Below are 48,294 nucleotides of genomic sequence, written 5' to 3'. Positions count from 1 at the left end.
AACACAGCAGTTAAGCTCTTCCGCGTAGACGATACTTGGACGGTCGCGTCCTGGAAAATTATTTCAATGCCGGCTTATGTAGCTGTTCAGTAAAGATTTTTTTGCTGAACAGTTTTTTTATTATATAATTAATTAAAAATAAATAAATTTCATAAATTAAGGGGAATTTTAAATTGATAAATAAAATTACACATAAAATTCTTGAAGGAAATAAATTGTCAAGGGAAGATGATATTTCTTTTCTTATAAACGGAAGTTTATCGGAACTTTCTAATGGTGCAGATGAAATCAGAAAAAAATTCTGCGGTAATCATATTGATCTCTGCACAATAATCAATGGAAGAAGCGGACGCTGTTCTGAAAACTGCAAATATTGTGCACAGTCGGAACATTACTGTACTAATATTGAAGAATATGAATTTTTAAATGAGGATAAAATTGTTTCTGTATGTAAAAGTGTAGAATCAGATGGAGTTCATCGCTTTTCAGTAGTAACCTCAGGAAGAAGTCTTTCGGACAAGGACTTTACCAGTGCTTTGAAAGCATATAAAAATATGCAAAAGGAATGTAGTAATATAGAACTTTGCGCTTCTCATGGTTTGCTAACAGAAGAACAGTTTAGAGAACTTAAAGCGAGCGGAGTTTTCAGATATCATGCCAATATTGAAACATCTAGAAGATTTTTTCCGCAAATATGTACAACTCATACATATGATGATAAAATTGCATGCATAAAAGCTGCTCAGCGTGCTGGACTAAGTGTTTGTTCTGGAGGTATTATTGGCTTGGGAGAAAATTGGGAAGACAGAATTGATATGGCTTTTTCTTTACAGGAGCTTGGAATTGAATCTATACCAATTAATGTTCTTATACCAATTAAAGGAACTCCTTTGCAAAATCAAAAGCCATTGTCAGAAGACGATATAATCAGAACTATAGTCATTTTCCGTTATATAAATCCTACTGCATATATACGGCTTGCCGGAGGCAGAGCGCTAATGCAGGATAGCGGCAGACATGCATTTCATTCAGGTGCAAATGCAGCTATTACCGGAAATATGCTTACTACTTCGGGAAACAATATAAAACAAGATCTGGAAATGCTCAGTGATGAAGGCTTTGACATTTTAAGGGAAATTAAAATATAAAAAATACAAAGGCAGAGTTTATTCTCTGCCTTACTTGATATAAATGAAGGTGTCTTATGCAAATAAACAGATTATTTGAAATAGTATATATACTTCTTGAAAATAAAATTGTAAAAGCCGGTGAACTTGCAGAGCATTTTGAAGTATCCGTCAGGACTATTTATCGTGATGTGGAAACGCTGTCGCAAGCGGGAATTCCAATTTATATGAGTAAAGGAAAAGGCGGAGGTATATCCTTAATGCCTGATTTTATACTTGACAAAGCAGTACTGACTGAACAAGAAAAAGGTGAAATTTTGTCTTCATTGAAAGCGGTTAGTGCTTTGAGTCTTTCTGAAAGCGGTTCGGCATTGAACAAACTAAACAGTATGCTGGGAAAACAGAATGATGATTGGATAGAAGTTGACTTTTCTTCATGGGGATATTTTGAGAATGATGAAAATTATTTTAGTAAAATAAAGAAAGCAATTGTTGAAAAGCATGTAATAACTTTTATGTATTCAAGCTCAAAAGGTGAAAAAATTTTGCGAACTGTTTTGCCGCTTAAACTTGTTTTTAAAGGTGCGGCATGGTATTTGTACGGCTATTGCAGATTGCGTGAAGATTACAGATTTTTTAAAATCAGAAGAATAAGTGAGCTTTCATTATCGGAAGAAATTTTTGATATGTGTATTACTGAAAGTATACTTGGCAAAAAACATTTTGATGTTAGCAAAAATATAAAAACAAAATTGAAAATATCTTCTGAAATGGCGTTTCGGGTATACGATGAGATAAGTAAATTTAAAATTGATGAAAACGGAGATTTTATATGCGAATTGTTTCTTCCTGATATAAATACAATTTGTACTTATGCAGCGTCTTTCGGAGAATACTGCAAAATTTTGCTGCCTGAGCAGGCAGTAAAGGAAATGAAAAAACGTTTGAAAAAAGCTTTGCAAAATTATATATAATATGACACACAGATGTCATATTAATTGATGTATAATGTGATTATAAATTTAGAAAAGAGGTAATCACTATGAATTATGAAATTGTAAATCTTAATGAGAAAATTATTGCTGGAATTACGGCAAGAACCGGCAACAGCGATCCGGAGTGTCAGAAAATAATAGGCGGTCTATGGCAGGATTTTATGGGTAAAGGCATATGGGATTCCATGAAAAACAAAGCGAATGAATATTGTATCGGTCTTTATTCTGATTATGATTTCAGTAATATGACCTATGAGGTTACAATCGGTGCTGAAGTAACCAAAGCAGATTCAGAGCTTAAGGTCAAGAAGATTCCCGGAGGAAGATTTGCATTGTTTAAGATTAAAGGTGATGTTGTTAAGGATGTTGCAGAAGCTTGGGAGAAAATATGGACAATGCCGTTGGAAAGAAGCTTTACCGGTGATTTTGAAGAGTACATAAGCAATGAAAATGGGATTGCCGAAATAAATATTTATGTTGCGTTAAGATAATCCGGAGCAATAAAATTGAGAATTTTGTAAATATAGTATAAAAGGACGGAGGTTTACCGTCCTTTTTTATTCATATTTTTCTGGATGCTTTGACTTTCTTTTATAATTTTTTCTGTCCGTATCTGCAATACGTGTAACTGGATTTATTCCTAACCAGCTTCGTCTTTTGATTTCGTCAACACGGCGTTTTTCCTTTTTACTTAATTTTTCGTATGGTATAAATTTTTTCATGTTTATTCTTCACCCGCCTTGAAATTATAAATCGGTTTTAAAATGTCGTTGATTTCTGCTGTTTCTTCTATATTGCTTACAATATCTTCAATAGGTTTATATGCCATGGGGCATTCATCAAGTGTTTGTGAGTTGACCGATGTAGTAAAAATACCATTCATCTGTTTTTTGTATTCTGAAACAGTAAATCTTTCTTTTGCCTGCGATCGTGACATAAGGCGTCCTGCACCATGAGGAGCAGAAAAATTCCAGTCACTGTTGCCCTTTCCAGTGCAAAGCAGACTTCCGTCCCTCATATTGATGGGTATCAGCAGACGTTCGCCTTTCTGTGCAGATACTGCTCCTTTACGGAGAATCATATTATCAGTATCAATATAGTTGTGAATGGTAGTAAATTGTTCTTTGATATGAAGTCCCATGCCTTTTATAATTTCATCTGTCATTGCCTTGCGATTCAGTGCAGCAAATTCCTGAACAATTTTCATATCGTGGATATACTGTTCAAAAAGTTCATGTTCAGTATAAGCCAGATGTTTTGGAATATCAGTGCGTTTGGTGTTCACAAGCTTTTTAAGTTCAGATTGAATCTGTTTTTCTTTGCCTTCGGATTTAAGTTTTTTAATAAGAGCGTCTATTTCTTTTTGTGAGCATTTGTTCAGTTTTTTGTATGCCTGTTCCTGATAATATTTTGCCGTTTCAACTCCCAGATGGCGTGAACCGGAATGAATCACAATATATATACTGCCGTCACTGCCTTTGTCAGCTTCAATAAAATGATTCCCTCCGCCGAGAGTGCCTATGCTTAATTCAGCACGAATGGGATTAATATGTTCATAGCAATAAAGCTGAGTAAGGTCTATTTTTTGGCTGTATCTGTGAGCCTTGTCACGAATATTGAATCCTGACGGAATTTTTTCATAGATAAGTTTGTCAAGCTTTTGCAATTCAATGTGTTTTTCTTTAAGAAGTATGGTTTCCATACCGCAGCCTATATCAACGCCTACAAGATTAGGGATCGCCTTACCTGATATAGTCATAGTTGTACCTATAGTACAGCCGGTGCCGGCATGAACGTCCGGCATAATTCGTATATCAGAATTTTTGCTGAAAGGCTGATTGCATAGGGTTATAATCTGGGAAATTGCATCTTCGTCAATATTATCTGTGAAAATCTTTGCAGTATTGTATTTTCCGTTTAAAATAATCATAAATTTCCTTTCCGAATTTGCCGCAAAAAAATGCGCTCTGTTTATACAGAAGCGCATTAAATATTAGTATACAGCTATTTTACTGTACAAAAATATATTGCAGGCAAATTTCATGCTTCTGCTGTAATGTATTAATTTGTTTGAATTTATAAAATATACTTATATACATAAAATTCACCGTCCTTTCTTTAATATGTTTTGTATTATAACATTTGTTTTTTTATTTGTCAAGAAAAAAATGTAAAAATTATGGATAATTTAATTTTTCTATGTTATAATTGGAAATAAGATAAAAATTTGAAAAGACCTGAGTTAAGACTAAAGCAGAAAAAGATGTTAATAATAAAGATAAATATATGAAAGTGAAAAAATATAGGAGGAAGTATGTACGATATTATTATAATCGGAAGCGGACCGGCAGGACTTTCAGCGGCAGTCTATGCCGGCAGGGCACAGCTTAAAGCTGTTGTGGCTGAAAGATTTTATGGTTCGGCAGGACAGATTACCGACAGTGAACAGGTTGATAATTATCTTGGACTTTACGGTGAAAGCGGTTTTGAACTTGGAGAAAAATTTCGCCATCATGCATTGGCTTTTAATACTGAATTTTATGAAGGCGAGGTTGCTTGCATAAGTAAAACGGGAAATGTTTTTAAGGTTGAATTTGCTGATAAAAGTCAATTTGAATCAAAAGCTGTAATTTATGCGGCAGGGACTTCTCGCCGTAAGCTTGAAATAAAAGGAGAATCTGAATTTACCGGTAAGGGTGTATCATATTGTGCGGTATGTGACGGAGCTTTTTATAAAAATAAAACAGCGGCAGTTGTAGGCGGGGGAGATACTGCTTTAGGAGACGCACTTCTGCTTTCCAGGATGGCTGAAAAGGTGTATCTGATTCATCGCAGAAATGAATTTAGAGGAAATGCGATGCTTCAGGAAAAAGTACGGAATACTGAAAATATAGAAATTATTTTAAACGCAGTACCGTCTGAAATTATCGGAGATAATAGAGTAAACGCTATGAAAATTATACGTGAGGGTAAAGAAGAAAAAATATTTACAGACGGTATATTTGTGGCTGTGGGAACAGTACCTAATTCGGGTTTATTGAAAGGTTTTGTAAAGCTTGATAAAAACGGGTATGTAATTGCAGATGAGGACGGTGTTACTTCCGTTTCCGGATTTTTTGCAGCAGGAGACGTCAGAACCAAAAGTGTAAGACAGGTGATTACTGCCGCAGCAGACGGAGCAAGTTGTGTATATTCAGCTGAAAATTATATATTGAAAAATAATATTTGAAAGTCATAAAAAAACAGACATATCATAAAAGCTGATATGTCTGTTATATTTAAAATTGGTCAATATATTTTTGCAGATAAGCTGCAAATTTACTGATATGAATGCCGTTTCCAAATTAAGAAAGATAACTATTTTTCAGTGAAACCAAATCAAAGCAATTAATTTTATTGTCCTCGTATACATTTGCAATTTTTCCTTGTTCGATACTCAGGATTTCCTTTTTTATCAGATATTTTTGCAGCAATACTATATCGGCCACAGTAAAAGAACCGTCCATGTTTATATCGCCGAAAGGATAGGTCTCAGTTGTTTCAGGAACGAGCCATCCGCCGTCGTCTGCAATAAGACAAAGCATTTTTATTGTATCTCCGTAGTATACGTCATCTCCGTAATTTATTACAGTATCACGAACTTCTTCATGCCACTTAGAATTATCCCCGCATGCTGACGCTACAAGGAACGGTGCAGTAAAGCAGAGATCGTTATAATCCTCAATTTGTGTACCGTCAGGCTTATACCCTGCTTTAATTTCCCACGGATCATTGCCGGTATCTTTTATCATAAAAGAATTTATTGCGTTAATAAAAGCAAGAGAGTCTTGGTTTTTATTTACTAAATAATCCATACCGATTCGCCATGGAGTACGGCAGCTGTTGTAATAGTAATATCCATCGTAATCACTTTCAAGGAAATTAGCCGGTGAAGGAATATAATTTCCGGAAGAATCTCTTATAATGAAATCAGGAAGAAGTCCTGTTTTATACTCATCAACAAAAGTATTAATAATTTCGTAGGTTGTATCATATACCTTCATCCAATTTTCATCACCTGTAACCTCGGCAAATACAGGAAAATACTGTACTATAAAATCAGAACTGCGGGTTGCTGAATAATAAGGATCTGATTTATCACATTCGGACACCCAGTCGCCCAAAGCGACAGTCCAGTATTCATGATTTACATCATATTTCATAATATCATTTATAACGGCGACTGCCTCGGAATGATAGTCGATTTCTCCGTCGCTTCCCCAGACAGAATCTGCCAGCAGTAAAGCATAAGCGATATCCATATCGCCGTCAGTAGCAGAATCGCAGAATCCTTCGGTCATGCTGCCTTCATTTGCGCCGTCGATTAATTCAGTACCGTTGTCGCATTGCTGCCACGACATAAGATGAGAACCGATATCACTGGGGTGTGCTTTAAAAAAGCGATACATTCCGTCGAAATAATGTTTTGCCTGTGTGTCATATTCAGCCATACTGACCGTTATCAGCATTCCGTAGCCGTGGGCTTCGGATACAGTAACAGGGACAGAAATGTTGTTTCCGCTGTATTTTTCCTCGCTGTACCAAACATAATACTGTGTTTCGTCAGATACATAAGTATCCTGAACAAGATATTTTTCTTTCCAATTTTCATAAAAAGCTGTCGTTTCTTCTGATAGTACTAATGCTTCTGTAGAGTCAATTTTAGCTGCGGTACATGACATTGTCAATGAAGCTTGTAAAAATACGGGTAATGCTGTAAGGGCGGCTATTTTATGTTTTAATTTCATGTTTATCCTCCAAAATATTTTTTGTATGCGCATGAACAATTAACAAGTTATTACAGTAATTATATCATTTATGATAGTTTATTGCAATACTTATTGTAATATTTTTATAAAACCGTATATTCTCCGGTAGTCAGCAGATACTATATACAATCGCAAAAAGAAAAAAGGAGATTATTATTATGATTGAACAGGATACAATAAAATTATTAAGAGAATGCGATGCGGGCATAAAAATGGGAGTATCTGCAATTGAAGAATCGCTGGATTATGTAAAAAGTGATAAATTAAAAAAATATCTGGAGGACAGTTATAAGGAAAATGATGAAGTAAAACACGAACTTCAAAAGCTGCTTGATGATTATCATGATGACGGTAAAGAACCAAATGCAATGGCCAAAGGAATGTCATGGATCAAAACAAATGTTAAACTATCCGTTAACGAGTCTGATAACGCTGTTGCAGACCTTATAACTGACGGTTGTAATATGGGTATAAAAACATTAAATAAATATTTAAATCAATATGAGGCGGCTGACGAAAAATCTAAAAATCTTGCAAAAAAACTTATAAAGCTTGAAGAAAAGCTCAGAGATAATATCAAGGAATTTTTATAAAAAGAGATTGCTTTAGCAGTCTCTTTTTATAATATTCAAACTTGACTTTTTTGCTGACTGTTATATAATAGTATATGATAAACATATTATTATATTATGGGGGATTTAATTGAGAAAATCTGTTGCGGCAGCTATTGCATTGTGCATGATTATGGCTGTATCATGTCAATCAAAGGATTCAGGAAATAAGGCAGACAGTATTTCACAAACGTCTGTGTCAACGGAAATGAGTGCGGAAAATTTACTTAGCGATTCACAAGCTTCAGATATTTTGTGGCAAATTCTTAATAACAATGAGTTAAAGCTTATGTTTCTGGAAGATGAAGAATATCTGGGAGAAAGTGCATGCAGTATAAAGGCTTATTACGATATGGGCGATTACATTACGACAGAGGGACATTATCTTATTTTAAGAGAAACAGGAAGAGTGTTTAAGCTGGATACTGTCGGAGTTGATTATTATGAAATTACACAAACAGGACAAAATAATCCGTTTCCGGAATATGAATCATATATGCAAAACGGCAGATTTGAAAAAGCACTCAATAATAATCCTATTGACAGGGACTATATAGATACTTATAATGATACGATATATGCGACTGCTGATATTGTAAAACGCGAACAACGATATATTGATTTATGGCAGACTGAAATGGACAATGCACTTGAAATTTTAAAGAATAATTTATCATCAAAAGAATCACTTGATCATTTGCATGAGAATTTGCCAGATGAAGATGCAATTCAAGTACTGAACGAGTCGCAGGAAAGCTGGGAACAATATATGAAAAACAGTATATGTCTGGGAGAGGACATTCATATGGCGTCTGTAGGCTGGGGATCTGAAATTCAGATTTTTTCTGCTTCAAAAATTTTGTATATGACAAGATACAGAGCGTTGGAGCTTGCAGAATACTGTATGCAGCTTACCGGTGAATATAATTTTATGTTTCAAAAATAAAAATTTATGCATATAATGGTTACAGGAGGTGGTATCTTGTCACCATGCGAATTAACGGCTTCAATAACTGCATTTGCAAATATGTTTGCATCAAAGTTTAATAATGATGAGCTTGCGGTTTGGGGTGCAGTTTTTACACAGCTTGGAGATACTCTTGAAACAATTGCGGCACAAAGAGAATTTATTGAAAAATCCTGTAACCGCAAAAATGAAAATAACTGTTAATAGTAATTAAATGAGAGTATTTAAGAGCATATAATTTATTTCGAGGGACTAAGCATCGTTTATTGCCGGTAAGCGACGGGGATTAGATTTAATAAAACAAGTGAAAACAGTCAAAAAAGCTAAAAATTATCGCTTTTTGACTGTTGTATTTTTATGATTTATGTGTTAAAATATAAATAAGCTTGAAGCTTAAATTTTTTACAAATTTTGATGAAGGGAGAAAAATATGTACGACTACGACCTTATATTTTGGGGAGCTGTATTTGCTGTAATGGTTATTGCAGAGCTGGCATCTTTTCAATTGATCTCGATCTGGTTTGCCATCGGCGCTCTTGTTACATTCATAATGGCGTTGTGCGGAGCAGAATTAGGAATTCAGATGCTTGTTTTTACTGTAGTATCAATAGTTCTTCTATTGTTTACCAGGCCTTTATTAAAAAAATTTGCAGTAAAAAAAATTCAGCCTACGAATATAGAGCTTGATGTTGGTAAAACTGCTGTTGTTATTGAAGAAATAAACAATAAAATTGATACCGGACGTGCTAAGCTCAATGGGGTTGACTGGAAAGCAGTTTCGGCAGACGATTCAATAATACCAGAGGGAAGCATAGTAAGAATTGATAATATAAGGGGAACTAAACTTTATGTAACCCTTTATAAGGAAAAAATAAATTTATAATAAACGGAGGAGATTATGGAGTATATTATTTTAGGAGTAGTATTATTTATTATTATTGTTCTTGTAACGAGAATTAAAATTGTACCTCAGGCTCAGGTGTACATAGTTGAAAGACTGGGTACATTTTATGCTGAGTGGTCGACCGGTCCGCATTTTCTTATTCCTTTTCTTGACAGAATTGCAAAAAAGGTTTCTATCAAAGATCAGATAGTTGATTTCAAACCGCAGTCCGTTATTACAAAGGATAATGTTTCAATGCAGATTGATACGGTTGTATTCTTTCAGGTTACTGATGCAAAACAGTATGCTTACGGTGTGGAGCGTCCGTTGTCAGCTATTGAAAATCTTTGCGCAACAACGCTTCGTAACATTATAGGCGATATGGTTCTTGATGAAACACTGACATCACGTGACAGAATCAACAAGCAAATCACCGCTATTCTGGATGAGGCTACAGACCGTTGGGGTATCAAGGTAAGCCGTGTGGAACTGAAAAATATCCTTCCTCCTAGAGAAATTCAGGATTCAATGGAAAAGCAGATGAAGGCTGAACGTGAAAGCCGTGAAAAGATTCTGCTTGCAGAAGGTGAAAAGAAATCTAAGATCCTTGTGGCACAGGGTGAAAAGGAATCTCAGATTCTTCGTGCGGAAGCCGCTAAGGAATCAGAAATTCTAAAAGCACAGGCTGAAAAGGAAGCTATGATTTTACGTGCGGAGGCTGTAAAGGAAAAGAAGAGACTTGAATCTGAAGGCGATGCTGTGGCAATTTCCAAAGTTCAGACCGCTAAGGCGGAAGCTCTTGAAAGACTCAATGAAGCGAAACCTTCTGAAAATGTTTTAAAATATAAAGCACTTGAATATTTTCCGGAAATTGCTAACGGAAGGGCAACCAAAATTATTATTCCGAGCGAAATCCAAGGTATTGCAGGTCTTGCGGCAGGCGTTATGGAAACGGTTACAGATAAAAATATAACGGAAAAATGATTTGTTTAATCTGTACTAAAAAATAAATGTGGTTTTGTATGGAGTGGCATTTGTCACTCCATTTTTGTTTTATTTTATATATTTTTTGTATAAAATGCGAAAATTATTTTGCCCTATTGCAAGACTGTTTTTTATGTTGTATAATATAAATAAAGATAAAATTTATGTTTAAATTGTCAGAAAAAGTCGTAAAATTGTTTTATATGAACTAGATATTTGTTAATTAGTAACAAATTATTTACAATAATATTGGCTTTAATGACAATTTGTTAACTTTTTATATTCGGTTAATATAATTAATTATTTACTGCGCCGAATTTCATATAGAAAATATAAAGAATAAAAGAAAAATGTGTGTGGAGTTGACAAAATGGTATTTTCAAGTTTATTTTTTCTGTACCTGTTCTTGCCTTTATGCGTTATATGCTATGCGGCAACAAAAAAGAATAGGTACAGAAATGCTGTGCTTATTATTTTTTCGCTGATTTTTTATGCGTGGGGAGAACCTTTATGTGTATTTATATTGATTATAAGTGCGGCTTTAAACTATATTCTGGCTTTTGCAATTGATAAGTATCGTGGAAAACTTATGGGAAAGTTAGCGGTATTTTTTGCAGTGTTTTTTGATCTTGCCGTACTTGGAATATTCAAATACAGCGGATTTATTGCTGAAAATTTAAATGCTTTACTTCCGCTGAATCTTCCCGTACCGGATATTAAACTTCCCATAGGAATAAGCTTTTATACTTTTCAGATCATATCTTATGTAATAGACTGCCATTGGGAAAAAGTATCTGTTCAGAAAAGCTTTCCGAAATTTCTCATGTATGTATCATTGTTTCCGCAGCTTGTTGCAGGTCCTATTGTGCGGTACAGTACTATTGAAAGTGAGATAAATAACAGACGTACAACGCTTGACGATCTGTCATCAGGAGTTTCAAGAATAGCTGTGGGACTTGCAAAAAAGGTTATACTCGCAAATAATCTGAGTATTATTGTCGAGGCTTTTTTCGGAAGCGATATTAAAAATCTTTCGGTTACCGGCACATGGTATGCGGTGATGATTTATGCTATGCAAATATATTTTGACTTTTCGGGATATTCAGATATGGCGATTGGTTTGGGACGTATTTTCGGATTCCATTTTGATGAAAACTTCAATTATCCGTTTATCTGTAAAGACGTTTCAGAATTCTGGCAGAGATGGCATATTTCTTTGAGTACGTTTTTCCGTGACTATCTGTTGTATGTTCCGATATTCGGCAAAAGAAGAAAATACGGCGGACTTTTTCTTGTCTGGTTCTGTACGGGACTTTGGCATGGAGCAAGCTGGAATTACATAATCTGGGGTCTTTATTTCGGTATGTTTATTTTTATTGAACAGCTTATCGGAAAAAAGAAAATGAAAAAAATACCTCTTGCTGTTCGTCATATATACAATAAAATAGTAATTATAATTGGTTTTGGGATTTTTTATTTTGAGGATCTTTCAAGACTGGGAGATTTCTTTAAAAATTTGATAGGATTGAATTCTAACAGTTTCATTGATGAATTTACAAAGCTTTCAGTAACAAATAATTTATATCTTATCATTATAGCTGTTATCTGCTGTTTTCCTGTTGCTAAGGTTATACAGAATCTCGCAAAGAAAAATATTGGATTTTCATATACTATTGCCGCTTCTAGGGTTGCAGTAAATATTGCTTTGCTGCTTGTAAGCAGTATTTTACTGGTTGACGCTACAAATAATCCGTTTCTGTATTTCAGATTTTAAGGAGGACAGTATATATGGAAAATAATGATAGAGATTTTAAAATAGATGTTGAAATAAGACGCCAAAAGAAAAAGAAAGTAAAGAAACGATATACACTGAGATTTTTTAAAGTCCTTAATGTAGTCGCTTTTGTAATGACTATTTTTGTAATTGCAGTATGCATGATAATTCTTAAAAGACCTGAAATATCTGAAACGGAAAACAGAACTCTTGCAAAATGGCCGTCCTTTTCTATTTCAAAGTATTTTTCCGGAAAATATACTTCAGGAATTGAAGAATTTTATAATGATACTGTACCCGGAAGGGAATATTTTAAGGATCTGGTTTCTGATATAAGAGCACATTTCGGTATTGCTTCAAGCGAGGTTAAAATTCACGGTTCAATGGTAAAGCAGGACAGTAAACCAAAGGAGACAAAAGCTGAAACAAAAGCTTCAGATTTTGCTGCTTTGAAAACAAGCAATACTGCTGTTACTACCGTAAAAACCACACAGACTGCTGTCACTACTACAAATGATCCTCTTGATGATCCGAATATTGAAGGAGAGATCAGCAATAACATTTTAGTTTATAAAAACAGAGGAATTATGCTGTTCGGCGGAAGCTATTCAAATGGAGAATTGTACGCTCAGTATGTGAACGCTTTCAAGGAAGACCTCGGAGACGATGTAAATGTTTATTCAATGGTTTGTCCGACGCCCGTTTCGTACTATCTTCCGAAGAAATATTCAGATATGACCGGAAGTGAAGAGGATAATATAAATAATATTAATGATTATTTAAACGGCGTTGAACCGATCGACGCTTACGGTGCATTAATGGAGCATAAAGACGAGGATATTTTCCAGAGAACCGATCATCATTGGTCACAGCTGGGGGCTTTTTATGCAGCACAGGAATTTGCCGAAGCTGCCGGAGTGCCTTTTGCAAAGCTTCAGTCCTATGAAAAAGTTACAAAGTCGGGATATGTAGGTACTCTTTACGGTTATACCGGAGATAACGATCTTAAAAATAATCCGGAGGATTTTGTTTACTACAAGCCTTCAAATGATTATACTACTACTTATTACAGTACTGATTTGTCAGAGGAATGGGAAGGCAATTTGCTTATTAATCTTGATAATGTAGATCCGGTCAGTTGGTATCTTGTGTTTATGGGGACGGATCAGGCAGTAACTCATGTCAGCACTGACGTTAATAACGGCAGAAAGCTTGCTATAATAAAGGACAGTTACGGTAATGCGCTTGTTCCATGTCTGACAGGCTCATTTGAAGATATTTATGTTATTGATATGCGATATTTTGATGTGAATGCAGTAAGCTATCTTAAGGAGTGCGGAGTAACTGATTTATTGTTTGCTATGAATACTTTTAGCGCAACAGGCAGTAATTTTGAATGTATAGAACAAATAAGAACACAATGAGAATAAGTTAAAGGAACGGAGATAAGAATGAAAGAGTTGTCATATCCTTTTGACAGTGCGTATCTTTTAAAGAACAGAAGGAAAATCAAACGTCAGCTTGCAGATGATGGTACAGTACGGATAAGAAAGAAGATAGCAGTATTGGGCGGTTCGACTACAAATGATATAGTTTCCATGCTGGAGATTTTTTTACTGGAACAAGGAATAGAGTGTGAATTTTATCAGTCGGAATATGCTAAGTACTGGGAAGATATAATGTTTGCTAATGAAGAACTTCTGCAATTCAAACCTGATTTGATATATATTCATACGACAGCAAGAAATATTACAGAATATGATCTTGATATGAAGGCGTCAAGAGCCGAATGCGGCAATGCGCTTAACAGACAGTTTGAGCATTTTAAATCTATGTGGGAGCGTATTGAGGAGATATATAGCTGTCCGATAATTCAGAATAATTTTGAAATGCCGATTTACAGAATACTTGGAAATCGTGATGCTTGGGATTATCACGGACAGGTAAATTTCATAAGCCGTCTGAACATTATGTTTTATGACTATGCTTTAAATCATGAAAATTTTTATGTAAACGATATAAATTATCTTTCTGCATGCTGCGGACTGGACAAATGGTCTGAGCCTTCGTACTGGTACATGTATAAATACGCAGTGAATCCGCAGTTTATACCGGATCTTGCATTTAATATATCAAATATAATAAAATCCATTTTCGGAAAAAATAAAAAAGCTCTTGCTTTGGACCTTGACAATACGCTTTGGGGCGGCGTCATCGGCGACGATGGTGTTGACGGTTTAGAAATCGGTCATGAAACGGCTGCTGCGGAAGCGTTTTATGCGTTCCAGAAATATGTAAAGGAACAGCAGAAGATCGGTGTACTGCTTGGAGTATGCTCGAAAAATGATTATGAAAATGCTGTTACCGGTCTAAATCATCCTGACGGGGTTTTAAAACCCGATGATTTTATAAGTATTAAAGCTAACTGGGAACCAAAGGATTCAAATATCGCAGTTATGGCTGAAGAAATCGGGATACTTCCGGAAAGTATAGTATTTGCAGATGATAATCCGGCTGAAAGGGAAATTGTATCAGGACAGCTGAATGTTCAGTCGCCGTCTCTTGAAAACCCTGAAAATTATATTAAAATTATTGACAGAAGCGGATTCTTTGAGGTAACGTCTTTTTCAGATGATGATATAAACAGAAATGCTATGTATAAGGCAAATGCACAGAGAGTCAAAGTAAGCAAAAAATTTGAGAATTATGACGATTACCTTTTAAGTCTGGAAATGACAGCGGAAATTGAAGAATTTAAAGCCATTGATTTGCAGAGAATAACTCAGCTTACCAATAAAAGCAATCAGTTTAATCTAACCACAAAGCGTTATACTCAAAACGAAATTGAAAAAATCTCCTCAGACGGTAATTACATAACGCTATGCGGACGTCTAAAGGATAAATTCGGTGATAACGGTATTGTATCAGTGGTAATCGGCAGAAAGGAAAACGATGCTTTACATATTGATTTGTGGCTTATGAGCTGCCGTGTATTAAAGCGTAATATGGAATATGCAATGCTTGATTGCTTAGTGTCAGAGGCAAAACTTCAGGGTATCAGAAAAATATACGGTTATTATCTGAAAACAAAGAAAAACAGTATGGTTAAAAGTTTATTTTCAGATTTTGGATTTGAGAAAATAAGTGAAGATATTGAAGAAAATACTGTTTGGGAAATGGATATAAAAAATTATATTCCTAAAAATAAATTGATAACAGTAAAACAGACGCAAAAAGTGTAAAGGAGAAAACTATGAACAGAACAGAATTAAAGGAAAGACTTAACGAAGTGTTCAGAGATGTATTTGATGACAGCAGAATTATTGTAAATGAGAATACTACGTCTGACGATATTGAGGACTGGGACAGCCTGGAGCATATCAATTTGATAGGCGCTGTTGAACAGGAATTTAAAATGCGTTTTAAAATGAAAGAAGTTTCATCAATGAAAAATGTCGGGGAAATGATGTCCATTATTGAGGAAAGAGGAAAATAAACTTATAAGATATTAAACCGTGATCATGAAAATTCAATTGTCAATTTCGGTCGTTTATTCATATAATGCTTTGAAAGGGGTGTGAATAAATGAAAAAGAAATTATTGTCAGTTGTTATTTCTATGATTACGGTTTTTTCTTTATGTATTCTGCCTGTATCGGCAATGAGACCGGATTCGGACAGAGTTCACGACGGAATTGACGTAAGTGAGTTTCAGGGTGATATTGATTTTGACAGAGTTCATGAATGCGGTATTGAAGTAGTTTATATCAGAGCAGGTTCCGGCGATTATACAGATTCGTATTTTGAATCCAATGCTCGAAAGGCACGTGAATCGGATGTAAAATTTGGTTTTTACTTTTACGTTACCGCTCGTGATGAAGCGCAGGCAAGAGAACAGGCGATACGTTTTGCATCTTTGATCAGAGATAAAGACTATGACTGCCGTCCGGTAATGGATTTTGAGAACTTTTCCGGTTTGTCGATACGAGAAGTTAATAGGATCGGAACTGCTTTTATTGAAGAACTTCATAGGCGAAGCGGTATACTTCCTATGATTTATACCGACGCATATGCTGCCGATAACGTATGGGACGATGAGTTTAAAAAATATCCGCTTTGGGCTGCTGATTATGACGTATATGAACCTGATATAACAAGAGTATGGAGAGACGGCTGGAGCGGTTTTCAGTACACTGATGCCGGAAGAGTATGCGGTATAAGCGGAAATGTTGACAGAGACAGGTTTACCGATACTGTTTATGTTACTGATGATGAGAAGGAAAACCGTCCTGACGGGGATTATTTCTATTATACTGTGGTTTCCGGTGATACTCTTTACAGTATTGCTTCAAGGTATTCAACTACGGTTGAAGAATTAACAAGACTGAATAATATTGAAAATCCAAATTTAATTTACGTGGGAGAAAGAATTAAAGTACCGTTTTAATGTATAAACCTCCTGTTTATGGAAAATAATAATATTGTATTTTGATAAACAGGAGGAAAAAATATGAACTTAAAAGACAGTCAGACCAGAATTAATCTAATGCGTTCGTTTGCGGGAGAAAGTCAGGCAAGAAACAGATATACCTATGCAGCAGAAGCTGCAAAAAGTCAGAGCCTTCATGTAATTGAAGCGGTATTTAAGTTTACTGCCAATCAGGAAAAAGAGCATGGAAAGATTTTTTACAATTATCTAAAGGAAATGACCGGAGAAAATATTACCATTGACGGCAGCTATCCTGTAGATATTTATGACGATGTTTTAAAGCTTCTGCGTTCTGCACAGCATAATGAATTTGAAGAATTTGAACCGGTTTATCCGGATTTTGCAGCAGTTGCAAATCAGGAAGGTTTTACTAATATCGGCGCCAAATTCAATCAGATCGCAAAGATTGAAAAAACACACGGCGACAGATTTGGTATGTTTGCAGATCTTCTGGAGCAGGGCAAGCTGTTTGTATCTGATGTTGAAGAAGAGTGGATGTGTTTGAACTGCGGATATGTTCACAAAAGCTCGGAAGCACCGAAATCATGTCCGGTATGCAGTCATCCTCAGGGATATTTTGTACGTCTGAAGCTTGCACCGTTTACTACTTTGTAGGAGGATTAAAAATATGGGAATAAAAGTAGATCATGTAAGAGGATATGAGGTTTTAGATTCCAGAGGTAATCCTACCGTTAAAGCTGAAGTACTGCTTTCAGACGGAAGCGTCGGCATAGCAAGCGTACCGTCCGGAGCGTCTACCGGAATGTTTGAAGCGGCAGAGCTTCGTGACAACGATTCAGGAAGATATAACGGCAGCGGCGTAACGCAGGCGGTAAAGAATGTCAATTCGGAAATCCGTAAGTCTATGATAGACGCTAAAACTATAGATCAAGGCAGAATAGACAGTATGCTTATTAACCTTGACGGAACAGATAATAAATCAAGATTAGGCGCTAATGCCATACTTGCAGCGTCTCTTGCACTTGCAAAGGCGGCGGCGTCTCATTACAAAATGCCGCTTTACAAGTATATCGGGGGAGTTTCAGCGGATATAATGCCGATTCCGCTTATGAATATTTTAAACGGCGGCGCTCACGCTTCAAATAATATTGATATTCAGGAATTTATGGTTATGCCTGTGGGTGCTGATACTTTCGCAGAATCTCTCAGAATGGGAACTGAAGTTTATCACAGTCTGAAAACAGTTTTGAAGAAAAAAGGTTTATCTACCGCTGTAGGTGACGAGGGCGGTTTTGCTCCGGATTTAAACTCAGATGAAGAAGCAATTGAATGCATACTTGACGCAATTGAACAGGCAGGTTACAATACCGATACTGTAAAAATTGCCCTTGACGCAGCAAGCAGTGAATGGTATAAGGACGGTAAATATTATCTTCCTAAAAGAGGAGTAACCTACGAAACGAATGAATTAATTTCATACTGGGAAGGTCTTGTTTCAAAATATCCTATTATTTCAATTGAAGATCCACTTGGAGAGCAGGACTGGAGCGGCTGGACTGATATGACCAAACGTCTGGGCAAACAGATTCAGCTTGTTGGTGATGACTTATTTGTTACAAATACTCAGCATCTTTCAAGAGGTATAAAAGAAAATGCCGCAAATGCTATTCTTATAAAGTTGAATCAGATCGGTACGCTGACTGAAACTCTAGATGCCATTAAAATGGCAAGATCGGCAGGCTACAGAGCGGTTATTTCTCACCGTTCCGGAGAAACGGAAGATACGACTATAGCAGATCTGGCAGTCGGGACAAATGCCGGACAGATCAAATCCGGGGCCCCTTGCCGTTCTGACAGGGTTGCAAAATATAACCGTCTTTTGCGTATCGGGGCAGAAAACGGTCTGACAAGGTTTAACAGAATATCCGGATAATATAAGGAGCAGCTTTAATGCTGCTCCAAATTTTTATTTGCCGGATTGTCAAGAATTTCTCCTTTTTCGGAAAAGCGTGAACCGTGACAGGGGCAGTCCCATGAATGCTCGGCGTTGTTCCATTTTAAAGCACAACCCATGTGAGTACATCTTTTTTTTGAAAAAGTCATGAGATTTTTTATCGCTTCAAAGCCGTTTATCAATAGCTGAGGCTTTAGAATACTTCTGGAAGGACTGAATATTTCTGCAAAATCTTTTTTCTTATCTGTGATAATATCACTTAGAATCATAGCGGAAAGCATTGCTCCTGTCATGCCCCATTTATTGAAACCGCTTGCAGTGTATAAATCAGGAGTATTTTTTGAATATTGTCCTATATACGGAATTCCGTCAAGGCTCATACAGTCCTGCGCCGCCCAATAATATTTTTCACGTGAATCAGGATAAAATTTGTCGGCAAAATTCCTAAGCTCGGACCAGCCTCCTCCTTGTTTACCTGTTCGATGTCCTCCGCCTCCTATAAGAATAAAATCTTCATAATTTCTGAAAGACATTCCCGTGTGATTTTCGTCAACATACATTCCGTTTACATTTTGTGCATTTTCCAGTGCAATAACGTAGGAACGATGCTGATAGAGCTTGAGAAAATAACTGCCGTGTTTATTAATAAACGGAAAATGAGTGGTAATGATTATTTTGTCGGCGGTTATTTTACCGGAATTGGTAATTGCTGTTTTCCCATTTAGTTCTCGGATAAAGGTATTTTCAAAGATATTTAAATCCTTTGCAATTGCTGAAATAAATCTCAGAGGATTGAATTGTGCCTGATCTGAAAATCGTACTGCTCCTGCCGTTTTAAATGGCAGTGGAATATCATTGCAAAGCTTTGCTTTGTATCCTATTTTATCCAATGCGGAAATTTCATTTTCAAGTTTTTGTCTGTCATTTACTGAATATACAAAATTATCTTTTATTTCATAACCGCATTCAATATTTTTGCATAATTGAGCGTACTTATCAAAAGCCGCTTTATTAGCCTGTAAATACAGCTGTGCGGTTTCCTTATTAAAGCTTTTAAGAATTTTCTGATAGTTCAAGCCGTGCTGGAAAGTAATTTTAGCGGTAGTATTTTGTGTGACGCCGCTGCATATTTTCTCTTTTTCAGCCAGAATATAATTTATACCGTTTTGCTGAAGAAAATATGCAGTCAGTATTCCTGCAATTCCTCCGCCGATAATAAGCACATCTGTTTTTATGTCTTTTTTTAATTCAGGAAATTCCGGAAGTTCAGTATTTTGCTGCCATATTGATTTCATTTTAAAATTTCTCCTGTTTTTATTATATTATTTCATTTATAAATTAATATATACAGGTAGAATTTTTTAAAGTCTGTCAGCTTATTTTTATAATTAATTTTTTTCTATTTTGTCTCTCAGGTCTGTGAGACTGCGGTTGCAGTAACACATTACTTCATACATAAGATTTACTCCGTAGGAAAAAGTATCGCCGTTTACAGGGTTTAAATCAACACTGTAGGCAAGCACAAATAAAATTTCTTCAACACCTTTTGATATCCTCAGAGTATTGTCAAGCTTATTAATTACATCTACATTGGTCATATTTAAATTCCTTTCTGTTTTTTATTGACAACCCACGAAAGGAATGCTATAATAGATTTAGCAGATTCCTTTCGAGGGTTTGTTGTTGTAACGGTAACGCTTGGCATTTGTCGGTGCAGCGTTATCGTTATTTTTTGTCCTGTGACAGAAGTAAATGAATGCCTTGCCTAATGGCTTCTGCTTTTGTAATGTTATTTTTTTCACAGTACTCTAATAATTTCTTATGCATTTCGTCATTAAGCCTTACTTTGACGTCATTTACTTTTGGACTGTCAGTAGGTCTGCCCATTTTTTTGGAACACATATAGTCACCTCACTTTTGAGTTCCATAAATTTATCATATACTATTGTGTTCCAAAAGTCAATAGTTTTTTTATTCATAATTTTTTAATTTACCTATTGACATTTTATGGAAATCGGTATATAATAAACTTATAAGATTTTTATGTATACATAATCTTAAAAAGAAACGGCAACGTATTATTGAGGTGGTAATATGTTGCTGTTTTCTTATTTTATACCGTATGGCATTTCTCATAATTAAATGGAAACTTTCATATAAATTATAAAACAATTATATGGAGGTATACTATGAATGAAATAAAAACTGAAACAGCGCCTGAAAATACTGAGACAACATCTGAAAATACACAGGAGCCTGTCGATTTAATTGAAATGGTAAGAGCTAAGCACAGTGAAGAAACTGTTTATAATTCGGAACGTATGAGTGATGTACTGTTTATGCAGCTGATTTTATGCGTCCTTTTAGTACTGGTATTTGCGGTAATTAAAATGATCGAAGGCGATACTACTGCATGGTTCGTATCTGAATTTAAAAGTATGACCAACGGAGCTGCGGAGGAATTTATAAAGCAGGCAGTCAGTAAGGCTATACAGTATGTAAAATGATTAATGTAAATATTGCAGGACTTAAAATCTCCTTTGAATTCGGTTTTTTTGCAGTGGCGGCGGTTTTCTGCCTTCTTGACGCTCCTGAATTGGCTCTGACTGCGGTATGTGCCTGTGTTATCCATGAGATCGGACATTGTATTGCCGCAGTTATTTCAGATATCAAAATAGAACAGCTTGTGTTCTGGGCAGGAGGAGTAAAAATGATTTCTGCTTCGTCGCTGAAACCGGTATACTCAGAAGTTTTTGTCCTTTTTGCCGGACCTTTTTTTAATTTTGCAGCGGCCTTGTTTTTTTATCTTACCGGTGCAGATTGGGCATTTTCAGTAAATTTGATATTAGGTTTATTTAATCTTCTTCCGTTTTCAAATCTGGACGGAGGAGCAGTACTTAGAAAAATTCTTGAGCACTATGAGTTGAACAGCAGTTTGATTATGAAGGCTGTGGCGATAATTTCGGCTGCTATTATAATTGCATTTTTTTATATTTTTAACACAGGCAATATTACAGGTTATATAACAGTTATTCTTTTGACGGTTTATGAATTCTGCTATTGATTCTTATTCTATTTTATTGTAAAATAATAATATTAGACCAAAGTCATTTGCAGATCGTGCTGAGGTAAATTCAAATCAATAATACTGCGGAAGGCCGCTCTGTATGGAGCAGCCTTCTTTGCCGTATACTTAAAATATGTGCTTTACACATAAAGCCTGGTATAATCAGACGAATACCTTGGAAAATAGATGGGGAAAGTGCATCTTGAATTGAATAGTAGATAAAATGTTGAAAATTATATCGTAATCTAAAGACTATAAATGGGAGGTGGGAAAATGAGAGATACCATTTTAATTGTAGATGATGAGGCAGACATTGTTTCCACTCTTGCAGATTATTTTCTGTATAATGACTATAATGTAATGACGGCAACAAGCGGCACAGAAGCCATTGAAAAAGCTGAAAGACAGCCGGATATCATTCTTCTGGATATCAATATGCCTGATGTGGATGGTCTGGAGGTGTGTGCCCGGATACGGGATTTTGTTAGTTGCCCCATTCTGTTCCTGACAGCCAGAGTGGAGGACAGTGATAAAATCAAAGGTTTCGGTATGGGTGGGGATGATTATGTTGTAAAGCCATTTTCCCTGGATGAGCTTGGCGCAAGAGTTGCCGCACACATCAGACGGGAGCGTCGCAGAGGAGAGACTCCGAAAGTCCGGTTTGATGATAAGTTGTCGATTGACTATACTGAAAGACGATTATACTTTGATAGCGAAGAAATTTCTCTTGCAAAAAAGGAGTTTGATATTATAGAGCTTCTTTCCAGCCATCCTGGGCAGATTTTCAGCAAAGAACGGATTTATGAACTTGTTTGGGGCTATGACAGTGAAGGAGAATCTTCTGTGGTAGCCGAACATATCCGCAGAATTCGCGCAAAGCTGGCGGCGAGAGTTACAAAACCATATGTGGAAACGGTTTGGGGAGTGGGATACAAATGGGTAAAATGAAAGATTTCTTTAAAAGAAAATCTATTAAGACAGCATTCACTATATCTATGCTCGCCTGTATTTTTTCTGCTTTGCTGCTATCCTTAGCTCTATCAAACTTTTGTCAGTGGGGGCAGTCCAGATACTATAAAAAATATCAAATTCAATTTGGAGTATCCAATCCCGAAATGGTGATTGGATTTGAAAAGACAGAAGGAAATATATCTTATCAGACGCCACTGAATTTAAAGGATCATTTTACGCGGACAGATCGAACTGTATATAATATTCTTGGATTTTTGAGTGTCGGTGTGTATCCAATTTGTTTTATTTTCTGTATTGCAGTCACCAGTGTTCTGTTTTATAAACGACAACTACAGGAGCCTATTACTATACTGGATCATGCCGCTGGTAAGATTGCCGAAAATAATTTGGACTTCAAAATCATCTATGATAAAGAGGACGAGCTGGGAAAGCTGTGTGTTTCTTTCGAGAAAATGCGTCAGGCGCTGCAGGAAAGCAATGAAGAAATGTGGCGGCAGATGGAGGAACGTAAACGGTTGAATGCAGCGTTTGCCCATGACCTGAGAACACCGCTGACAGTCCTGAAAGGACAAAGCGAGCTTCTGCGGAAATATGCGCCGAAAATGACAGCTGAAAAAGTGAGTGATACCTCAAAGATGATGTACCGGCATATTGTAAGGCTGGAAGAGTATGTGCAAACCATGGGGGAGCTGCAGCGGCTGGAGGATATTATGATTGTTCGGCAGCCTGTAACGATGGATGCGCTTTGCAGGCAGTTCAGGGAAACCGGAGAAGCCGTGTGTAACGGGAAAGTATTTTTCTGCGAGGTTATTGGTGACGAGCATGTTGATTTGAATATAGACACTACCATTGTTATGCGGGTGTTTGAGAATTTGCTTGCCAACGCAGTGCGGTTTGCAAAGGAAAAGATTAAGGTATTGACAAAGTTGCAAGATGGTTATCTGTATTTGACTGTTTCCGATGATGGAGCTGGATTTGCGGAAAAGGATTTGGAGAATGCCACAAAGCCGTTTTACAAAACAGTGCGGGAAACTGATAACGAGCATTTCGGTATGGGGTTGAATATCTGCAAGATCCTTTGTGAGAAGCATGGAGGATATATCCGACTGAGCAACCAGGACGGGGCGGTGATTACCGTGGCGTTCAGACAGTGACATGATATGTTACAATTAAATATCATTACTTTAGCAGGCGGTCATCCATTATTGGTGGCTGCCTGTTTAAGCATATAAAATGACGATTTATTTCACAAAATATTTTTAACAAGTAGATAAAAAGTTGAAAATCTCCCTTTATACTATACCTATCAGATGAGAAACCATCTGGAGAAAGGAGCTTTTTCAAATGAACAATTCTATAGAAATCAAAGGGTTGAATAAATTTTACGGAAAGAAGCAGGCGCTTTTTGATGTGAATCTTTCCATTCATCAAGGTATGTTTGGTCTGCTGGGTCGCAACGGTGCTGGCAAGACCACTCTGATGAAGACATTGGCCACATTACTTCAAAAGAAGGACGGAGAAATTACCGTGTGCGGCGTTCCAATAGAAAACGCCAAAGAGATTCGCAAGATTATCGGGTATCTGCCTCAGGAGTTTTCCATGTACCCATCCATGAATGTAGGGGAAGCCATGGAATATCTGGCAATCCTGTCAGGACTCAGTGGAGCAGAACGAAAAGAACGAATCAACGCACTACTCAAAAAAGTGAATCTGACAGAGCACCGGAACAAAAAGGTAAAAGCGCTTTCCGGCGGCATGAAACGCCGGCTTGGAATTGCCCAGGCGCTGCTCAATAACCCTAAGGTGCTGATTGTTGACGAACCTACCGCCGGGCTGGATCCGGAGGAACGTGTCAGATTCAGAAATCTGCTGTCTGAAATCGCCGAAGATAAGATTGTGATTCTGTCCACCCACATTGTAGGGGACATTGAAGCCACTTGTGAGGATATCGCCATCATCAACGAGGGCAGGGTTATCTATAACGGTACAGTAGATGAACTTTTGCAGGCAGCAGAAGGCAGAGTATTTACCATGACAGCTTCCAAGCGAGAACTTCCCCAGCTTAAAAGGCAGCTTACCATCACCAGCATGCACACTCAGGGCAACAAGGTTCACATTCGATTTATTGAGGATACTTTGATGCAAGGTGCAAAGGCATGTGAACCGAATATTGAGGATGCATATATGCTGTATCTCCACTCCAGCGGCGTTCGAGAGATTTTGGGTGAAATTGGGGGTGAGTGGTAATGCTGTTGTTGCAGGAAATCAAAAAAATTGTAAAATCCGTTCCATACTTGATTTTCGTTGCAGCTGTTGTGATTGGTCTGTTCTCTCAGGGGGTATTCCGGTTTCATGAAGATCTCCTTGAGGAACCTCAGCCGGGCGGCAGTTACGGATTTAAACATGAGGAAATAGCAGAACAGATTATGCCGGCTGCGTTGAGAGACCTGTTGACCGAGTTTAGTAATAATAATTATACGACGTATCCCATTGGATTTATCAAGCATGTAAAGCTCAGCGAAGACAAGCAGGAAAGAATGGCCGAAATCCTTTCTGAGATTACAGGGAATGATAAGGAAAGAATTTTGCAGGAAGTAGCAGGGATTACGCCCGGCGGTTCCGACAATTATACCTTTCAAATCGGCGGGGATGGTATGCAGCAGGACGGCAATGGAGGCTTTACCATAAGTTCGGATGATAAACAGCAGAGCAGTCCTGAAAAGATGACATTTGCAGTAAGGGATGATATGGACTATGCCCGATTTAAAGAGCTGATGGGGCAGGCGGACGATCTTCTGGGCGGTGGTTCCAACTACGCGGTGGATTCGCTGATTGGGTACGGAACGGTTCCTTTGACCTATGAGGAGGCAAAAGAGCAATACGACCTTGCGGTCACTTCCGATAGAGTGACCGGCGGCTATGCCCGTCTGTTCTCAGACTATGCAGGCGTTATGGTGCTGTCAATCCTGCCGGTATTTCTGGCGGTCATCCTGAGCATGAAGGACCGGCGTGCTAACATGGAGGCGCTTATCTATACAAAGAAAATGTCCGCAGCTAAACTGACCTTTATCCGGTACTTGGCGCTTGTTATCGCAGTCATGGTTCCGGTAATCATTTTATCCTATGTATCAAACATGATGGTTTGGAGCAGCTATAGCGGAATACAGCTGGATTATCTAGCTCCCCTCAAGTATGATTTCGGTTGGCTGATGCCCAGTGTGATGATTTCCACGGCCATTGGTATGTTTTTGACGGAGCTGACCGGTACGCCCATTGCCGTTGCAGTACAGGGGCTTTGGTGGATGTTTGACGTCAATCTGGGAATCAAAACCGTTCATTCGGGATATTCCCTGTTTCGTCTGGCACCTCGCCACAATGCGGGGGCAGATTCCTTATTCCGAACCCAGGACTATCTGGATCATTTCCAGAATCTTGTGCAGAACAGGCTGCTAATAGCGGGAATCTCTCTGGTACTGATCTTACTCACAATTTTAATCTATGAAGCAAAAAGAAAGGGGAAATTCGGTGGAAATGCATTCTTCCAAAAAGCAGTTTCTGGTATTAGAAATCGCAAAAATCAATCTCAGGCATAATGCACTTTTATCCATTGCAGTGGCTGTTCTTTTATGCCTTGTCACTCCATTCCTCATTGGCACAGCCAATCTGGATCGGAATTCCGCAGCCATGCCGCTGGAGATGTTTGTTTCTTTAATTGGCATTGTGCTTCTGACGCCGGTATTTCAGCCGGAACAGAACGAAGAAATCGACGATCTGGTGTCTTCCAAGTATTGCAGCACAGCAAAGGTTCATTTGATACGAACGGTGTATTCCGTGGGAATTGCCGCCTTGTTAATCTGCGTATTTACCGTATATATGAAAATGCAAAGCTGTGATGTAGCACCGATTTTGGCGTTTGGAACAATAGCGGATGCCCTATTCTTAGGCTCCATGGGCATGCTGACCTCCGCGCTGACTGGAAATACAGTCATCGGATACATGCCGCCGCTGCTTTATTACGCACTCAACATCGGTATGGGGCCAAAGCTGGGAAGTTTTTATCTGTTCTCTATGATAACGGGCAGCTACACTGCAAAGCTGTGGCTGTTCGTTGCGGGAATGCTGATGATGGCAGCAGCTTTATTCTATCAAAGGATTCGTAAGCGCATGGTTTAATGAAAAGGACACCAACACGCAGTGTTCGCTGCGTCTTGGTGTCCTTTTGTTGAAAATTGAAAGAAATAGGCTTTCTTATGCCTCATTGACAAATAGTTGTTTTTTGCGTATAATTAAACTTAAAGTTTAATTATTGGAGGGTACTCAGCGGCTATATTTTCCCGATGTACGCTTCTTGGTTCTTTTTTCTCCTTCCCATTAATAAATCAACTTTTGTGAAAACGGGAAATCACAGTCTGAAAGGAGTATTTGCATGAAACACGTATGTATGCTTATATCGGTGGCCGATATTAACACCGCAAGAAAATTTTATGAGGATTTATTCGGATTGGAAGTATTTCAGGATTACGGCAGAAACATTGCTTTTACCTGCGGCCTGGCATTGCAGCAGGATTTTGACTGGCTTGTAAATCTGCCGAAAGAAAAGATATTAAAAAAATCCAACAATGCGGAAATCGTTTTTGAGGAACAGAACTTTGACGGTTTCCTGAACAAACTGAAAGAATACCCGGACATTGAATATCTGGGAGAAGTAATCGAGCATAGCTGGGGCCAGCGAGTGATCCGATTTTACGATTTGGACGGGCATATCATAGAGGTCGGCGAGGATATGAAAATGGTGATAAAGCGTTTTCTTTCTTCCGGCATGACTATGGAAGAAATTTCAGTGAAAATGGATGCATCCGTGGAGGATTTGACAAAACTTTTAAACAGCTAATACATGGTGGACTAATACACAAAACGGAACCATTTTGATGATTCTGCGTTTATATGAATATCTACTTTTTAGGAGACCATATGCTATGAGAAAACAACTGCTACTAATTTTAACGCTGAGCCTTATATTGGCAGTCACCGCTTGCAGAACGTCCAGTGGTGGAGGATCAGAAGTGGACGAAAACGGAAAAGCCACATTCCAAGCGACTATATTAGAAGTACGTGATGGCTATTACCTTGTCGAGCCTGTTGACGGAAGTACAGAATTGAACAGCGCAGACCTGATAACAGTTCCTATTACAAATATTAATCCCTCACCGGAGCCGGAAGTCGGAGATGTTTTGGAAATTGAATATGACGGTTCGATCGCAGAATCATATCCTGCACAAATTACTAATGTTTATAGCATTCGTATTGTCGAATAACTAAAATGTTGATAAAGATTCCAGTGTGATGGATGTATTTGTATGTGTGGAATGACAACTGATTTATAAAATATAAATCGTAATTTGCAGAGGTGATATTTTGAAAAAAGTAATTTTATATATTCACGGAAAAGGCGGAAGCTATTTAGAAGCTGAACAATACAAGAAAAATTGTTTGGGTTTTGATATTATTGGGATAGACTACAATGATTATATCCCGTGGATTGTACAAAATCAAATTCAATCAGTCTATGACAAAGCAAATGAAAGATACGATTATGTTTATTTAATTGCAAACAGCATAGGGGCTTATCTTGCAATGCACACATTGCAGAATTGTGACATTGAAAAGGCGTTATTTATATCACCTGTACTTGATATGGAACGTCTTATACTGGACATGATGAGTTGGGCAAATGTATCGGAGAAGGAGCTGAGTGAGAAAAGAGAAATCCCTACGGACTTTGGGGAAACATTATCATGGAAATATTTATGCTTTGTTAGGGAAAACCCTATAACATGGAACGTTCCTACAGAAATCCTATATGCAGAAAATGATAACCTCGTATCTCACCAAACAGTAAATGAATTTGTTAGTAGTCACAATGCACATCTGACTGTAATGAAAAATGGGGAACACTGGTTTCATACATATGAGCAGATTGACTTTTTGGATAATTGGATGAAAAAGACAATACGATAAAATCGAAATTTGCGGAGGAAATATTATGCTTGAAAATATACCGTCTCCATCAACAATGACTGAATTGCTCGGAAAATCTCTGTTTGAAGTCTGGCAAGAGTTATGTTCGGCTATTGATGAAAAATACCAAATGGAACGATTATGGAATACTGGTGGTAAGAATTGGACTTACGAATATAAATATCGTAGGGGCGGTAAAACACTTTGTTGCCTATATGCGAAAAGTAATTGCGTTGGTTTCATGATTATCTTTGGGAAAGATGAAAGAACAAAATTTGAAGATATAAGAACTACTCTTTCTAATGCCGTTTGCAGGCAATATGATGAAGCAAAAATTTATCATGATGGAAAATGGGTAATGTTTGAACCGACTGATACTGCTGTACTTGAAGATTATATTAAATTGTTGGCTATTAAAAGAAAACCGAATCGGAAATAACAATTCCAGCTTATATGAATATACTGGGAAATTAAAGCGACAAATTCAATCTGGATTTGAGGTGATATAGGGTGAAGCGTTGTATTGTAGTAACCGATATAGTCAAGCATATTTAATAAATTTTTGGAGGTTATAACATGGCTATATCGAAAAATAGAATATATCCCCGTACAGGTGATACCGAAACAGTTTATCTGAAAAATGTAATTACTAATCCCAATATTGAGATTGGTGATTATACAATGTATAACGATTTTGCTCACAATCCGTGTGATTTTCAAAAGAATAATGTGCTGTATCATTACTCGGTCAATCATGACCGACTTGTGATTGGAAAGTTCTGCTCGATTGCCTGTGGTGCAAAATTTATATTCACAAGCGCAAATCATTCTCTGAAATCCTTATCGACTTATCCGTTTCCTATCTTTTTTGAAGAATGGGATTTAGATGTGACAAATATTACGGATGCATGGGATAATAAGGGAAATATTATCATTGGTAATGATGTATGGATTGGTTATGAAGCTGTAATTCTTTCTGGAGTAACGATTGGAGATGGAGCAATCATTGGAACTCATGCAGTGGTTACAAAGGACGTACCGCCATATACAATTGTCGGTGGTGTGCCAGCGAAGTCTATACGCAAGCGATTTGATGACAAGACTATTGCAAGGTTGTTGGAACTGAAATGGTGGGATTGGCCAGAGGAACGAATTAAAGCCAATCTTGAAATCATACAGTCTGGTAGAATTGATGAATTAAATTGATTTATATTTGGGAGTGTGGGGAATCATATCTTCCCCATAACTTCCAGTTTATCGGACATAAGAATATATTATCATAGAGCTAGGTGCAGAATTTATAAAAGGATTATCATGAAGTGAACAGATACATACAAGAAACGGATATGCTTGATTATTCAGATATCTATATTCAGAGGTTAATACAAGACAAAGATTGGTTGGAATTATCTGATTTTGACCGCATAAAAGCAATCTACAACTATGTGCGGGACGAAATCCTGTTTGGATATAATATAGACGACAGTATTCCCGCATCCAAAGTTCTGGCTGACGGTTACGGTCAGTGTAATACAAAAGGCACTCTGTTTATGGCACTGCTGAGAGCTTGCAATATCCCATGCAGAGTACATGGCTTTACGATTGACAAAAAACTGCAAAAAGGGGCAATGACGGGATTGGTTTATAGATCAGCTCCAAAGAATGTATTGCATAGTTGGGTAGAGATATTCTTTGAAGATATCTGGTATGAATTGGAAGCATTTATTTTAGACAACTCATATTTCTCTAAATTACAACAGGCACACAGCGATTGTGTCGGGGCATTCTGTGGTTATGGTGTTGGCGTAAAAGATTTTCAGCACCCTGTCATTGATTTTGACAGGAACAACACCTATATACAAAGCGAAGGTATCAATCAGGATTTTGGAATATATGACTGCCCAGATGATTTTCTGAAAGAGCATCGGCAGGAAATGTCAGTAATAAAGGCATTTGCATATAGAAATTTAGGACGGCATCTTATGAACAGAAATGTAAAGAAAATACGAAATTCTAGTTGAATATAAATTTGTTTGTTGGGAATTTTAAAGCGGCAAATCAGATTTTGAGGAGAAACATATGATACAAAAAGTAAATTTGAAAGAGAATGTAAATGCGATTGATCGCCTGTTCCTCTATAAGAGGGTGGGTACATTGAATAACCATATGTTAAATGTGTTGCAAGCGGAACATAGAACTTTAGATTTTCATATACATGAAAATTCTGATGAACTGTTCTACTGTATTGAGGGCGAATTTGATATTGAGTTTGAGGACGGATTAACACATTTATGCGAGGGAGATTTTATAATAATTCCTAAAGGAATGAAGCATCGTCCAATATGTAACGAATTGGTTAAATGCCTGTTGATTGAAGTTGAGGGAACTCTCAATCAAGAAAATACGGGTGGAACATACACAGAGTAAGTAGATATAGTAGTGGCAACTTCCAGCTTGTCGGGAAGTTGCAGAGAGTGAAAAATTGAAATTTGAAGGGATAAGAATATGTCTAATTCATATCAGATAATAGATGAAAAAACATGGGAAAGGGCAATGCACTGCATGGTTTTTAGAAACAGTATTGAACCTGCTTTTTGTATAACATTTGAAGCAGATATTACAGATTTTAAGCGTATGGTCAAGGAACAGGGAATATCGTTTACATTGGCTATGGTATATGCGGTATGCAAATGTGCAAACAAAATAGAAGCCTTTCGTTATCGTTTTGTAGACGGACAAGTAGTTCTTTATGATAGGATAGATACTGCCTTTACTTATTTGAATAAGGAAACTAATTTATTCAAAGTAGTAAATGTTCCAATGATAGATGATTTAAAGGAATACTGTGAATTGGCATTAAAAACAGCAGATGAACAGAAAGCATACTTTACAGGACCATTAGGAAATGATGTTTTCCAATGTTCACCTATGCCTTGGGTTACATACACTCATATATCACATACAAACTCCGGAAAGAAGGATAATGCAACACCTCTTTTTGATTGGGGAAAATACTATGAAAAAGATGGAAAAGTTTTGATTCCAATTTCTGTGCAGGCACATCATTCCTTTGTGGATGGATTGCATATAGGACAGTTTGTAGAAGAATTGCAAAAATTTCTGAGCGAGTGTTAATTTCTGGGTTATGAATGCAATAATAAAAAGATTAATGTAAATTTTCTAAGATTCGAGTATGTATTAAGCGAGTTTTAGTGGTCGGAAAAAATTGTGGCCATTAGTTGTGTAAAGAAAAAAACAGAGCTTTTCCCATTAGAAAAATAAAGAGAGAATCATATGTCTGAGAGGAGAATAACGTGGATTTACAAGACATAAAAACGCCTGGATTATCATGCGATTTGCACGATAATCCAGATATAAAAGAAAGAGAATTGGCATTAAGTCACAAAATTTTGATGAGTGTGGAGAAACCGGCAAGATATATAGGCGGTGAATCGGGAAGCGTTATAAAGGATAAAGAAAAAGTCAGCGTACGCTTTGCCTTTTGCTTTCCTGATTCCTATGACATAGGCATGTCGCATCTTGGAATGAAAATACTTTATTCCCTTACCAATCAGAGAGAGGATTACTGGTGCGAAAGAGTATTTGCTCCCGGAATTGATTTTGAAGAAATTATGCGCAGAGAAAACATTCCTCTTTATGCACTGGAAAGTCTTGATCCGGTAAAGGATTTTGATTTTATAGGATTTACTATGCAGTACGAGCTTTCATACACAAATGTTCTAAATATGCTGGATTTGGCAGGACTTCCTGTTTTTGCAAAGGACAGAAGCGACGAGCTTTTTAATATTGTTGTTGCCGGAGGGCCTTGCGTATGCAATCCCGAGCCGCTGGCAGATTTTTTTGATCTGTTTATTCTCGGCGAGGGAGAAGAAGTAAACCTTGAACTTATGGACTTGTATAAGGAAATGAAAAGTCAGGGAGCTGCCAAAAAGGAATTTTTAAGAAAAGCCGCAGATATTCATGGGATTTACGTTCCGTCGCTTTACGATGTTAGTTATAACGAGAACGGTACGGTCTGTCAGATTGCTCCGCTGGAAGGTGTTTCACCAACAGTTAAAAAGCGTATTATTGACGATTTTGACAAGGTTTTCTATCCGGACGAATTTGTAGTGCCGTTTACTGATATAGTTCATAACCGTGCGTCTGTGGAGGTACTGAGAGGCTGTATAAGAGGGTGCAGATTCTGTCAGGCAGGATTTTTATATCGTCCGTTCAGAGAAAAATCAGCGGAAACAGTGTGCGGACAGGCAAAAGCATTATGTGAAAATACCGGGTATGAGGAGTTGTCACTGGCATCGCTTAGTACTTCCGATCACTCTGAAATTGCAGATATAATAGGCGGACTGATACCGTATACGGAAAAGGAGCATGTAAATTTATCTTTACCGTCTTTGAGAGTGGATAACTTTTCAAAAGAGCTTATGGACGAAATTAAAAAGGTACGCAAAAGCGGACTTACCTTTGCTCCCGAAGCAGGCACTCAGCGTTTAAGAGATGTTATAAATAAAAATGTCACAGAAGACGAGGTTATGAGAACCTGCCGTACTGCCTTTGAGGGCGGATATACAAACGTAAAGCTTTACTTTATGATGGGTCTTCCTACAGAAACAGATGAGGATATTAAAGGTATTATTGAACTTGCACAGCGTGTGGTAGATCTTTTTTATTCAATTCCCAACAGACCAAAAGGAAAGGGCGTTCAGGTATCTATCAGTACTGCAACGTTTGTGCCTAAGCCCTTTACTCCGTTTGAGTTTGAACCTCAGGCAACAAGAGAAGAAATAATGCATAAACAGCAGGTTCTTATGGACAGTATTTCATCGAAAAAAATCAAGGCAAGCTGGCATGATCCGTCTACAAGTATTCTAGAGGCTGTATTGGCAAGAGGCGACAGACGTCTTGGACAGGTTATTTATAAAGCATGGCAGAAAGGCAGCAAGTTTGACAGCTGGGGAGAGCATTTTAATTTTGATAACTGGAGCGAAGCTTTTGACGAATGCGGATTGACAATGGAATTTTATGCAAGCCGCAAAAGGGAATATGACGAGGTAATGCCTTGGGATCATCTTGATTACTATATTTCGAAGGAATTTCTGATCAGGGAAAATAAAAAGGCGAGAGCTGCTCAGACTACTGAGCATTGCAGAAATAAATGTTCAGCATGCGGAGTAAGCCGTAAAATCGGGAGGGCTTGTTTTGAATAAAGTAAGAGCAGTATTTGAAAAAAGAGGAAGAGCCAAATATATTTCCCATCTTGACTTAAATCGCTGTATGCAGAGAACTTTCAAACGCTCCGGACTTCCGGTGTGGTATACCGAGGGTTTTAATCCTCATATTTATATAATGTTTGCACTTCCTCTTTCCTTAGGGTATGAAAGCTCTATTGAAATAATGGATTTTAATCTTACGGAGGAAGTACCTTTTGAAGAAGTAAAGGAAAAGCTTAACAAGGTTATGCCCGAAGGCATAAAAATTGTAAAAATTTATACTCCTGAAACAAAGCATACCGCTATAAAATATGCCGATTTCAAAATTACATTCAAGGGTATCGGAAGTGAGTTGCAGTCTGAATTCAGACGCTTTATGGAACAGGAGCAGATAAATACTGTCAAGAAAACCAAGCGAAAAGGTGAAAAGCTAATAGATTTAAAACCGGATATAAAAATTATATCCGAAGAATTTCAGGACGGTAGATTCGTACTTGTCCTGAGACTTCCGGCAGGAACGGAAAAAAATATTAATCCGTCTCTGGTTACCGATTTGTTTGTACCGTTTTGCTGTACGGACGTGGAAATTGAATCAGTTGAGAGAATAGCGGTAATTTCTGAAAAAAATGAAGATTTTTTGTAAAAGGTATTGCAATTTTTTTTATTTTATGGTATGATATTAAAGCATTTAAATCCGCAGGCAATATGCTGTGCGAGAGTTTATGCCATTAAATGACATTAAACAGGGCAGTCCGCTGCCGCAGAGATTGGTACAGTCTCATAGAGTGCGGTAAGAATGCCGGAAATCAGGAGGAAAAAACAATGAACGCACTTGAAATGATCAGTAATTCAAGCATGAAAACTGAAGCGCCTAAGTTTGAAATCGGCGATACTGTTAGGGTACATGTAAAGATCAAGGAAGGCGATAAAAGCCGTATTCAGGTTTTTGAGGGTACTGTTATCGCAAAGAAGCACGGCGGTATAAGCGAAACATTTACTGTAAGACGTGTTGCTCACGGTTGCGGAATCGAAAGAGTATTTCCGCTGCATTCACCTGTTGTTGACAAGGTTGAAGTTGTAAGACACGGTAAGGTTCGCAGAGCTAAGCTTTATTATCTTCGTGACAGAGTTGGCAAGGCGGCTAAGGTCAAAGAACTTATTAAGTAAGATAAGGCGGTCTCCGGCAGATAATCCTGCCGGAAGGCATTGTGCCTTCTTGAGGGACGTTAAAGTCCCTTTTTTGCTATTAGGCAATATTGAGTGCGAGTGCATTTAATAAATTTTATTACCATTAATTTATGAAATCGAGGACAAGATAATGGAAGAGCAGCAGATTATTGAAAATACAGAGGGAAACGCAGAGGAAAAAAAAGGAAGTACATTCAGTGATTTTATGGAGATCTGTGAGTCGGTTATTACTTCTGTTTTTGTAGTGCTTTTATTATTTACCTTTGTTGCAAGACCTGTAACAGTTGACGGAAGATCAATGGTTCCTACTCTTAATGATAAGGATAAGCTTATTATGAGTACTTTTCTGTATACTCCTAAAGCCGGAGATATTGTTATTATAGAAAATGAACATTCCTATGTTTATGAAGCGGGAACGACAAATATTGTTGAAGGCGGGAGTTTAGACAAGCGTCTTATTAAAAGAGTTATAGCCGTGGGCGGACAGACCATTGATATTAATTTTGAAAGCGGAGAGGTTAGCGTTGACGGAGAAGTGCTCAGGGAAAATTATATAAGCGAACCTACAAGACTTGATCCGGGAGCGTTTACATATCCTTTAACAGTTCCGGAAGGTTATATTTTTGTTATGGGTGACAATAGAAACAATTCTACTGACAGTCGTGACGCTCATGTTGGATTTGTCAAGGAAGAAGATGTTCTTGGAAAGGCTTTACTGCGGTTCTATCCTTTTGAAAATTTTTCTGTACTTGACTGACGGCAATTAAGGAGTACAAGATTTGGAAAATAATAAAATGACGAAGGAGAAACGTGAGGCGCTTATTGACAGTATACTTGCGGAGGCTAGGAGCGGTGCTTATAAGCCTAAAGCTCGGGCTTTTGTACGGACTGTAAACAGACAGGAAGATGCTGAAAAAAACGATGTAAAGTCCTCTTCGGATAACCTTGAATGTATGCCGGAGCAGAAAGTATCAGCACCGGCAATAACTGCAGTTATTCCAGATGATGATAAAATCATTGAATCAAGCCGTATAACTGCGGAAAAAATTGAAAAAATCCGTCGGCAAAAGCTTGAAAAGCAAAAAGCTGAAAAGCTGCGAGCTGAAGAAGCTGCGATAAATATTTCCCAACCGGATTTTTCTGAAACTGAAGAAATAACTCCGGCAGTGAAAAAACGTAAAAAATCCGGATCATCTGTTCTGTATGATATACTCGATGTGGCAGAATGGGTCATTACAGTTTCGTTTATAATTATTCTTTTGTTCACTTATATTATGGGAATAGCGTCGGTTTCCGGAGGCTCAATGGAACCTACTCTGAAGAACGGTGATACTCTTCTAGTAATGAGTGCAGGTTATAGTGCTGATACGGGAGACATTGTTGTTATAGATGATAAAAAAGCCAATCTTATCGGCGAAGATGATCGTGTTATTGAAAAGGACGGACTGGGCTGTAAAATAGTAAAAAGGATAATTGCCAAAGGCGGAGATACCATAGATATTGATTTTGAAAAGGGTATCGTTTATGTTAACGGAAAAGTCCTGGAAGAAAATTATATAAGCGAACCTACAACAAGAGATGAATTTGCCTTTGAATATCCGCTTACTGTTCCGGATGGATATGTGTTTGTTATGGGAGATAACAGAAATATTTCCAAAGACAGCCGCCATTCAGATGTGGGACTTGTATCTGAGGAAGATATTATCGGAAAAGTTATTTTGCGAATGTATCCGTTTTCAGACTTTGGTACTGTAAAATAAAGGGAAAGGGGAACTGATTTATGGCAGAAATGGGGAATATTCAGTGGTTTCCCGGACATATGACAAAAACAAGACGAATGATCCAGTCAAATCTTTCTCTTGTTGACGGCATTGTGGAAATTCTTGACGCCAGAGTACCTGAATCAAGCAGGAATCCGGAGATGGACAGACTTGTTAAGGACAAGCCGAGAATGTTTATTTTAAATAAAGCTGATATGGCGGACGACAACGCTACGGCAAAATGGATAAATCATTATAAATCAAAAGGTTTTACGGTTATAAAGTGTAATTGTAAAAACGGAGACGGAATAAAGGGTTTTCTTCCGGCAGTCAGGAATCAGCTTTTAAAAGAACTGATGGATAAACGCCGTGCAAAGGGTATTGAAGGCGCTCCTCTGAGACTTATGATTGTAGGCATACCTAATGTGGGAAAATCCTCTTTTATAAACAGAATGGCGAAGGCAAAAAAGGCTAAGGTTGAGGACCGTCCCGGAGTTACCCGTACGAAACAATGGGTAAAGCTTGGGGATAATGTTGAAATGCTTGATATGCCCGGCGTTTTATGGCCTAAATTTGAAGATCAGGAAGTAGCAAGAAAACTTGCTTTTACAGGCGCTGTAAAGGACGATATTCTTGATATTGAAGCCCTTGCTTCTCTTCTTCTTGAAAATCTTTCGTCACTATATCCGCAGGCTCTTGAAGAGCGATATAAAATTGATACTCAGGGTACAGGCTTTGAACTGCTGGAAAATGTGGGAAGAAAAAGGGGTATGCTGGTTTCCGGCGGAGAAGTTAATACTGAAAGAGCAGCAATTACTGTTTTGGACGAATTCAGAAGCGGCAAGCTAGGCAGACTTACTCTCGAACTTCCGGCGGAGGTGCAATAAAATGGACGCTTTGTGGGAATATGATGAGGCGGTCAGAAACAGCATCGGAGTTTTCTGCGGAGTTGATGAAGCAGGCAGAGGTCCTCTTGCCGGTGATGTTTATGCGGCGGCGGTAATTTTAAATCCTGACAATTATATCGAAGGACTCAATGATAGTAAAAAGCTATCTGAAAAAAAGCGTGAAAAGCTTTATGATGAGATTATTGAAAAGGCAGAAGATTACTGTATTGCAAGAGCGACTATTGCAGAAATAGAGGAAATAAATATTCTGAATGCCGCAATGCTCGCAATGAAGAGGGCGGTTTTAGGTCTGGAAACAAAACCGGCGCTTGTATTGGCAGACGGTAATAAAACTCCCGATGTACCATGTGAGGCAAGAGCTGTGGTAAAAGGCGATGGTAATTCGGCGTCCATAGCGGCGGCTTCAATACTTGCTAAGGTTACAAGGGACAGGTATATGCTTGAAATGGCGAAAAAGTATCCGGAATACGGATTTGAAAAGCATAAGGGATACGGTACAAAACTTCACAGAGAAAAAATACTTGAGCTTGGTCCTTGTCCTATACACAGGCCTTCGTTTTTGAAAAAGATTTATGCAAAAAAATAACTATGGACGTGATGTCGAGCTTCAGATATGCAGATATATTGAAAATGAGGGAATGAAAATTCTTGCTCGAAATTATACCGTTAAAGGCGGAGAAACTGATATAATTGCCATTGATGGGGAATACATATGCTTTATTGAAATAAAATTCAGGAAATTGGAAGCAGTTGAAATTAGCAGAAGCGTTGGCATAAAAAAACAAAGACGGATAATAAAATCCGCAGAAAAATATTTAAGGGAAACAGACTGCGAACTTCAGCCTAGGTTTGATGTGGTTTTTGTTACAGCTGAGGACGAAGGGGTCAGTCTTGAATATATGAAAAACGCCTATGACGGTTCCGGCGTTTGATACTAAAAAGGGTGGTATTTATGTATTATAAGAGTACACGAAACAGTGATATTAAAGTTGAAAGTGCAGTTGCTATCACACAGGGCATTTCAGAGGACGGCGGACTTTTTGTTCCGGAATCTATTCCTGAACTGACTATGGACGAGATCAAGTATCTGTCAGGTCTTAATTATTCATGCGGAGCAGCTTATATTTTTAAGAAGTACCTTACAGATTTTACAGATGCAGAAATTCAGTACTGTACGGATAACGCTTACAGTACAAAGAATTTTGAAACTGAAAATATTGCTGAAATAGCAGAACTTTTTGACGGAACATATATGCTTGAACTGTGGCATGGTCCTACATGTGCGTTTAAAGATATGGCTCTTCAGATTCTGCCTTATTTCCTTACAACTTCAGCAAAGAAAATTAATCTGGACAAGAAAATTATTATTCTTGTTGCAACTTCAGGTGATACCGGTAAGGCGGCTCTTGAAGGCTTTAAGGACGTTGAAGGAACTCAGATTCTCGTTTTCTACCCTGAGGACGGCGTAAGTCCTATGCAGAAAAGACAAATGACAACACAGTCAGGTTCAAACGTAGGCGTATGCGCAGTAAAGGGTAATTTTGACGATTGTCAGAACGGTGTAAAGGCGATCTTCACAGACAAGGAAATCAAGGAAAAGATGAATGCCGCAGGACTTATGTTCTCAAGCGCAAATTCCATTAACTGGGGACGTCTTGTTCCGCAGATCGTTTACTATATTTCTTCTTATGCGTCCCTTGCTGAAAGCGGAGAAATTGCACTGGGTGATAAAATTAACGTTGTTGTTCCTACAGGTAACTTCGGAAATATTCTGGCGGCTTACTATGCTAAGAAGATGGGACTTCCAATAAACAAGCTTATTTGTGCTTCAAACGTTAACAAGGTTCTTACAGACTTTATTGAAACAGGTGTTTATGACAGAAACAGAGATTTCTATGCAACATGCTCGCCGTCAATGGATATTCTTATTTCAAGCAATCTTGAAAGACTGCTTTATATGATTACAGATCAGAATGACGCTCAGATCAGAGAATGGTTTGGCAGTCTGGCAGAAACAGGAAGATATGAAGTGACTGACGATGTTAAGAAAGTACTTAAAGAAGAATTCTTCGGCGGTTACTGTGATGACGAACAGACAAAGGCCACTATCAGCGAGATCTACAAAAAGTATTCATATACATGCGATACTCATACAGCAGTTGCTGTAAAGGTTTATGAGGACTATAAAAAGGCTACGGGAGATGAAACAAAAACTCTAATTGCCTCAACAGCTAGTCCATATAAGTTCAGTGCAAGCGTTCTTGAAGCAATTGAAGGCAAAAAGTCAGATCTTGACGAGTATGATATGGTCGCAAGGCTTGCAGAGCTTTCTGATATTACTGTTCCGTCTGCTCTTGCTGATTTAAAAAATAAGGAAAGAAGATTTACGGGTTCTATTGAAAAGTCTGATATGAACAACTACGTTCTTAAGGATTTCGGTCTGGCGTAATGGCGTTATTTGTAATCGGCGATCTTCACCTTGCTCTGAGCGTATCCAATAAGAAAATGGATATATTCGGAGGCTGGGAAAATTACATGGAGCTTCTTGAAAAAAACTGGAATGAGCATATTACTTCTGAAGATACCGTTGTGCTCGCTGGCGATAGTTCATGGGCTATGAATATCCGTGACGCCTATGAGGATTTTTGCTGGATCGAAAAAATGCCAGGAAAGAAAATCCTTTTAAAAGGAAATCATGATTACTGGTGGTGTTCACGCAAAAAAATGGAAGATACTTTTTCCTCATGGGGATTTTCCTCTCTGAGTATTCTTCATAATAATCACTTTGTTTATGAAAATTATGGAATTTGCGGTACTAGAGGATGGGTTAATATGCCGGGAGAACCACAGGATGCAAAAGTATTGGCTAGAGAGGCAGGCAGGCTTACGGCTTCTATTCAGTCAGCTTTGAAAGAAGAGCTTGAACCGCTTGTGTTTCTTCATTATCCACCGGTTTACGGAAATAACTGTAATCCCGATATACTTGATGTGCTGTATAAATACGGAGTAAAATATTGCTGGTATGGACATCTTCACGGACCGTCAATAAAGTATGCAATTAACGGCGAACGGGACGGTATAAAATTTAATTTAATTTCTAGTGATTTTTTACAATTTGAGCCTGTGAAAATATTATAATTTGTAAAAAATGTAGAAGTCGAATTTTTATGTAGAAAAAAAAAGTTGAATATGATATAATGAAAAAGGTATGCACCTATAAATAAATTGGAGGATTTAAAAATGAGTTTAAAATCATCAACTAAGGTTGACGTAAATACACATGAATTGGTATTCGCAGTAGACGCTGAAGCCTTTTCAGCAGCTGTTGAAAAAGCTTATCAGAGACAAAAGAAGAGTATAACTGTTCCCGGCTTCAGAAAGGGTAAGGCAAGCAAGAAGCTTGTTGAAAAGTATTACGGTGAAGGCGTATTCTATGAGGAAGCTATCAACGGTCTTATCAACTCAGAAATGCCTGACGCAATTAAAGAATCAGAACTTGTTCTTGTTGATACTCCGAGAATTGAAGTTGTTTCTGCCGACAAGGAAAACGGTGTGGAATTTAAAGCAATTTGCATTACAAAGCCTGAAATTACCGTTGCTGATTATAAGGGTATAAAGGCACCAAAAAATGTCAAGGATATAACTGATGCGGATATTGACGCTCAAATCGAACAGATCAAGCAGAGAAATGCAAGAATTGTTTCTGTCGATGACAGACCGGCGATGCTTCAGGACGAGGTTATTATAGATTTTGAAGGTTTTATGGACGGTACTCCGTTTGAAGGCGGTAAGGCTGACGAATTTCCTCTTAAATTGGGAAGCGGTCAATTTATTCCGGGATTTGAAGAACAGATCGTAGGTCATTCAATCGGTGATGAATTTGAGATAAACGTAACATTCCCTGAAAATTATCAGATGGAAGAATATGCAGGAAAGCCGGCTGTATTCAAGGTTAAGATCCATGCAATCAATGCATCTGAATATCCTGAATTTGACGACGAGCTTATTAAGGATACTACTGAATTTGATACAGTTGATGAGTGGAAAGACGACTTAAGAGAAAAGCTTGAAAAACAGGCTGAAACAAGAGCAGAATCTGAATTTGAAAATTACATTATGCAGACTCTTATAGATACTGCTGATGGAGTTATTCCTAAATGCATGTTTGATCATAGAGTAGATTCCTTAATCAGAAATTTTGAACATGGACTCAAGCAGCAGGGAATGAGTGTTGATATTTATCTTCAGTATACAGGTATGGATATGGATTCATTCAGAGAAACATTCCAGGAAAGAGCCGAAAATGAAGTTAAGTTGAGACTTGCGCTTGAAAAAATTGCCGATATGGAAAACATTCAGCCGGCAGAAGAAGAAATTGACAGTCAGCTTCAGGAAGTGGCAGACGCTAATAACTTGTCTCTTGAGGACGTTAAGCTCAGAATTCCTATGGATGATTTTATAACAGATTTGAGAGTTACAAAGGCTATTGAATTTGTAAAAGAAAATGCTGTAGTTGATAATACGATCAGTACTGAAAAAGAAAAGTCAGAAGACGAAGCTGCTGAATAAGTTCGTTTATAATCGTGCTGCCCTTATCGGGCAGCCGACTTTGTAATACAGATAATAGAGATATAGAAGGCATAAGCCTTAAGAAAAGGAGAGAAAATATGAGTTTAGTACCTTATGTTGTGGAACAAACAAGCCGCGGAGAACGTTCTTATGATATTTTTTCCAGACTGCTTAATGACAGAATTATAATGCTTTCTGAAGAAGTGAACGATACTACGGCAAGCATTGTAGTTGCACAATTGCTCCATCTGGAAGGACAGGATCCGGAAAAGGATATTTCTTTGTACATTAACAGTCCCGGCGGTTCGGTTACTGCAGGTATGGCAATTTACGATACGATGCAGTATATAAAATGCGACGTATCAACTATCTGCATTGGTTTGGCTGCATCTATGGGCGCATTTCTGCTGTCTGCCGGCACTAAGGGAAAAAGACTTGCACTGCCGAACAGTGAAATTATGATTCATCAGCCTCTTATATCAGGAGGTCTTCAGGGTCAGGCAACCGATATCAAAATAAGAACCGATAATTTATTGAAAACTAAGGAAAATCTAAACAGAATTCTTAGTGAAAATACTGGAAAGTCCTATGAAGAAATTTGCCGTGATACTGATCGTGATAATTTTATGACTGCTGCTGAAGCACAGGAATACGGTCTGATTGATAAGGTAATCAAGCATAGATAATCGGGGAGGAAGTTATGCCGGAAAAACCAATAAAATTCTGTAATTTCTGCGGAAAAAGCGAAGATAAGGTTCAGAGTATTTTTACTGCCGGAGCATCAAATATCTGCGATGAATGTGTAATTTATTGCTATGAACTGTTAATGGGTCCGCTTGCTAAAACTAAAACTAGCAGAAAGAATGAAAATAAGAATAAATCAGGAGATGAAACGACAATAAATCTCCTGACTCCGGCTGAAATTAAGTCTGTTCTGGACGAATATGTTGTGGGTCAGGATAAAGCTAAAATTACGCTGGCAGTTTCTGTATATAATCACTATAAACGAATTATCAGTCAGAATAATGATGACGATGATGTGGATATTCAGAAAAGTAATGTACTGCTTCTTGGTCCTACCGGCGTTGGAAAAACATTTTTGGCGTCTACTCTTGCAAAGATTCTTGACGTACCGTTTGCTATTGCCGATGCTACTACTATTACAGAAGCAGGGTATGTCGGCGACGATGTTGAGAATGTTTTGTTAAGACTTATTCAGGCTGCTGATTTTAACATTGAAGCGGCTGAAAGAGGTATCATTTATATTGATGAAATTGATAAGATTGCCAGAAAATCAGAAAATACATCTCTTACCAGGGATGTAAGCGGCGAGGGTGTTCAGCAGGCGCTTTTAAAAATTATTGAAGGTACTGTTTCAAATGTTCCTCCTCAGGGTGGTCGCAAGCATCCGAATCAGGAATTTATTCAGATAAATACTAAAAATATTTTATTTATATGCGGAGGCGCTTTTGACGGTCTGGAAAAATCAATTCTGAAAAGGATAAATTCGTCTGCAATGGGCTTTGGCGCTGAAATAAATTCTAAAGAGAAAATGAAAAAAAATATTTTTCATAAAGTTATTTCTCAGGACTTGGTTAAATTTGGTATTGTGCCGGAACTTGTAGGAAGACTGCCTATAATTACTGTACTTGACGAACTTGATGAACAAGCTCTGATTAAAATTTTAACGGAACCAAAAAATGCATTGCTTAAGCAGTATAAAAAATTGTTTGATTATGATAATATAGATTTAATTGTTGAAGACGATGCATTAATGGAGATAGCTAAAAAAGCCATTGCTCAGAAAACTGGTGCGAGAGGGCTTAGATCTATTATTGAAGACGTCTTGATGCAACCTATGTTTGAAGTGCCTTCAAATCCTGATGTAACAGGCATTAAAATTACTGCTAAATCAATAAATGGTGAAGAAAAGCCGCTCTATATTACAAAAAAATAAAGGCAAAATTTGTTTTATAAAAATCCGTACTAAAAAAAGTACGGATTTTTGAAAAAAAAGCTTGACAAAGCTTTTTTAATATGGTATAATAATTAAGTACTTGAAACTTATATATCGCGGTGTGGAGCAGCTAGGTAGCTCGTCGGGCTCATAACCCGAAGGTCGTTGGTTCAAATCCAGCCGCCGCAACCATATCTGCACCTAACGAATGATACAATCGTTGGGTGCATTTTTATTGTAAAAAAGCCGAGAAATAAGCACATTTCCGGCAATTATCAAACGATAACAGCCACAGTGAGAAGAAAATCACGGTGGCTGTTTGTCATTTTCGGGGGAAAATAAAACGATAGCAAGTTATCGTTTTATTTTAGGAGTTAACGTTTTCTTTTTGATGCTATCGTTTTCTGATTGGAAAAACGACTTGCATGGACAGTGCAATCAATTCAAAGCCAACTCCCCAGCCAATTCCTCATCCATCATACGTAGTACGCAAATGTCGTCCGAAGCAGCAAATAACTCAGAATAGCCATATCACACAGTTTTCTCATCAATGATAGCAAAACTGTGATTGATATGATTTTTTAATGTACACTGAAATCCATGAAATGAAAATAACTGCACCAATTTTTCATGATAGGAGGTGCTTGATTTTTTGATGATTACCTTTATTGACACGTTGTTTGCATAAAGCGTTTCAGCGATTTTCGAAATCTGATTCACATATCCAGTAGAATAGTATCCACCGCAAATGACGAGTGAGCGTTTCGCTGATGCTATATCCAAAAGCAAATCTTTTATATATTTTTCATTGGAATAAATACTCTGAAAATCGATTTCTTTCTGTTGCTGATCAGCAAGTGTATAACCGAGTTGTGCATATCCTCTTAATCGTTTCTTATACATATTTTCTAACATGGGAACGTGCAGATCTGCATAGTCGTAAATGACAGCACTGGTTTTTCCATCATGTTCCCTGTGCAGTCGTCCAGCATATTGTGCCAGCGTACCAGACCATGAAATCGGCATTGTCAGAAATAGTGTGTCTAATCGTGGAAAATCAAAGCCTTCACCGATATATTTGCCTGTTGCAAGGAGAATGACGCTTTCATTTTCCGGGAGAGTTTGTATTATTGCAAGCCGTTCACGTTTTTCTTTTGCAGTTCCTTTTCCATTCAGAATGATAACATGGTCAGCAGAATTTTGCAAAAGTTCATATAGCTTGGTAATATGGAAGGTGCGTTCTGAAATGACAATGGGTGTTCTGCCGTCCGAAACAGCCTTTTTTACGTCCTCAGAAATCATCTGATTTCGAGTATTGATTTCACAAATTGCCTGGTAATGCTGTGTAATTGTCATTTTTTCATCTGTGACAGCTCGATATTTTGTAAATCTGGGTATAAGAATGTGAGAAAAATTATGTTTTTGTGCGTATTCTTTTGCATCTGCCTGATAGCGGATTGGATCGCACTGCATAAAAATAATGGGTTGATGTCCGTCTGATCGTTTCGGTGTTGCTGTCAATCCGTATACATATTTTGCATGTGTTTCCCGTAGGATTGCTTCAAAGCTGAATGCTGAAATATGATGACACTCATCTACCAGAACCATTCCGTATTGATTGACTATGGGCTTGACCTCGCCATCATGATATAGTGATTGCATTACTGCAATATCAATGATCTGATTCAGTGTATTTTTACTGCTTCCAAGCTGTCCAATGAGTGAACGTTTTCTTTTTCGTCCACGTTTGACCGGTTCTTCCGGTAATACTTCGTGAATATCCAGAAATTCGGTCAAAGATTTTTTCCACTGCTCCAAGAGTGTCTGGGTATGTACCAAAATCAAGGTATTGACTTTGCGATTTGCAATAATTCCGGCGGCGGTTACTGTTTTTCCAAATGCCGTGGTTGCTGCAAGAACGCCAGTATTATACATTGCCAGAGCCTGTACTGCATCTTGTTGCTCTGGACGCAGCGTTCCGCAAAATGAAACGTTGATTGTTCTGCCGGAAACAGTTTCATCAGTAAAATGAACCTTTGAATCATTTTCCATCATCAGTTGCATCAACGCTTCTTTGCAGCCTCTTGGCAGCATGATATAGTTTTCATCTTCGCTGGCAAGAGAAATCACACGAGGTTTTCCATAAGTGGACATATGCATTGCCTGTGCTTTATAGAAATCGGGATTTTTGAAAGCAGCCAGCCTTTTGAGTCGATTGAGACCATTTTGCGTAATACCGACTTTGGTAATGTAAAGCAGATTTGAGATAACTACGTGAATTTCTTCTGAATACGCACATAGTTGGTTGCTTTCTGAGATGGGCAGCATCCATGGTTTGTCAGATGTTTCTTCCCGAAACAATTCGCCCAAATCTGTATCTTTCCTGTGTGTTTGAATAAATTGTTCCGTTTCTGAAATTTGCATTTTCGGAATAGTGGAAAGATAAGCCCACTGGTCAGCATAGGGAATTAATTTTTCATTGACAAAAACACTGTTTCATTGAACAAGTGCCTGTTTTTGTAGTGGAAGTGCGATCAGATTGCCAAAGCCGCCGGAAGGCATTGTATCCTGATTTGGAAACATTCTGTCATAGGAATCAAAATGAATTTCATGACGCTGCTGCATAGCCAAAGTCAGCAGACAAGAGCCAAGTTGCCGTGCTGTTTTTGCTGAAATTGGTGTATCAAAAAATATCCACAAATGAGCACCGTTTCCGGAACGGGAGCGTTCCACAGATGCTGGAATATGATGTTCCTGACAAACTTGTCTGACTGCTGAAACATCCTCCATCCAGTTTTCTTCGTCAAAATCAATCGCAAGAAAATAGGTCGTTTCATCTGGGAGCATAGGGTAAATTCCAACAACATCCCGACACAGCAAATCCTTTCCTGCAAGATGAAGATAAATTGTCTTGTCCGTAACTGGCTCATAACTGCGATAATTGCAGTCAGCGCACTTTACCTGAGGCAGATGACAAATACCAGGTATCCACTTATTTCGGCATACAGGGGAATAACCACTTTTTCCAGTCTTTTGATTATGCCATCGCAATGCATAAACATCTTCTCTTCCACGGAAGAGGGAACGAAACAGATCAATTTTTTCACTTGGTGTACTTTTCATGGTGACAGAAGCAGCAGAAAATAAAATCTCTTCTCTGGATGGATTCAAGAATTCAGCGGTTTTCTTGATTTCAGACAGAACTCTTTCATCTTTCTCGGCAGGAACGTGATCTGTATTATGGCTGCAAACCAAAGGGGAGATCTGCTGTACATTCATATAATGCATGAGACATACTGCCGTTTCATAGGCTTTTTGCGGATTTCCGGAACCGCCGCCTGCAAGTAAAACTACTCCCTTTTTTTGTTTTAACTCTGGTGATTCATGCAAAAACTGTTTGGCAGAAAAATATAGCTGCAGCCGACTGCCAATGTCCAACAGCTTTCCCGTCAGTTCCGAGAAGTAGATAGGCGATGCGATTACAACATTGTCACATGTTTCAAAATACTGATACACTTCCTGCATCTCATTTTTTATGATACATCCGAATTGTTCTTGACATTTCCGGCAGTCGATACAGGGAGAAATATTTGCAGTATAGGCGTTAACAATTTTAATGTCTCCATGCAGCTGTTTCTTTAATTCTTGAATCAGAAAAGTTGTATCGCCGTTTTTTCGTGGAGATCCATTGAGTATGAGTGTTTTGATAGTGACCACACTCCTTTTTGTTTCATTATATCAGAGTAAATAATATTTATTGGTTTTCTTTTTTTGAGCTATATTTTGTATTTTTTCTCCTAACACCATTTCCATCACGAATAACATTGCTTCTTCTCAATTTTTCATCCTGAACTGCATCGAAATCCTCTCTTGAAATAATTGCAGGATGACTTTTAGTGGATAAATATTTGTTCTTTTCGCCGGAATTGGTAATTCGTTTTCGATTGGGAAAACCAGTGGTGTATGTTTTGAAAACGATAACGTCCTGGTGCTATACTAAAAAAGTGGACAGCAAAAAGCGAAAGATGGTATAATAATAAAAAAAGGAGAGAAACACATGGAAAACACCAAGTAT

At 37.7% G+C, this 48,294-nt stretch carries 53 protein-coding genes and 1 tRNA gene; 45 read left to right on the top strand and 9 right to left on the bottom strand.

The annotated features are described in order from the left end of the window. Window positions 1-176 precede the first annotated feature (176 nt). From bioB to OCV67_RS10265, 3 genes are all read left to right on the top strand, one after another. Complete coding sequence (bioB, locus tag OCV67_RS10275; RefSeq protein WP_147643898.1) at window positions 177-1,148, top strand: biotin synthase BioB; 972 nt, start codon at window positions 177-179, stop codon at window positions 1,146-1,148. 56 nt (window positions 1,149-1,204) lie between these two features. Then, entirely contained in the window at window positions 1,205-2,101 is an 897-nt protein-coding gene (locus OCV67_RS10270) for a helix-turn-helix transcriptional regulator (RefSeq protein ID WP_147643887.1), read from the top strand. A 68-nt stretch (window positions 2,102-2,169) separates the two neighbouring features. Further along, on the top strand, window positions 2,170-2,613 hold the full coding sequence (locus OCV67_RS10265) for a GyrI-like domain-containing protein (RefSeq protein WP_147643886.1): 444 nt from the start codon (window positions 2,170-2,172) through the stop codon (window positions 2,611-2,613). Window positions 2,614-2,679: 66 nt separating this feature from the next. Here OCV67_RS10265 and OCV67_RS10260 read toward each other — a convergent pair whose 3' ends face one another. Continuing rightward, window positions 2,680-2,844 (bottom strand): hypothetical protein, encoded by a 165-nt coding sequence (locus OCV67_RS10260; protein ID WP_178085095.1) that lies wholly within the window; start codon window positions 2,842-2,844, stop codon window positions 2,680-2,682. A gap of 2 nt (window positions 2,845-2,846) precedes the next feature. After that, on the bottom strand, window positions 2,847-4,052 hold the full coding sequence (locus OCV67_RS10255; RefSeq protein WP_147643885.1) for an RtcB family protein: 1,206 nt from the start codon (window positions 4,050-4,052) through the stop codon (window positions 2,847-2,849). Between the two features lie 384 nt (window positions 4,053-4,436). Here OCV67_RS10255 and OCV67_RS10250 point away from each other — a divergent pair, with 384 nt between their 5' ends. Beyond that, the gene (locus OCV67_RS10250; protein WP_147643884.1) at window positions 4,437-5,351 is read left to right on the top strand and encodes an NAD(P)/FAD-dependent oxidoreductase; all 915 of its coding nucleotides are present in this window, start codon (window positions 4,437-4,439) and stop codon (window positions 5,349-5,351) included. 115 nt (window positions 5,352-5,466) lie between these two features. Here OCV67_RS10250 and OCV67_RS10245 read toward each other — a convergent pair whose 3' ends face one another. After that, complete coding sequence (locus OCV67_RS10245) at window positions 5,467-6,909, bottom strand: glycosyl hydrolase family 8 (RefSeq protein ID WP_178085094.1); 1,443 nt, start codon at window positions 6,907-6,909, stop codon at window positions 5,467-5,469. A 179-nt stretch (window positions 6,910-7,088) separates the two neighbouring features. Between OCV67_RS10245 and OCV67_RS10240 the strand changes: the two genes are divergently transcribed. From OCV67_RS10240 to eno, 12 genes are all read left to right on the top strand, one after another. Beyond that, a complete protein-coding gene (locus tag OCV67_RS10240) occupies window positions 7,089-7,523 on the top strand; it encodes a hypothetical protein (protein WP_147643882.1) in 435 nt (144 codons plus the stop codon). 109 nt (window positions 7,524-7,632) lie between these two features. Next, window positions 7,633-8,487, top strand: coding sequence for a lysozyme inhibitor LprI family protein (locus OCV67_RS10235; RefSeq protein ID WP_147643881.1), 855 nt, complete (start codon window positions 7,633-7,635; stop codon window positions 8,485-8,487). Window positions 8,488-8,523: 36 nt separating this feature from the next. Further along, entirely contained in the window at window positions 8,524-8,712 is a 189-nt protein-coding gene (locus OCV67_RS10230; protein WP_178085093.1) for a DUF6774 domain-containing protein, read from the top strand. 226 nt (window positions 8,713-8,938) lie between these two features. After that, entirely contained in the window at window positions 8,939-9,391 is a 453-nt protein-coding gene (locus OCV67_RS10225; protein WP_147643880.1) for an NfeD family protein, read from the top strand. A gap of 15 nt (window positions 9,392-9,406) precedes the next feature. Further along, window positions 9,407-10,375, top strand: a complete 969-nt coding sequence (locus OCV67_RS10220; RefSeq protein WP_147643879.1) for an SPFH domain-containing protein — start codon at window positions 9,407-9,409, stop codon at window positions 10,373-10,375. A gap of 370 nt (window positions 10,376-10,745) precedes the next feature. Next, window positions 10,746-12,149, top strand: coding sequence for an MBOAT family O-acyltransferase (locus tag OCV67_RS10215; RefSeq protein WP_147643878.1), 1,404 nt, complete (start codon window positions 10,746-10,748; stop codon window positions 12,147-12,149). Between the two features lie 14 nt (window positions 12,150-12,163). Next, window positions 12,164-13,573: a DHHW family protein gene (locus OCV67_RS10210; protein WP_147643877.1), complete on the top strand. Its 1,410-nt coding sequence runs from the start codon at window positions 12,164-12,166 to the stop codon at window positions 13,571-13,573. Between the two features lie 27 nt (window positions 13,574-13,600). Then, a complete protein-coding gene (locus OCV67_RS10205) occupies window positions 13,601-15,391 on the top strand; it encodes an HAD-IIIC family phosphatase (protein ID WP_147643876.1) in 1,791 nt (596 codons plus the stop codon). Window positions 15,392-15,402: 11 nt separating this feature from the next. After that, window positions 15,403-15,645, top strand: a complete 243-nt coding sequence (locus OCV67_RS10200; RefSeq protein ID WP_147643875.1) for an acyl carrier protein — start codon at window positions 15,403-15,405, stop codon at window positions 15,643-15,645. Between the two features lie 89 nt (window positions 15,646-15,734). Beyond that, window positions 15,735-16,595 (top strand): GH25 family lysozyme, encoded by an 861-nt coding sequence (locus OCV67_RS10195; protein WP_147643874.1) that lies wholly within the window; start codon window positions 15,735-15,737, stop codon window positions 16,593-16,595. Between the two features lie 63 nt (window positions 16,596-16,658). Then, the gene (gene rbr / locus OCV67_RS10190) at window positions 16,659-17,252 is read left to right on the top strand and encodes a rubrerythrin (RefSeq protein WP_147643873.1); all 594 of its coding nucleotides are present in this window, start codon (window positions 16,659-16,661) and stop codon (window positions 17,250-17,252) included. A gap of 13 nt (window positions 17,253-17,265) precedes the next feature. Continuing rightward, window positions 17,266-18,531, top strand: coding sequence for a phosphopyruvate hydratase (eno, locus tag OCV67_RS10185; RefSeq protein ID WP_147643872.1), 1,266 nt, complete (start codon window positions 17,266-17,268; stop codon window positions 18,529-18,531). A 14-nt stretch (window positions 18,532-18,545) separates the two neighbouring features. On the opposite strand, the gene OCV67_RS10180 is transcribed toward eno, so the two are convergent. The 3 genes from OCV67_RS10180 to OCV67_RS10170 all read right to left on the bottom strand — a co-directional run bounded on the left by OCV67_RS10180 (window position 18,546) and on the right by OCV67_RS10170 (window position 20,454). Next, window positions 18,546-19,847 carry an FAD-dependent oxidoreductase gene (locus OCV67_RS10180; protein ID WP_147643871.1) on the bottom strand — a complete coding sequence of 434 codons (1,302 nt, stop codon included), beginning with the start codon at window positions 19,845-19,847 and terminating at the stop codon, window positions 18,546-18,548. A gap of 93 nt (window positions 19,848-19,940) precedes the next feature. Further along, on the bottom strand, window positions 19,941-20,150 hold the full coding sequence (locus OCV67_RS10175) for a hypothetical protein (RefSeq protein WP_147643870.1): 210 nt from the start codon (window positions 20,148-20,150) through the stop codon (window positions 19,941-19,943). Between the two features lie 127 nt (window positions 20,151-20,277). Beyond that, a complete protein-coding gene (locus OCV67_RS10170; RefSeq protein WP_147643869.1) occupies window positions 20,278-20,454 on the bottom strand; it encodes a ribbon-helix-helix domain-containing protein in 177 nt (58 codons plus the stop codon). A 287-nt stretch (window positions 20,455-20,741) separates the two neighbouring features. Here OCV67_RS10170 and OCV67_RS10165 point away from each other — a divergent pair, with 287 nt between their 5' ends. From OCV67_RS10165 to OCV67_RS10025, 29 genes are all read left to right on the top strand, one after another. Next, window positions 20,742-21,059 carry a hypothetical protein gene (locus OCV67_RS10165; protein WP_147643868.1) on the top strand — a complete coding sequence of 106 codons (318 nt, stop codon included), beginning with the start codon at window positions 20,742-20,744 and terminating at the stop codon, window positions 21,057-21,059. Next, window positions 21,056-21,616: a site-2 protease family protein gene (locus OCV67_RS10160; protein ID WP_147643867.1), complete on the top strand. Its 561-nt coding sequence runs from the start codon at window positions 21,056-21,058 to the stop codon at window positions 21,614-21,616. Before OCV67_RS10165 ends, OCV67_RS10160 begins: the two co-directional genes overlap by 4 nt. Window positions 21,617-21,892: 276 nt before the next feature. After that, window positions 21,893-22,567, top strand: coding sequence for a response regulator transcription factor (locus OCV67_RS10155; protein WP_147643866.1), 675 nt, complete (start codon window positions 21,893-21,895; stop codon window positions 22,565-22,567). After that, a complete protein-coding gene (locus tag OCV67_RS10150) occupies window positions 22,555-23,745 on the top strand; it encodes a HAMP domain-containing sensor histidine kinase (RefSeq protein ID WP_147643865.1) in 1,191 nt (396 codons plus the stop codon). Before OCV67_RS10155 ends, OCV67_RS10150 begins: the two co-directional genes overlap by 13 nt. Window positions 23,746-23,935: 190 nt before the next feature. Then, window positions 23,936-24,838, top strand: a complete 903-nt coding sequence (locus OCV67_RS10145) for an ABC transporter ATP-binding protein (protein WP_147643864.1) — start codon at window positions 23,936-23,938, stop codon at window positions 24,836-24,838. After that, the gene (locus tag OCV67_RS10140) at window positions 24,838-26,184 is read left to right on the top strand and encodes a hypothetical protein (protein ID WP_147643863.1); all 1,347 of its coding nucleotides are present in this window, start codon (window positions 24,838-24,840) and stop codon (window positions 26,182-26,184) included. Before OCV67_RS10145 ends, OCV67_RS10140 begins: the two co-directional genes overlap by 1 nt. Next, complete coding sequence (locus tag OCV67_RS10135) at window positions 26,117-26,764, top strand: hypothetical protein (RefSeq protein WP_147643862.1); 648 nt, start codon at window positions 26,117-26,119, stop codon at window positions 26,762-26,764. Before OCV67_RS10140 ends, OCV67_RS10135 begins: the two co-directional genes overlap by 68 nt. A gap of 253 nt (window positions 26,765-27,017) precedes the next feature. Continuing rightward, entirely contained in the window at window positions 27,018-27,482 is a 465-nt protein-coding gene (locus OCV67_RS10130; RefSeq protein ID WP_147643861.1) for a VOC family protein, read from the top strand. Between the two features lie 85 nt (window positions 27,483-27,567). Further along, a complete protein-coding gene (locus OCV67_RS10125) occupies window positions 27,568-27,906 on the top strand; it encodes a YobA family protein (protein ID WP_262644524.1) in 339 nt (112 codons plus the stop codon). 100 nt (window positions 27,907-28,006) lie between these two features. Beyond that, window positions 28,007-28,609 carry an alpha/beta hydrolase gene (locus tag OCV67_RS10120; RefSeq protein WP_147643860.1) on the top strand — a complete coding sequence of 201 codons (603 nt, stop codon included), beginning with the start codon at window positions 28,007-28,009 and terminating at the stop codon, window positions 28,607-28,609. Between the two features lie 25 nt (window positions 28,610-28,634). After that, the gene (locus OCV67_RS10115; protein WP_147643859.1) at window positions 28,635-29,048 is read left to right on the top strand and encodes a DUF3788 domain-containing protein; all 414 of its coding nucleotides are present in this window, start codon (window positions 28,635-28,637) and stop codon (window positions 29,046-29,048) included. Window positions 29,049-29,185: 137 nt separating this feature from the next. Beyond that, window positions 29,186-29,815 (top strand): CatB-related O-acetyltransferase, encoded by a 630-nt coding sequence (locus tag OCV67_RS10110; protein ID WP_147643858.1) that lies wholly within the window; start codon window positions 29,186-29,188, stop codon window positions 29,813-29,815. A gap of 113 nt (window positions 29,816-29,928) precedes the next feature. After that, complete coding sequence (locus OCV67_RS10105; protein WP_178085092.1) at window positions 29,929-30,630, top strand: transglutaminase-like domain-containing protein; 702 nt, start codon at window positions 29,929-29,931, stop codon at window positions 30,628-30,630. A 58-nt stretch (window positions 30,631-30,688) separates the two neighbouring features. Beyond that, complete coding sequence (locus tag OCV67_RS10100; protein ID WP_178085091.1) at window positions 30,689-31,036, top strand: cupin domain-containing protein; 348 nt, start codon at window positions 30,689-30,691, stop codon at window positions 31,034-31,036. Between the two features lie 78 nt (window positions 31,037-31,114). Then, window positions 31,115-31,744: a CatA-like O-acetyltransferase gene (locus tag OCV67_RS10095; RefSeq protein WP_147643857.1), complete on the top strand. Its 630-nt coding sequence runs from the start codon at window positions 31,115-31,117 to the stop codon at window positions 31,742-31,744. A 278-nt stretch (window positions 31,745-32,022) separates the two neighbouring features. Further along, on the top strand, window positions 32,023-33,834 hold the full coding sequence (locus tag OCV67_RS10090) for a TIGR03960 family B12-binding radical SAM protein (RefSeq protein WP_147643893.1): 1,812 nt from the start codon (window positions 32,023-32,025) through the stop codon (window positions 33,832-33,834). Further along, window positions 33,827-34,480 (top strand): TIGR03936 family radical SAM-associated protein, encoded by a 654-nt coding sequence (locus tag OCV67_RS10085; RefSeq protein ID WP_147643856.1) that lies wholly within the window; start codon window positions 33,827-33,829, stop codon window positions 34,478-34,480. The genes OCV67_RS10090 and OCV67_RS10085 overlap by 8 nt, the downstream gene beginning before the upstream one ends. A gap of 179 nt (window positions 34,481-34,659) precedes the next feature. After that, window positions 34,660-35,004: a 50S ribosomal protein L19 gene (gene rplS, locus OCV67_RS10080; RefSeq protein WP_147643892.1), complete on the top strand. Its 345-nt coding sequence runs from the start codon at window positions 34,660-34,662 to the stop codon at window positions 35,002-35,004. Window positions 35,005-35,155: 151 nt separating this feature from the next. Then, window positions 35,156-35,782 (top strand): signal peptidase I, encoded by a 627-nt coding sequence (lepB, locus tag OCV67_RS10075; protein WP_262644521.1) that lies wholly within the window; start codon window positions 35,156-35,158, stop codon window positions 35,780-35,782. Window positions 35,783-35,804: 22 nt separating this feature from the next. Continuing rightward, a complete protein-coding gene (gene lepB / locus OCV67_RS10070) occupies window positions 35,805-36,785 on the top strand; it encodes a signal peptidase I (RefSeq protein ID WP_262644520.1) in 981 nt (326 codons plus the stop codon). A 20-nt stretch (window positions 36,786-36,805) separates the two neighbouring features. Next, the gene (gene ylqF, locus OCV67_RS10065; RefSeq protein ID WP_147643855.1) at window positions 36,806-37,672 is read left to right on the top strand and encodes a ribosome biogenesis GTPase YlqF; all 867 of its coding nucleotides are present in this window, start codon (window positions 36,806-36,808) and stop codon (window positions 37,670-37,672) included. A gap of 1 nt (window position 37,673) precedes the next feature. Then, a complete protein-coding gene (gene rnhB / locus OCV67_RS10060; RefSeq protein WP_147643854.1) occupies window positions 37,674-38,279 on the top strand; it encodes a ribonuclease HII in 606 nt (201 codons plus the stop codon). Next, complete coding sequence (locus OCV67_RS10055) at window positions 38,266-38,625, top strand: YraN family protein (RefSeq protein WP_147643853.1); 360 nt, start codon at window positions 38,266-38,268, stop codon at window positions 38,623-38,625. The genes rnhB and OCV67_RS10055 overlap by 14 nt, the downstream gene beginning before the upstream one ends. Before the next feature lie 20 nt (window positions 38,626-38,645). After that, window positions 38,646-40,142: a threonine synthase gene (gene thrC / locus OCV67_RS10050; RefSeq protein ID WP_178085090.1), complete on the top strand. Its 1,497-nt coding sequence runs from the start codon at window positions 38,646-38,648 to the stop codon at window positions 40,140-40,142. Continuing rightward, window positions 40,142-40,831 carry a metallophosphoesterase gene (locus OCV67_RS10045; RefSeq protein ID WP_147643852.1) on the top strand — a complete coding sequence of 230 codons (690 nt, stop codon included), beginning with the start codon at window positions 40,142-40,144 and terminating at the stop codon, window positions 40,829-40,831. The genes thrC and OCV67_RS10045 overlap by 1 nt, the downstream gene beginning before the upstream one ends. A 102-nt stretch (window positions 40,832-40,933) precedes the next feature. Beyond that, window positions 40,934-42,262 (top strand): trigger factor, encoded by a 1,329-nt coding sequence (gene tig / locus OCV67_RS10040; RefSeq protein WP_147643851.1) that lies wholly within the window; start codon window positions 40,934-40,936, stop codon window positions 42,260-42,262. 71 nt (window positions 42,263-42,333) lie between these two features. After that, on the top strand, window positions 42,334-42,948 hold the full coding sequence (clpP, locus tag OCV67_RS10035; RefSeq protein ID WP_262644529.1) for an ATP-dependent Clp endopeptidase proteolytic subunit ClpP: 615 nt from the start codon (window positions 42,334-42,336) through the stop codon (window positions 42,946-42,948). Between the two features lie 14 nt (window positions 42,949-42,962). Then, window positions 42,963-44,219, top strand: coding sequence for an ATP-dependent Clp protease ATP-binding subunit ClpX (gene clpX / locus OCV67_RS10030; RefSeq protein ID WP_147643849.1), 1,257 nt, complete (start codon window positions 42,963-42,965; stop codon window positions 44,217-44,219). 115 nt (window positions 44,220-44,334) lie between these two features. After that, a tRNA-Met gene (locus OCV67_RS10025) sits at window positions 44,335-44,411 on the top strand. Window positions 44,412-44,750: 339 nt separating this feature from the next. Here OCV67_RS10025 and OCV67_RS10020 read toward each other — a convergent pair. The 3 genes from OCV67_RS10020 to OCV67_RS10010 all read right to left on the bottom strand — a co-directional run bounded on the left by OCV67_RS10020 (window position 44,751) and on the right by OCV67_RS10010 (window position 48,198). Further along, a complete protein-coding gene (locus OCV67_RS10020) occupies window positions 44,751-46,589 on the bottom strand; it encodes a DEAD/DEAH box helicase family protein (protein ID WP_178085089.1) in 1,839 nt (612 codons plus the stop codon). 126 nt (window positions 46,590-46,715) lie between these two features. Next, window positions 46,716-47,936, bottom strand: a complete 1,221-nt coding sequence (locus OCV67_RS10015) for a TOTE conflict system archaeo-eukaryotic primase domain-containing protein (RefSeq protein WP_147643847.1) — start codon at window positions 47,934-47,936, stop codon at window positions 46,716-46,718. Window positions 47,937-47,973: 37 nt separating this feature from the next. Next, entirely contained in the window at window positions 47,974-48,198 is a 225-nt protein-coding gene (locus OCV67_RS10010; RefSeq protein ID WP_147643888.1) for a recombinase family protein, read from the bottom strand. Between the last annotated feature and the right edge of the window lie 96 nt (window positions 48,199-48,294).

This window comes from Porcipelethomonas ammoniilytica, from assembly GCF_025567485.1.
Classification (GTDB): Bacteria; Bacillota; Clostridia; order Oscillospirales; family Ruminococcaceae; genus Porcipelethomonas; species Porcipelethomonas ammoniilytica.
The sequence above is the reverse complement of the archived record's forward strand: the minus strand, read 5'-3'. Positions and strand labels throughout refer to the sequence as shown.

What these genes read in the sequence shown, in the direction of transcription:
- OCV67_RS10270 (WP_147643887.1), top strand. Translation starts at nt 1,205, where the DNA reads ATGCAAATAAACAGATTATTTGAAATAGTATATATACTTCTTGAAAAT.
- OCV67_RS10265 (WP_147643886.1), top strand. Translation starts at nt 2,170, where the DNA reads ATGAATTATGAAATTGTAAATCTTAATGAGAAAATTATTGCTGGAATT.
- OCV67_RS10260 (WP_178085095.1), bottom strand. Translation starts at nt 2,844, where the DNA reads ATGAAAAAATTTATACCATACGAAAAATTAAGTAAAAAGGAAAAACGC.
- OCV67_RS10255 (WP_147643885.1), bottom strand. Translation starts at nt 4,052, where the DNA reads ATGATTATTTTAAACGGAAAATACAATACTGCAAAGATTTTCACAGAT.
- OCV67_RS10250 (WP_147643884.1), top strand. Translation starts at nt 4,437, where the DNA reads ATGTACGATATTATTATAATCGGAAGCGGACCGGCAGGACTTTCAGCG.
- OCV67_RS10245 (WP_178085094.1), bottom strand. Translation starts at nt 6,909, where the DNA reads ATGAAATTAAAACATAAAATAGCCGCCCTTACAGCATTACCCGTATTT.
- OCV67_RS10240 (WP_147643882.1), top strand. Translation starts at nt 7,089, where the DNA reads ATGATTGAACAGGATACAATAAAATTATTAAGAGAATGCGATGCGGGC.
- OCV67_RS10225 (WP_147643880.1), top strand. Translation starts at nt 8,939, where the DNA reads ATGTACGACTACGACCTTATATTTTGGGGAGCTGTATTTGCTGTAATG.
- OCV67_RS10220 (WP_147643879.1), top strand. Translation starts at nt 9,407, where the DNA reads ATGGAGTATATTATTTTAGGAGTAGTATTATTTATTATTATTGTTCTT.
- OCV67_RS10215 (WP_147643878.1), top strand. Translation starts at nt 10,746, where the DNA reads ATGGTATTTTCAAGTTTATTTTTTCTGTACCTGTTCTTGCCTTTATGC.
- OCV67_RS10210 (WP_147643877.1), top strand. Translation starts at nt 12,164, where the DNA reads ATGGAAAATAATGATAGAGATTTTAAAATAGATGTTGAAATAAGACGC.
- OCV67_RS10205 (WP_147643876.1), top strand. Translation starts at nt 13,601, where the DNA reads ATGAAAGAGTTGTCATATCCTTTTGACAGTGCGTATCTTTTAAAGAAC.
- OCV67_RS10200 (WP_147643875.1), top strand. Translation starts at nt 15,403, where the DNA reads ATGAACAGAACAGAATTAAAGGAAAGACTTAACGAAGTGTTCAGAGAT.
- OCV67_RS10195 (WP_147643874.1), top strand. Translation starts at nt 15,735, where the DNA reads ATGAAAAAGAAATTATTGTCAGTTGTTATTTCTATGATTACGGTTTTT.
- rbr (WP_147643873.1), top strand. Translation starts at nt 16,659, where the DNA reads ATGAACTTAAAAGACAGTCAGACCAGAATTAATCTAATGCGTTCGTTT.
- eno (WP_147643872.1), top strand. Translation starts at nt 17,266, where the DNA reads ATGGGAATAAAAGTAGATCATGTAAGAGGATATGAGGTTTTAGATTCC.
- OCV67_RS10180 (WP_147643871.1), bottom strand. Translation starts at nt 19,847, where the DNA reads ATGAAATCAATATGGCAGCAAAATACTGAACTTCCGGAATTTCCTGAA.
- OCV67_RS10175 (WP_147643870.1), bottom strand. Translation starts at nt 20,150, where the DNA reads ATGACCAATGTAGATGTAATTAATAAGCTTGACAATACTCTGAGGATA.
- OCV67_RS10170 (WP_147643869.1), bottom strand. Translation starts at nt 20,454, where the DNA reads ATGTGTTCCAAAAAAATGGGCAGACCTACTGACAGTCCAAAAGTAAAT.
- OCV67_RS10165 (WP_147643868.1), top strand. Translation starts at nt 20,742, where the DNA reads ATGAATGAAATAAAAACTGAAACAGCGCCTGAAAATACTGAGACAACA.
- OCV67_RS10160 (WP_147643867.1), top strand. Translation starts at nt 21,056, where the DNA reads ATGATTAATGTAAATATTGCAGGACTTAAAATCTCCTTTGAATTCGGT.
- OCV67_RS10155 (WP_147643866.1), top strand. Translation starts at nt 21,893, where the DNA reads ATGAGAGATACCATTTTAATTGTAGATGATGAGGCAGACATTGTTTCC.
- OCV67_RS10150 (WP_147643865.1), top strand. Translation starts at nt 22,555, where the DNA reads ATGGGTAAAATGAAAGATTTCTTTAAAAGAAAATCTATTAAGACAGCA.
- OCV67_RS10145 (WP_147643864.1), top strand. Translation starts at nt 23,936, where the DNA reads ATGAACAATTCTATAGAAATCAAAGGGTTGAATAAATTTTACGGAAAG.
- OCV67_RS10140 (WP_147643863.1), top strand. Translation starts at nt 24,838, where the DNA reads ATGCTGTTGTTGCAGGAAATCAAAAAAATTGTAAAATCCGTTCCATAC.
- OCV67_RS10130 (WP_147643861.1), top strand. Translation starts at nt 27,018, where the DNA reads ATGAAACACGTATGTATGCTTATATCGGTGGCCGATATTAACACCGCA.
- OCV67_RS10125 (WP_262644524.1), top strand. Translation starts at nt 27,568, where the DNA reads ATGAGAAAACAACTGCTACTAATTTTAACGCTGAGCCTTATATTGGCA.
- OCV67_RS10115 (WP_147643859.1), top strand. Translation starts at nt 28,635, where the DNA reads ATGCTTGAAAATATACCGTCTCCATCAACAATGACTGAATTGCTCGGA.
- OCV67_RS10110 (WP_147643858.1), top strand. Translation starts at nt 29,186, where the DNA reads ATGGCTATATCGAAAAATAGAATATATCCCCGTACAGGTGATACCGAA.
- OCV67_RS10100 (WP_178085091.1), top strand. Translation starts at nt 30,689, where the DNA reads ATGATACAAAAAGTAAATTTGAAAGAGAATGTAAATGCGATTGATCGC.
- OCV67_RS10095 (WP_147643857.1), top strand. Translation starts at nt 31,115, where the DNA reads ATGTCTAATTCATATCAGATAATAGATGAAAAAACATGGGAAAGGGCA.
- OCV67_RS10090 (WP_147643893.1), top strand. Translation starts at nt 32,023, where the DNA reads ATGAGTGTGGAGAAACCGGCAAGATATATAGGCGGTGAATCGGGAAGC.
- rplS (WP_147643892.1), top strand. Translation starts at nt 34,660, where the DNA reads ATGAACGCACTTGAAATGATCAGTAATTCAAGCATGAAAACTGAAGCG.
- lepB (WP_262644521.1), top strand. Translation starts at nt 35,156, where the DNA reads ATGGAAGAGCAGCAGATTATTGAAAATACAGAGGGAAACGCAGAGGAA.
- ylqF (WP_147643855.1), top strand. Translation starts at nt 36,806, where the DNA reads ATGGCAGAAATGGGGAATATTCAGTGGTTTCCCGGACATATGACAAAA.
- rnhB (WP_147643854.1), top strand. Translation starts at nt 37,674, where the DNA reads ATGGACGCTTTGTGGGAATATGATGAGGCGGTCAGAAACAGCATCGGA.
- OCV67_RS10055 (WP_147643853.1), top strand. Translation starts at nt 38,266, where the DNA reads ATGCAAAAAAATAACTATGGACGTGATGTCGAGCTTCAGATATGCAGA.
- thrC (WP_178085090.1), top strand. Translation starts at nt 38,646, where the DNA reads ATGTATTATAAGAGTACACGAAACAGTGATATTAAAGTTGAAAGTGCA.
- OCV67_RS10045 (WP_147643852.1), top strand. Translation starts at nt 40,142, where the DNA reads ATGGCGTTATTTGTAATCGGCGATCTTCACCTTGCTCTGAGCGTATCC.
- tig (WP_147643851.1), top strand. Translation starts at nt 40,934, where the DNA reads ATGAGTTTAAAATCATCAACTAAGGTTGACGTAAATACACATGAATTG.
- clpX (WP_147643849.1), top strand. Translation starts at nt 42,963, where the DNA reads ATGCCGGAAAAACCAATAAAATTCTGTAATTTCTGCGGAAAAAGCGAA.